The organism is Psychrobacter aquimaris (genome assembly GCF_016107525.1).
In the GTDB taxonomy this organism is placed as follows: Bacteria; Pseudomonadota; Gammaproteobacteria; order Pseudomonadales; family Moraxellaceae; genus Psychrobacter; species Psychrobacter aquimaris.
This window is the reverse complement of the sequence record NZ_JABASR010000004.1, coordinates 173,014-230,684: the sequence shown is the minus strand read 5'-3', so window position 1 is coordinate 230,684 and position 57,671 is coordinate 173,014. Positions and strand designations below refer to the sequence as shown.

At 43.4% G+C, this 57,671-nt stretch carries 47 protein-coding genes (2 of these 47 only partly in view); 29 read left to right on the top strand and 18 right to left on the bottom strand.

What is annotated here, in order from left to right:
- From JFC10_RS05490 to JFC10_RS05480, 3 genes are all read left to right on the top strand, one after another.
- Positions 1–174, top strand: the 3' end of a protein-coding gene (locus JFC10_RS05490; protein ID WP_198332016.1) for a MaoC family dehydratase. 744 nt of this gene lie to the left of the window's left edge; only the last 174 of its 918 coding nucleotides appear in the window; its start codon lies beyond the left edge, outside the window; it ends in the stop codon at positions 172–174.
- Between the two features lie 66 nt (positions 175–240).
- The gene (locus JFC10_RS05485) at positions 241–813 is read left to right on the top strand and encodes a beta-lactamase hydrolase domain-containing protein (RefSeq protein ID WP_198332015.1); all 573 of its coding nucleotides are present in this window, start codon (positions 241–243) and stop codon (positions 811–813) included.
- A gap of 149 nt (positions 814–962) precedes the next feature.
- A complete protein-coding gene (locus JFC10_RS05480) occupies positions 963–2,366 on the top strand; it encodes a serine hydrolase domain-containing protein (RefSeq protein ID WP_198332014.1) in 1,404 nt (467 codons plus the stop codon).
- Positions 2,367–2,430: 64 nt separating this feature from the next.
- On the opposite strand, the gene JFC10_RS05475 is transcribed toward JFC10_RS05480, so the two are convergent.
- From JFC10_RS05475 to JFC10_RS05465, 3 genes are all read right to left on the bottom strand, one after another.
- On the bottom strand, positions 2,431–3,678 hold the full coding sequence (locus tag JFC10_RS05475) for a cation:proton antiporter (protein ID WP_198332013.1): 1,248 nt from the start codon (positions 3,676–3,678) through the stop codon (positions 2,431–2,433).
- Between the two features lie 247 nt (positions 3,679–3,925).
- On the bottom strand, positions 3,926–5,812 hold the full coding sequence (gene ilvD / locus JFC10_RS05470) for a dihydroxy-acid dehydratase (RefSeq protein WP_198332012.1): 1,887 nt from the start codon (positions 5,810–5,812) through the stop codon (positions 3,926–3,928).
- Between the two features lie 205 nt (positions 5,813–6,017).
- Complete coding sequence (locus JFC10_RS05465) at positions 6,018–6,812, bottom strand: hypothetical protein (protein ID WP_198332011.1); 795 nt, start codon at positions 6,810–6,812, stop codon at positions 6,018–6,020.
- A 229-nt stretch (positions 6,813–7,041) separates the two neighbouring features.
- Here JFC10_RS05465 and JFC10_RS05460 point away from each other — a divergent pair, with 229 nt between their 5' ends.
- The 3 genes from JFC10_RS05460 (at position 7,042) to dusB (ending at position 11,036) form a co-directional block, all read left to right on the top strand.
- Positions 7,042–7,485 carry an HIT family protein gene (locus JFC10_RS05460; protein WP_198332010.1) on the top strand — a complete coding sequence of 148 codons (444 nt, stop codon included), beginning with the start codon at positions 7,042–7,044 and terminating at the stop codon, positions 7,483–7,485.
- A gap of 352 nt (positions 7,486–7,837) precedes the next feature.
- Positions 7,838–9,883: a BCCT family transporter gene (locus JFC10_RS05455; RefSeq protein ID WP_198332009.1), complete on the top strand. Its 2,046-nt coding sequence runs from the start codon at positions 7,838–7,840 to the stop codon at positions 9,881–9,883.
- Between the two features lie 121 nt (positions 9,884–10,004).
- The gene (gene dusB, locus JFC10_RS05450) at positions 10,005–11,036 is read left to right on the top strand and encodes a tRNA dihydrouridine synthase DusB (RefSeq protein ID WP_198332008.1); all 1,032 of its coding nucleotides are present in this window, start codon (positions 10,005–10,007) and stop codon (positions 11,034–11,036) included.
- A gap of 51 nt (positions 11,037–11,087) precedes the next feature.
- Here the strand turns inward: dusB and JFC10_RS05445 are convergent, their stop codons facing one another.
- The gene (locus tag JFC10_RS05445; protein WP_198332007.1) at positions 11,088–11,477 is read right to left on the bottom strand and encodes a DUF1622 domain-containing protein; all 390 of its coding nucleotides are present in this window, start codon (positions 11,475–11,477) and stop codon (positions 11,088–11,090) included.
- A 189-nt stretch (positions 11,478–11,666) separates the two neighbouring features.
- On the opposite strand from JFC10_RS05445, the gene JFC10_RS05440 reads away from it, so the two are divergent.
- The 3 genes from JFC10_RS05440 (at position 11,667) to JFC10_RS05430 (ending at position 14,564) form a co-directional block, all read left to right on the top strand.
- The gene (locus tag JFC10_RS05440; RefSeq protein WP_193011045.1) at positions 11,667–12,554 is read left to right on the top strand and encodes an SDR family NAD(P)-dependent oxidoreductase; all 888 of its coding nucleotides are present in this window, start codon (positions 11,667–11,669) and stop codon (positions 12,552–12,554) included.
- A gap of 303 nt (positions 12,555–12,857) precedes the next feature.
- Positions 12,858–13,628 (top strand): tRNA pseudouridine(65) synthase TruC, encoded by a 771-nt coding sequence (gene truC / locus JFC10_RS05435; RefSeq protein WP_198332055.1) that lies wholly within the window; start codon positions 12,858–12,860, stop codon positions 13,626–13,628.
- Between the two features lie 81 nt (positions 13,629–13,709).
- Positions 13,710–14,564 carry a patatin-like phospholipase family protein gene (locus tag JFC10_RS05430; RefSeq protein ID WP_198332006.1) on the top strand — a complete coding sequence of 285 codons (855 nt, stop codon included), beginning with the start codon at positions 13,710–13,712 and terminating at the stop codon, positions 14,562–14,564.
- A 207-nt stretch (positions 14,565–14,771) separates the two neighbouring features.
- On the opposite strand, the gene JFC10_RS05425 is transcribed toward JFC10_RS05430, so the two are convergent.
- The 3 genes from JFC10_RS05425 to lipB all read right to left on the bottom strand — a co-directional run bounded on the left by JFC10_RS05425 (position 14,772) and on the right by lipB (position 16,979).
- Positions 14,772–15,239: a hypothetical protein gene (locus tag JFC10_RS05425; protein WP_198332005.1), complete on the bottom strand. Its 468-nt coding sequence runs from the start codon at positions 15,237–15,239 to the stop codon at positions 14,772–14,774.
- Between the two features lie 161 nt (positions 15,240–15,400).
- On the bottom strand, positions 15,401–15,931 hold the full coding sequence (locus JFC10_RS05420; protein ID WP_198332004.1) for an inorganic diphosphatase: 531 nt from the start codon (positions 15,929–15,931) through the stop codon (positions 15,401–15,403).
- A 208-nt stretch (positions 15,932–16,139) separates the two neighbouring features.
- Positions 16,140–16,979: a lipoyl(octanoyl) transferase LipB gene (gene lipB, locus JFC10_RS05415; RefSeq protein ID WP_198332003.1), complete on the bottom strand. Its 840-nt coding sequence runs from the start codon at positions 16,977–16,979 to the stop codon at positions 16,140–16,142.
- Positions 16,980–17,409: 430 nt separating this feature from the next.
- On the opposite strand from lipB, the gene JFC10_RS05410 reads away from it, so the two are divergent.
- The 5 genes from JFC10_RS05410 (at position 17,410) to pncB (ending at position 25,777) form a co-directional block, all read left to right on the top strand.
- Complete coding sequence (locus JFC10_RS05410; RefSeq protein ID WP_198332002.1) at positions 17,410–18,894, top strand: coniferyl aldehyde dehydrogenase; 1,485 nt, start codon at positions 17,410–17,412, stop codon at positions 18,892–18,894.
- 367 nt (positions 18,895–19,261) lie between these two features.
- Positions 19,262–21,193 (top strand): glycine betaine ABC transporter substrate-binding protein, encoded by a 1,932-nt coding sequence (locus JFC10_RS05405; RefSeq protein ID WP_198332001.1) that lies wholly within the window; start codon positions 19,262–19,264, stop codon positions 21,191–21,193.
- Between the two features lie 45 nt (positions 21,194–21,238).
- The gene (locus JFC10_RS05400; protein WP_198332000.1) at positions 21,239–22,147 is read left to right on the top strand and encodes an ATP-binding cassette domain-containing protein; all 909 of its coding nucleotides are present in this window, start codon (positions 21,239–21,241) and stop codon (positions 22,145–22,147) included.
- Positions 22,148–22,439: 292 nt separating this feature from the next.
- On the top strand, positions 22,440–24,254 hold the full coding sequence (gene msrAB / locus JFC10_RS05395) for a bifunctional peptide-methionine (S)-S-oxide reductase MsrA/peptide-methionine (R)-S-oxide reductase MsrB (protein ID WP_227686001.1): 1,815 nt from the start codon (positions 22,440–22,442) through the stop codon (positions 24,252–24,254).
- A 281-nt stretch (positions 24,255–24,535) separates the two neighbouring features.
- The gene (gene pncB, locus JFC10_RS05390) at positions 24,536–25,777 is read left to right on the top strand and encodes a nicotinate phosphoribosyltransferase (RefSeq protein WP_198331999.1); all 1,242 of its coding nucleotides are present in this window, start codon (positions 24,536–24,538) and stop codon (positions 25,775–25,777) included.
- A gap of 7 nt (positions 25,778–25,784) precedes the next feature.
- Here pncB and xseB read toward each other — a convergent pair whose 3' ends face one another.
- The 3 genes from xseB to JFC10_RS05375 form a co-directional block, all read right to left on the bottom strand.
- Positions 25,785–26,030 (bottom strand): exodeoxyribonuclease VII small subunit, encoded by a 246-nt coding sequence (xseB, locus tag JFC10_RS05385; RefSeq protein WP_193011035.1) that lies wholly within the window; start codon positions 26,028–26,030, stop codon positions 25,785–25,787.
- 83 nt (positions 26,031–26,113) lie between these two features.
- Positions 26,114–27,628 carry an exodeoxyribonuclease VII large subunit gene (gene xseA / locus JFC10_RS05380; RefSeq protein WP_198331998.1) on the bottom strand — a complete coding sequence of 505 codons (1,515 nt, stop codon included), beginning with the start codon at positions 27,626–27,628 and terminating at the stop codon, positions 26,114–26,116.
- A 201-nt stretch (positions 27,629–27,829) separates the two neighbouring features.
- On the bottom strand, positions 27,830–28,198 hold the full coding sequence (locus JFC10_RS05375; RefSeq protein WP_198331997.1) for a hypothetical protein: 369 nt from the start codon (positions 28,196–28,198) through the stop codon (positions 27,830–27,832).
- 303 nt (positions 28,199–28,501) lie between these two features.
- On the opposite strand from JFC10_RS05375, the gene JFC10_RS05370 reads away from it, so the two are divergent.
- The 11 genes from JFC10_RS05370 to purF all read left to right on the top strand — a co-directional run bounded on the left by JFC10_RS05370 (position 28,502) and on the right by purF (position 39,782).
- Positions 28,502–29,161: an alpha/beta hydrolase gene (locus JFC10_RS05370; protein ID WP_198331996.1), complete on the top strand. Its 660-nt coding sequence runs from the start codon at positions 28,502–28,504 to the stop codon at positions 29,159–29,161.
- A gap of 128 nt (positions 29,162–29,289) precedes the next feature.
- Positions 29,290–30,390, top strand: coding sequence for a cell division protein ZapE (gene zapE / locus JFC10_RS05365; protein WP_198331995.1), 1,101 nt, complete (start codon positions 29,290–29,292; stop codon positions 30,388–30,390).
- Positions 30,391–30,669: 279 nt separating this feature from the next.
- A complete protein-coding gene (locus tag JFC10_RS05360) occupies positions 30,670–31,254 on the top strand; it encodes a nitroreductase family protein (RefSeq protein ID WP_406947342.1) in 585 nt (194 codons plus the stop codon).
- Between the two features lie 147 nt (positions 31,255–31,401).
- Positions 31,402–32,694, top strand: coding sequence for an NAD(P)H-dependent glycerol-3-phosphate dehydrogenase (locus JFC10_RS05355; protein ID WP_198331993.1), 1,293 nt, complete (start codon positions 31,402–31,404; stop codon positions 32,692–32,694).
- Between the two features lie 39 nt (positions 32,695–32,733).
- On the top strand, positions 32,734–33,192 hold the full coding sequence (locus JFC10_RS05350; RefSeq protein ID WP_198331992.1) for a SixA phosphatase family protein: 459 nt from the start codon (positions 32,734–32,736) through the stop codon (positions 33,190–33,192).
- A gap of 225 nt (positions 33,193–33,417) precedes the next feature.
- Positions 33,418–34,671 carry a type II secretion system protein GspL gene (gene gspL / locus JFC10_RS05345; protein ID WP_198331991.1) on the top strand — a complete coding sequence of 418 codons (1,254 nt, stop codon included), beginning with the start codon at positions 33,418–33,420 and terminating at the stop codon, positions 34,669–34,671.
- Between the two features lie 48 nt (positions 34,672–34,719).
- Positions 34,720–35,286, top strand: coding sequence for a type II secretion system protein GspM (gene gspM / locus JFC10_RS05340; protein WP_198331990.1), 567 nt, complete (start codon positions 34,720–34,722; stop codon positions 35,284–35,286).
- A gap of 171 nt (positions 35,287–35,457) precedes the next feature.
- Complete coding sequence (locus tag JFC10_RS05335) at positions 35,458–36,003, top strand: DUF4870 family protein (protein ID WP_227686002.1); 546 nt, start codon at positions 35,458–35,460, stop codon at positions 36,001–36,003.
- Between the two features lie 270 nt (positions 36,004–36,273).
- Positions 36,274–37,308 carry a quinone-dependent dihydroorotate dehydrogenase gene (locus tag JFC10_RS05330; RefSeq protein WP_198331989.1) on the top strand — a complete coding sequence of 345 codons (1,035 nt, stop codon included), beginning with the start codon at positions 36,274–36,276 and terminating at the stop codon, positions 37,306–37,308.
- 136 nt (positions 37,309–37,444) lie between these two features.
- On the top strand, positions 37,445–37,942 hold the full coding sequence (locus JFC10_RS05325; RefSeq protein WP_198331988.1) for a CvpA family protein: 498 nt from the start codon (positions 37,445–37,447) through the stop codon (positions 37,940–37,942).
- A gap of 304 nt (positions 37,943–38,246) precedes the next feature.
- Positions 38,247–39,782: an amidophosphoribosyltransferase gene (purF, locus tag JFC10_RS05320; protein WP_198331987.1), complete on the top strand. Its 1,536-nt coding sequence runs from the start codon at positions 38,247–38,249 to the stop codon at positions 39,780–39,782.
- Positions 39,783–39,928: 146 nt separating this feature from the next.
- Here purF and JFC10_RS05315 read toward each other — a convergent pair whose 3' ends face one another.
- From JFC10_RS05315 to yajC, 6 genes are all read right to left on the bottom strand, one after another.
- A complete protein-coding gene (locus JFC10_RS05315; protein WP_198331986.1) occupies positions 39,929–40,294 on the bottom strand; it encodes an AzlD domain-containing protein in 366 nt (121 codons plus the stop codon).
- Positions 40,284–41,015, bottom strand: coding sequence for an AzlC family ABC transporter permease (locus JFC10_RS05310; protein WP_406947340.1), 732 nt, complete (start codon positions 41,013–41,015; stop codon positions 40,284–40,286). Before JFC10_RS05310 ends, JFC10_RS05315 begins: the two co-directional genes overlap by 11 nt.
- Positions 41,016–41,157: 142 nt before the next feature.
- Complete coding sequence (locus tag JFC10_RS05305; protein ID WP_198331985.1) at positions 41,158–42,579, bottom strand: MATE family efflux transporter; 1,422 nt, start codon at positions 42,577–42,579, stop codon at positions 41,158–41,160.
- Positions 42,580–42,974: 395 nt separating this feature from the next.
- Complete coding sequence (gene secF / locus JFC10_RS05300; protein ID WP_193011023.1) at positions 42,975–44,216, bottom strand: protein translocase subunit SecF; 1,242 nt, start codon at positions 44,214–44,216, stop codon at positions 42,975–42,977.
- A 9-nt stretch (positions 44,217–44,225) separates the two neighbouring features.
- Positions 44,226–46,103: a protein translocase subunit SecD gene (gene secD, locus JFC10_RS05295; protein WP_198331984.1), complete on the bottom strand. Its 1,878-nt coding sequence runs from the start codon at positions 46,101–46,103 to the stop codon at positions 44,226–44,228.
- A 400-nt stretch (positions 46,104–46,503) separates the two neighbouring features.
- A complete protein-coding gene (gene yajC, locus JFC10_RS05290) occupies positions 46,504–46,830 on the bottom strand; it encodes a preprotein translocase subunit YajC (protein ID WP_193011021.1) in 327 nt (108 codons plus the stop codon).
- 545 nt (positions 46,831–47,375) lie between these two features.
- Here yajC and JFC10_RS05285 point away from each other — a divergent pair.
- The 3 genes from JFC10_RS05285 to JFC10_RS05275 all read left to right on the top strand — a co-directional run bounded on the left by JFC10_RS05285 (position 47,376) and on the right by JFC10_RS05275 (position 53,038).
- Entirely contained in the window at positions 47,376–48,680 is a 1,305-nt protein-coding gene (locus JFC10_RS05285; RefSeq protein WP_227686006.1) for a hemolysin family protein, read from the top strand.
- A gap of 544 nt (positions 48,681–49,224) precedes the next feature.
- Entirely contained in the window at positions 49,225–49,719 is a 495-nt protein-coding gene (locus JFC10_RS05280) for a nuclear transport factor 2 family protein (protein WP_193011020.1), read from the top strand.
- Positions 49,720–50,038: 319 nt separating this feature from the next.
- Positions 50,039–53,038 carry a LysM peptidoglycan-binding domain-containing protein gene (locus JFC10_RS05275; protein ID WP_198331983.1) on the top strand — a complete coding sequence of 1,000 codons (3,000 nt, stop codon included), beginning with the start codon at positions 50,039–50,041 and terminating at the stop codon, positions 53,036–53,038.
- A gap of 139 nt (positions 53,039–53,177) precedes the next feature.
- On the opposite strand, the gene JFC10_RS05270 is transcribed toward JFC10_RS05275, so the two are convergent.
- Together JFC10_RS05270 and JFC10_RS05265 are read right to left on the bottom strand one after the other, a co-directional pair.
- On the bottom strand, positions 53,178–54,386 hold the full coding sequence (locus JFC10_RS05270) for a transglycosylase SLT domain-containing protein (RefSeq protein ID WP_193011018.1): 1,209 nt from the start codon (positions 54,384–54,386) through the stop codon (positions 53,178–53,180).
- 1,049 nt (positions 54,387–55,435) lie between these two features.
- The gene (locus JFC10_RS05265; RefSeq protein WP_198331982.1) at positions 55,436–56,269 is read right to left on the bottom strand and encodes a Nif3-like dinuclear metal center hexameric protein; all 834 of its coding nucleotides are present in this window, start codon (positions 56,267–56,269) and stop codon (positions 55,436–55,438) included.
- 314 nt (positions 56,270–56,583) lie between these two features.
- On the opposite strand from JFC10_RS05265, the gene JFC10_RS05260 reads away from it, so the two are divergent.
- Positions 56,584–57,671, top strand: partial view of a S1C family serine protease gene (locus JFC10_RS05260; protein WP_198331981.1) — the 5' portion only. The gene runs 241 nt beyond the window's last position; 1,088 of the gene's 1,329 nt are visible here — the first part of the coding sequence; its start codon is at positions 56,584–56,586; its stop codon lies off the right edge, out of view.

Here is a 57,671-nt window from a genome sequence, read left to right as displayed (position 1 = left end):
ATCGATGTCTCATTCAAACTGCCTATCTTTTTGCCAGCTGAAGTAGAGCTCATCGCTCAGCCAGTAGAACAGCTAAACAATGTAGGCGATACCTGTGACTTTGGGCTGTATAGCTCTAAAAACAGTAAGCCACATTTGGCTGGTGTTGTGACACTAAATAGCGAAAGCAAGTAGCAAGTACTGTATAGCGTCTCAAAGCCTATATCTTAATAACCATATTTAACGAACATATTTATCATTATGACTTCACAAAACAATGCGACAAGCACCGATCAAGCTGATAGCTCAGTATCTATTGATACAGCAGCTGCCAACGATAACTTTGCCACTGATACTTTAGGCAATGAAATTTTCGATTCTGATAATGGTGTTGATTTGGCTGCTTTTTTTGAGCCGTATTTTCGTCCAGATGCCAACACTATTGTATGCGGTGCGTTAGATGACGAAAAAGTTGTCGCATTAGCAAAATCTGGTGTGGAGTTGGTGATTAATTTGCAGCCAGACGATGAGTTAAGCTTTGATGAAGCAGCAGCGGTTGAGCGAGCAGGAATGAGCTATGAGCATCTGCCTATCAATGGTGCTGCAGAGCTAAAGCAACTTAAAATACTGGCATTTGATAATATATTGCGTCAGTATCATGGTAAAAAGATTGCCATGCATTGCGGATCTGGCAATAGAGTTGGGGCTGCGATTGCGCTACGGGCAGGCTGGTTGCGTGGACGTAAGATGGATACTGCTATGGAGCGTGGACGTAGTCACGGCCTGACCAAGCTTGAACAAGAAGTGCATAATCGTTTGCTAGTACCGCGATAAAGTATCATTATGATTGAAGAGTAAAAAGGCGACCTATAGGTGGCCTTTTTTATTGGTCAATAATTCATTTATACTGGTTCAACTATTTTTACAGCTTACTTACACCATCTTAAAACTATAATAATTCATATCACTGGAGAAAAGTATCAATGACGGACCATAATAAAGAAAGTTCTAATACATCAACGAGGATTGATTTTCAGCAACGCTTACAGCAATTACTGATGGATTTACAGCTTGATGATGCACCAGCAGGTGGTGCTGTGGTTGTATATCAGGCAGGGAAGTGTATTGCTCAGGCAAGTATAGGTATGGCACGTTTGGATACGTCATGGCAGCCTGATACGCTAGCGATTAACTTTTCTACCGGTAAAGGAGTATTGGCAACGCTAGTGCATGTGTTGGTTTCGCAGCAGATGCTTGATTATGATGTCCCTATTGCTCACTACTGGCCAGAGTTTGCTGCAAAAGACAAAGACCAAATCACTTTACGACGCGTCATGTCACATCAGGCTGATTTATTTTCAATTCAAAGTATCGAAGCCGACAGTGATACGGTGCTCGATTGGCGCGCTATGCTGAGCAATATCGAGGCAATGCCTATCACACCTCCTGAAGATGCAGCATCATATGACAGCGCTTATAGTGCACTGGTATACGGCTGGATACTTGGCGGTGTGATAGAAGCCGTGAGCCATATGTCATTAGCCGAAGCTTTGCGCCAATATCTTACTGAACCTTTAGGCATTGCAGACAGTTGTTATTTTGGTGTACCAGAGAGCAAAGTCAACCAAGTGGCAAAACTGGCCAAAGACTTTGAGGCGTCAAATGAAGACAGCGTACAACTGCGTAACAAGCGTCAAAAGCCGACTCTAAAATCGGACTCGCAAAGTACCTTACGTACTTATGCTAGCCTGCCCAGCTATGTTTGCTGGCAGCAGCAAGCCTTAGTCGATAGCAAAATGGTAGACCCGAGCAAAGATGGTGAACAAAACGAATTGCCGATATTGGACACGGCTCGTATTAGTCGTTTGTACTTCAATACCAGTCAGCTTAATCTAAAAAACTATAAGGCGGCGCTCATACCTGCTGGCAAACAAGCGCTTGATTATCATAACCGGAAAACATTAAAGGCAGTCATTCCCGCTGCTAATGGCGTTGCCTCGGCTCAAGCACTGGCAACTATTTACGCGATGTTAGCCAACGGTGGTGTCTGGAAAGGGCAAACGTTGATTGATAGTGCTACTTTTGAGCAACTATCTACACCGCAAGTTACAGGTCTAGATGCAGTCATGCCCGCGCCCATGCAGTGGCGATTGGGCTATCATAGGTTGTTTAGTATATGCAGTAACAAGAGCAATACCGCTAAGAGAGTTGATCCGGCATTGTCAGGGTTTGGGCATATGGGATATAACGGCTCAGTTGCTTGGTGTGATCCTGCGCGTCAACTGTCATTTGCTTTTATTCATAACTTTGATACCACCATGCTCAACGATATTCGTCAGTTTGCACTGACGGAAGCGGTTTTGAAGTGGGTCGATGAGGTGCTGTGATCAAGACGGTTCTTTCGTTCTTTAGGCGAACTAATTTTATTAAATGTATTTGCCGTGTACATGATCAATGATGCTTTTTTGGTGTCATTTTAAGCAGCCTTGTTGCGCTTAGACCATGGATAAAAATTGAGGCTAGAATCACAATCGAGCAGACAATCCATAGCTTGAGCGCATCATCCTCAGCGAAGAAACCTTGATTGAGCGCATAAGATAAATAGTACAAAGTACCAATACCGCGAATACCTAGCGCTGAGATTGCGTATTTTTCGGTGCGAGGTAAGTTGAGTCCTGATAAGGCAATGAATCCGCCAATCGGACGTATGAGTAGTAAAAAGGTAAAGCTTACGATGTAGACACGCCATGTCAACTCAACCCCAGATTGTAAACCTTGACCAAGGAACATGCCAAAGATAACTAGCACTAATGACATCAGTAAGCCTTCTGATTGCTCAGCAAAGTCGTGCAGTTTTTGATGATAAGTGTGCTCACATTCTGAACGCCGAAATGCAAAGGCAGCGACAAAGACGGCGATAAACCCATAACTGTGTACATATTCTGCGACACCATATGCCACTAAGGTCAGGGCAATGACCACATATCCTTGCGAAATGGTGGTCTCACGGGTGTGTCTAGAGAACACGACCTTGGCCAAAGCCTTTCCAACCAGGACACCAACCAATACCCCTGCGCCAATTTTCCATAAGACATCATGCGTAAACCATGACCACAGCATCTCGTAAGTAAAAGCTTGTCCTTCACTAAAAGCTTCCGCCACTTTAATTGCCAAGTAAACAAAGGGAAAAGCCAGTCCATCGTTCAACCCTGCCTCTGAGGTTAAAGTAAAGCGAGGTGTGTCCTCTCTGCCTGTATTAGGAGGCCCCACTTGAATACTAGAAGCTAGAACAGGATCGGTGGGTGCCAAGACTGCTCCAAGCAAAATAGCAGCGCCCAGACTCAAGCCAAATGCGTAATAACCTAAGCCTGCCATCGCAAAAATGCCAATCGGCATGGTGATGAGCAGTAGCCTGATTGTAGGTCGCCACAGCTGCCAAGAGAACTCGGTATCAATCTTGATACCAGCACCAACCAATGAGACCAAGATGACAATCTCAGTCAGTTTTTCGATGATTACGCCATTATTGATAGGATCCAAAAACGACAAGGATGTCCACCAATACCCCATGATCAGACCGAAGCTGACTTGTAGCATCGGTAATGAGATGGAGGTGCGTTTAAAGATAATAGGAAACAATGCCCCTAGTAAAAAAGCGATACCACAGATTAATAAAAATAAATTGTAGTTTTCAATCATAAGGTTTACGCACGTCGTTGTATTTTAAGAGATTAGTTTTAAGGGGGTGGGTTTTGATATTGATGATTGGTACTGATAGTAAGTGTTGAGCCAACAATATGCCTTATCATGACGATAAAAAAGAATTATTACCGAAAAAAATAGTTATCAAAACGAGAGCTGCGTTGTTTTTTGGTGAAAAAAAAGCCTGCATAGCGCAGGCTTAATAGATTTCTACAAGTATATTTAAACATTAATCGCTAAAGGTTTAGCGCTCAACTTGACTCACGTCACGTACAGCACCGGTATCTGCACTGGTGGTCATAGCAGCATAAGCACGTAGAGCGGGGGTCACATGACGATCACGGCTGACTGGCTTCCACGCGTCACGGCCTCGAGCTTCCATGGCTTCGCGGCGAGTAGCCAAATCGGCATCACTGACTTGCATGTTAATAGTACGATTAGGAATATCGATATGGATGGTATCGCCTTCTTCAACCAGACCAATGGCACCGCCTTCAGCAGCTTCTGGACTGGCGTGACCGATCGAAAGACCTGATGTCCCACCAGAGAAGCGACCATCGGTGAGGAGGGCGCACTCTTTACCCAATCCTTTTGACTTCAAGTAAGTCGTTGGGTATAGCATCTCTTGCATACCAGGGCCACCTTTAGGGCCTTCATAGCGGATAATGACCACATCACCTGCAACGATATTGTCAGCCAATACCGCAGCGACGGCATCATCTTGTGATTCAAATAAGCGCGCGCGACCAGTGAAGGTTAAGATACTCTCGTCGACGCCTGCGGTTTTGACCACGCAGCCACGCTCTGCGATATTGCCATATAGTACGGCCAATCCGCCATCTGTAGAATAGGCGTGTTTGGCACTACGGATACAGCCTGACTCACGGTTGACGTCGAGGTTTGACCATTCTTTTGATTGTGAAAATGCCTCAGTGGTGCGTACGCCACCAGGTGCTGCCAGATATCGTGCGCGTGCCTCATGATTATCAGAGTTCATGATATCCCACTTATCAATCGCTTCTTTCATCGTCGCGCTATGGATAGTCGGCACGTCAGTTTTCAATAATCCCGCACGATCAAGCTCGGCCAATAATGCAAAGACACCGCCGGCACGATGCACGTCTTCCATATGGTATTTTTGTGAAGCAGGGGCGACTTTTGCTAGGCAAGGCACACCGCGACTTAGACGATCAATGTCTGACATTTTAAAATCAACTTCTGCTTCGTTAGCTGCTGCCAATAAATGCAGAATAGTATTGGTTGAGCCACCCATTGCGATATCTAATGTCATCGCATTTTCAAAAGCCGCTTTGCTAGCGATTGAGCGCGGCAATACCGAATCATCATCTTGCTCATAGCGACGTTTGGCAAGCGAGACGATAGTGCGTCCCGCTTCTAAAAATAGCTCACGACGCAGCGAATGGGTGGCGAGTAACGAGCCATTACCCGGCAAGGCCAATCCTAAGGCTTCGGTTAAACAGTTCATCGAGTTAGCAGTGAACATACCAGAGCACGAACCACAAGTAGGGCAGGCTGAGGCTTCAATGGCGGCCACATCTTCATCGCTAATGCTGTCATCCGCGGCATCCATCATCGCATCGACGAGGTCAAGTTTACGAACGGCACTGCTGTCACTACTATCGGTATTGTGGCTCTTGCCAACGGTACTGGCTAAAATCTTGCCCGCTTCCATTGGGCCACCTGAAATAAACACCACTGGAATATTCAGGCGCATCGCGGCCATTAGCATACCCGGGGTGATCTTATCGCAGTTCGAGATACATACTAGCGCATCAGCACAGTGGGCATTGACCATGTACTCGACAGAGTCAGCAATCAGGTCGCGACTCGGCAGTGAATACAACATACCGCTATGACCCATCGCAATACCATCATCGACAGCAATAGTATTGAACTCTTTTGCAACGCCGCCGGCTTGTTCAATTTCACGTGCGACCAGTTGTCCAAGGTCTTTTAGATGCACATGGCCAGGTACAAACTGGGTGAAAGAGTTAGCAATGGCAATAATCGGTTTGCCAAAGTCGCCGTCAGTCATGCCAGTTGCGCGCCATAATGCGCGCGCGCCTGCCATATTACGGCCGCCAGTAGAGGTTTTTGAGCGATAATCCATGTGATGTTCCTTACAAATAGGCGAGGTTTGTGAAAATGTGCACCCTCAATTTTAATATTGATAGTGTGCTTTTTATAAAATGCGAGGACTAGTGAATAATACTAGGTCGTTACCATACCATTAGATATGAATCACTGAAAACCATTCACTGATAATGCCAAGTCAATAGTAGTCATAACATCGTAAACAGTTGGCAGATAAGGGGTTATTCGACGCGCTCTACTATCGCCGTCTCAAACCAAGGTAGCTCTGTCTTATCCGCTTCCAATTTAGCAATAACGACTAACGCATGAGTCGCTGGCAAGCACTGATAATCAGCGTTTGCTTCAATACGAAGTAGTTGCTCATTGCTTTCAGCTTGTTCGTTTATACTGACTAAGGCTTGTTTATTGTTTTTATAGAGTACATCGATACGACCAAAAAACTGCCAATCTTTAAAAGCGGCTATGATAGCATCCGCTTCATTTTGGGTATAAAGTTGTTGGGTGTCTTTACCCGTATTGGTCCAATGCAAGCGTACGGCTAATTGCAGCGCCTCGCTAAAAACCACCAATGACCCCATGATTTTGACATGCCAAGGGCTGGTTATTAGTGCTTCGCTGATACCAATGAGCTTGGCAGCTTCATGAGGGCTCATGGGTGTATTGAACTGTGATAGTAGAGCGGGTGTGAGCGGATTTGCTAGTTTAATCGCGTCATTTAAACTGTCGTAATGATATAAAAACGGTAGCGGCAAATCTTGTGTCACCGTCTTTTTAGTGATTTTGCAATTGTGTATTTTCCAACCAATCGTCTTATCGCTCAGTACTTCAGCCAGAATGAGCGCGTTAGGCTCAATGCTTTGAGTAGGGGCTTGAGTCTCATTTTCAGTCTCAGCGCTACTTGGTTTTTGCTCACTATTGAACGCAGAGTCAGCTGTGGCAGATGTTTGCGCCACATGAGTAGGTTCTTTGTAAATGTCATTCATATTTGATTGAGTCGGCAAAGTAGACGAATCCATAAACATAGCATTGTTAAAGTAGGGGGTTAATATAACATCTAAAGCGCCTGACTCGCCAACCAAATTAGTGAGCTACTGCGATTAGCTTGTAGATTGCCAGTTTTTAATGACGAGTGCTATAGCCGCTTGTGCTTAAACGACATTTCGTCCACTATATTAATTACAGAGTGTCTAATCGCTTCTAAAAGCTATCGAGCAACTAATAGTCAAACAATTAAAGGACAAAATAATGACCCAAATCAATGAGCAAACCACATATGACGATAACAATATCTTTGCCAAAATGCTAAACGGTGATATTCCCTATCACAAAGTCTATGAAGATGATAAAACGCTTGCCTTTATGGATATCATGCCGCAAGCAGAAGGTCATGTATTAGTCATACCTAAGCAAAAAGCCATTGATTTAGCAGACCTTGAGCCAGAATATGCCGCCGCCGTGCTCATGACGTCTAAAAAAGTCATGCAAGCACAGCGTCAAGTGTTTGGGCGTGAAGGTATTATTCAGATGCAACTAAATGGTGCGCAAGCGGGTCAAACAGTATTTCATTACCATGTACACCTGATTCCATCGAGCATTCATGAGCTGGGCCGCCATGCTGTAACCCAAGCCGATCATAAGGAGCTTGCAGATATTGCGCAGCGACTTGCTGCAGCAATTAGTGCTGAATGATATCAGCACCATACTTTATGGTTGGAAGGTCCATAGCTATTTATAGGTTTAAGTCATAAGTTGATAGCTTGGCAAGACATATAAGATTGAAGGGCAACTAACAAGTTGCCTTTTTTATTGCCCAGTAATAATTGTGTAAGAATCGTTAAGTTATTGTTATAAATAAGCGCTCTTTCTAGGGTTTAGGCAAAGATTATGTTACACAGTACGCTTACTTAACACTCAATACTCGATTCGTTCAGCATCAGTCGGTATTACCGCCGCTATGCTGCTTTGGCGTTTTTTATATTGACAGTTTTCAGGGATATCATTTTTATCACCTATTTCTTTGGCTTTGAGGATACCACTGCTTATGAGTAACGGTTCACGCTCAACTATTTTATTGCCGGTCTTTATACCTGCAGCGGTCATTATGCTGTTGTTGGTCATCGGCACTGCGATCAACCCTGATGCAGCGGGCGCTCTGTTCAGTGATGTGCTTAGCTTCACGACCCAGACGTTCGGCTGGTTTTATATGCTGGCAGTGGCGTTATTTTTAATGTTTATTATTGTATTGGCGTTTTCGTCTTATGGCAGTATCAAGCTGGGGCCTGATCATGCTGAGGCGGAGTATAAATTCCTCGAGTGGTTTGCCATGCTTTTTTCGGCAGGTTACGGTATTGCTTTACTATTCTACGGGGTTGCCGAGCCAGTAATGCATTTTTCCAGTCCGCCAATGTCCGATCCGCAGACGATCGCGGCTGCAAAAGAGGCGATGCAAATTGCATATTTTCACTGGGGTTTTCATATTTGGGCGATTTACGGTGTGGTGGGTTTATCACTGGCATACTTTGCTTTTCGTCATGGTCTACCGTTATCAATACGTTCGACACTCTATCCGATTATCGGTGACAAAATTTATGGTCCTATCGGGCATACGGTCGATGTGTTTGCGATATTGGGCACGATGTTCGGTATTGCCACCAGTTTGGGATTGTCAGTATCGCAAATCAATGCAGGACTCAACTATCTGTTACCAGATCTGATCCCAGTGAATACGACCGTACAGGTGATTGCCATTGCATTGGTGACAGCAGCGGCACTAGTATCGGTATTGGCAGGGATGGATAAGGGCGTAAAACGCTTGTCTATATTAAATATGGTATTGGCGACTGCGCTGATGTTGTTTGTGTTTATTGTGGGCCCGACCATCTTTATTCTGAACGCCTTTATGGAAAATACTGGCAGTTATTTGGGTAATATTGTCGAGCGTACCTTTAGCTTACAAGCGTACGAAAATAGTGATTGGATCGGCAGCTGGACATTGTTTATCTTTGCATGGACGATTGCATGGGCACCTTTTGTGGGTCTGTTTATTGCTAAGATCAGCCGTGGTCGTACCATCCGTGAGTTTGTACTGGGTGTGATGCTCGTACCGACTTTCTTTACGTTCTTCTGGTTTGCCGTGTTTGGCGATACTGCGCTACATATGATCATGGTAGATGGTTATACCTCGCTAATCGGTGACGTACAGGACAATCAAGCGATTGCCTTGTTTAAGCTATTAGAAAACTTACCGTTTACTGAATTTGTGTCGTCATTGACTATTTTATTAATCATTACTTTTTTTGTGACGTCGTCGGATTCTGGCTCATTGGTGATCGATTCGCTAGCGGCGGGTGGTCGCAGTGATACACCATGGTGGCAGCGCAGCTTTTGGGTGGTAACCGAAGGTGCTGTTGCCGCAGTACTACTGATTGCAGGTGGCCTAACGGCGCTTCAAACGGCGGCTATTGTCAGTGCGCTACCTTTTGCGATTATCATTCTTATTTCAATGTTTGGCATGTGGCGTGCGCTGCGTATCGAGGGACATCGCAATCAGAGCCTTGGTAATGACAACAGACTACCGCCGCATTTGCTCAAACCGTCTGCATGGCGTGAGCGTATTGATTATATGACTGATAAACCGACGCGTGATAAGGTTCTAAGTTATATCAAAGAAGTAATTATGCCTTCGATGATGGAAGTGTCGTCTAAATTTGCAGAAACAGGTTGGACGACTGAGGTCAACTACGACGCGGTCAATAACCGTGCGGTGCTTGAGTTGCAACGTGGCGACGATGTCGAATTTTGGTATGAGGTGCGCTTATCTGAACACGATGTACCAGATTATTATACAGAAGACAGTGCAGATACCTTGCCGCAAGAGCACCATCACCGTGCTGAGGTGTATCTACGCCGTGGTGGTCAAACCTATGATTTATATGGCTACAAATCTGAATCAGTGATTAATGACATCATCGATCAGTTCGAGAAGTATTTACATTTCCTTAATGTATCACCTGATAGTCTACCGTGGCGCATGCAAGAGCATGATGATGACATCACACTAGAGCAGGGCAGTGTGCTTGATAAATAATGCATTGACTGTATTAAAAATGAGTATTGCTTATGCAAGCTATTCACGTTAATCGCTTGCAATAAACGCAGGAATCCTTAGAATAACGGCTTGTTTTCCTTACAAATCAAGCCGTTTTTTTATGTCTATTGATTCTCCCATTTTACCTTCGTCCTCGACTTTGTCTGACCATCCATTGTTGCAGCCATTGAACATAGGTGGTCTAACGATTGAAAACCGTCTCATGGTTGCTCCTATGGCTGGCGTGACGGACAATCCTTTTCGTCGACTGTGTAAATCATTTGGCGCAGGTCATGCGGTCAGTGAAATGATTATCGCTGATACGGCCCTTTATGCGCGCAAAAAATCCCTATATCGTGCCAATTTCGACAATGAGATCGCGCCCATTTCAGCGCAAATTGCGGGGGCTGAGCCTGATAAATTGGCTGAAGCGGCTCGTTATCAGATTGATAATGGCGCGCAGATTATCGATATCAATATGGGCTGTCCTGCCAAAAAGGTTTGTCGTAAGCTGGCAGGTTCTGCGCTGCTACAAGATGAGGATTTGGTCGCGCGTTTGCTCGATGCGGCTGTCAACGCGGTCGATGCACCTGTCACGCTAAAGACACGATTGGGGTTTGAGAATGGTCGTGAAAACATCTTACGAGTGGCCAAGCGGGCAGAGCAAGCAGGCATTGCCGCCATTGCCATTCATGGGCGTACGCGCGAGGACATGTATACTGGCGAGGCGCGTTACGAGCTGATACGCGAAGTCAAAGAAAGCATCAACATTCCAGTCATTGCTAATGGCGATATCGATAGTGCGCAAAAAGCACAGCGTGTTTATGAGTTAACAGGCTGTGATGCTGTGATGATTGGTCGGGCTGCTCAAGGTCAGCCATGGATATTTCGCGATATCGAGCATTTTTTGCGTACTAGCGAGCGTCTGGATGCACCTAGTGTCAGTGAGATAAAAGAGATCGTACTGGCGCATTTGCAAGAGTTATATGACTTTTATGGCGAGTATTCAGGTTGCCGTATCGCTCGCAAGCACATTGCTTGGTATACGACAGGCATTCCAAATTCGAACGCTTTTCGCCAAGCGATGTATGGTGAGGAAAGCACCGCTGGACAGTTTCGCGTGGTCGAAGATTTTTTGCAGGCGCACGAATAGTGAGTGAGCAGACGGTTCATGCTAAGCGCCTGTTAAATAATTAAAAAGTCTTTAAAGCTCGTCCACTTGAGCGGTCTTTGGTTCTTGTTTGAGTGCTGTATTTTTGTTTTGCCAAGGAAATTTACCTTCTAATTCTACTTGTAGTGACAAGCTCAAAAAAGTCCGAATGAGTACGATAAAACCTAGTACTAGGACGCTGCGTAACGTCGGCTCTGTGACGACAGTCGCCATAATATCAGCGGCGATGAGGACTTCTAATCCTAATAAAATAGATTTACCTACAGTTTGTCTGATTTCGATATAGGTCTTGTGGTTAAAACCACCGGTTAAGCGAACCCCTCGATAAAAAGCAAAAAGAAGTCCAAAAAATATAATAAGTACGCCAATGACTTCGACTATCTTGGCAATTAAATCAATGTAATGAGCTAAAGTTGCAATCAAAATAGATACTCCTTATCCATGCTTGGTGAAAAGCGTAAGTTTGAGCAATGCTACGATTATACCTTTATTAATCCTTATAATCGCCAAAGTATCTGGCTGAGTCGGCTGTTTTCTTCACTTCAAGCCATGCTTTTTTGCTATGCTATAACCAAACATTCATAGGCATAGAACCAACAAAAAGGATTTTTTATGGCCAATCCCTCAAAAAAAGCAATAAACAAAGCGGTCAAAGATAAGCATATCATTATCACAGGGGCATCAAGCGGTATTGGTGAGCGTACAGCGTATTTACTCAGTGAGTGCGGTGCGCATGTTATCTTATTGGCACGTACCGAAGACAAATTAAAAGCTGTTAAAGAAAGTATCGAGGAGCTTGGTGGCAAGGCCAGTTATTATCCTTGTGATTTGACCAATATGAATGAGATTGAAACAGTTGGTGAACAAATTTTAGCAGATTTTGGTCATGTTGATGTTTTAGTAAATAATGCTGGTCGCTCAATTCGGCGCTCGGTTCACGAGTCTATTGATCGTTTCCATGATTTTGAGCGTACCATGGATATCAATTACTTTGGCGCCGTTAAAATAGTTCTTGGGTTTTTGCCGACGATGATTGAGCGTCAGACTGGTCAAATTGTTAATATCTCGTCTATTGGCGTACTGGCAAACAGTCCACGTTTTGCCGCTTATGTCGCATCGAAATCAGCATTGGATGCTTTTAGTCGCTGCTTAGCTGCCGAAGTAAAAGGCGATAACGTCACGATTACCAATATCTTTATGCCATTGGTACGCACGCCTATGATTGAGCCTACTAAGTTATACCGCTATATGCCTGCGCTTATGCCTGATGAAGCGGCTATGATGGTTGCAAAAGCGATTGTTCATAAACCAAACAGTATTGCCAGCAACATGGGTAAATTTGCATCAGCCACTTATTCATTAGCACCAGCGATCAACGTTGGCATTCAATCGATGGGTTATCGTATTTTCCCAAGCACCCGCGCTGGACTGACTGCTGATAAAAAGCCAAACCTTGCTCAACGTGCCTTTGCAAGAATTCTACCGGGTGAACATCATTAGAATATGGCTTTATTAGCCTTGAGTTAAAATACAAAAAGGATGCTGCGGTATCCTTTTTTAATGTTTCAAAAATTATAAATAATCATATAAATGGGTAGGATGGTGGTGTTCTTTTGGGTATGTATTTGCGATCGTCAAACTTACTAACATATAGTGGATTCAAATTACTATTCATTGGTGTACGGCGTATTTTTTCTAAAACATAGTCTAAATTTATTATGCCACTACAGGTACGATAAAAAAGACATATACAAAAGACAGCAGATATATAATTATAGTATCTAAAGTATGGGTAAGGAAAACATGGATATCGAAAGCGGTACCGCCAATCAAATCGCTAATCAAATAGAAATAATCTATGAAGATGAATTTTTGGTGGCGATTAATAAAGAGGCTGGTCTATTGGTGCATCGCAGTTGGCTGGATAAAGGCGAGACGCGCTTTGCCATGCAACTCACCCGTGATGCGGTAGGTTGTCATGTATTTCCGGTGCATAGATTAGACAAGCCTACATCAGGTGTGTTGTTGTTTGCCAAGAGCCCAGCCGTGGCGCGCAGCCTGACCGAGGCTTTTACTGAACACAGAGTTACCAAGCAATATTTAGCCGTGGTGCGTGGCTATATGTCAGAACAAGGCACCATTGATTATGCGTTGAGCTTTCAACCCGATGCCATCGCCGATAAGTTTGCCGATTTGGACAAACCCGCTCAAGAGGCGGTGACTCATTGGCAAAGTTTGGCACAAATTGAGCTACCATTTGCCGTATCAAAAAAGCATGACACGAGCCGCTATAGTCTTGTGCGCTTGACACCCGAAACTGGGCGCAAGCATCAGCTGCGTCGGCACATGCGACATGTATTCCATCATATCGTGGGTGATACCAGCCACGGTGATATAAGGCACACACGATTTTTTCGTACTCACTATGACTGTACGCGCATGCTGTTGCATGCTCAGACTTTAGCGCTCAGCCATCCCGTCACTGGTGAGCCATTATTACTAAAAGCGAAATTAGACGACCAATGGATGCGTATCTTAGAAGAGTTTTCTTGGGTAGACAGCGCTAAAGATTGAGCTATTTATTTCTAAATATTTTTTATCCCCTCGTTTTGTGTACTTGTAGGTATACTTTGCGAGCGTCATTCGAGGTTTTCAATGCTTAAACAACATCGACAAGCACTGGTGGTTGAAGGCGGCGGCATGCGTGGCGCATTTAGCAGCGGTGTCTTAGACGCCTTTTTACAACAACAATTTAATCCTTTTGATCTTTGTGTGGGCGTCTCTTCAGGTTCAACTAACGTTGCTAACTATTTGGCAGCACAACAAGGTCGCACCCTGCATATTTACTTGGATCACTCCCTTCGATCTGAATTTATCCACTATGGCCGTTTCCTTAGAGGCGGTGACTTACTGGATTTAAAGTGGATGTGGGATATGGTGGAGCAAGAATATCCACTGAATCAGGCACAATTATTTGCCAATCATGCTGAGTTCTACATGGTGTTAACACATGCTATCTCAGGAGAAGCGACCTACATCAAAGCGGCTAAAGACAATATTTTGGATGGATTAAGGGCATCAAGCTCTATCCCAGTGCTGACCCGCCAAGCGGTCGAGATATTTGGTGAGCCTTATTTTGATGGTGGTGTGGCAGATGCTTTGCCTGTACAGTGGGCAGCTGGGCAAGAGTGTGTTGATAAGCTCATGATCATACGTACTCGCCCTCAACATTACTCTAAAGCAAGCAGTAAAGGCGATCAGCTATTGGCTAAATATTATACTAAGCAACGACATGGTTTTGCCCAAAGCTTGTTGACACGAACCCAACGCTATAACGACTCGGTACAATTTTTACAGACTCCATCATCACAGAAAATTTTAGAGATTTGTCCACCCGACTTAAAAAACATGGCGAGTCGATTATCCAAAAATAAAGCCAAAATCCGTTATAGCTATGATGTAGGACTAGAAGCTGGATACAAAGCGATTGAAGATTGGCGTAAGCTTTAATCTAGGGAATGTTCTAGAAAAACCGATGTCAATATTGTTAGAACAAGCTAATAAGCCTTAATTGGAAACCACCTCATTAGGTATACCCTAATGGACCTAGCTTATGACATGTTTAAATATATTTATAGATCATTCAAAATAGATCAACATAATGGAACTACTTAAAACAGGCTATAGAAAATATAGCACTTCAGTATCCTTTTTTATTTAGCCAAACACCCGCCACAATATCCAAAATAGTCCGGCCATAAGAATTGCAATAACCAACAGCCGCTTTAGCCAGTAGGGCATCAGCGGTTTTTTATATCCTAAATCATTAAGCTGGCTGTCCACCCCATTTTGTAGGCTCTTGAATCCTCGACTCTGCTTAGTCGTTTTGACGCGATTTTTTATCAGTTGTCCAGTCTCATCCTCAGCATCTTGCTCTCTATCAAAGCTAATAGCATGGTTAGGAATGCCTTGCTTGCTGGCAATAGTGTTGAGTTTTTGCTGCTGCTTCACCTTTAGTTGTGTCTCATAGGCATCAATCCTATTTTTGGCTTCATCCATGCTAATGTTTTCATCGGCCGCCAAAGTCTTGATCGCCATCACTAAATTGTTTTTTTCGATCATCATGATGACCGCTTTTGGCAGCTTTGGATTGACTGGTTTTGAGCTAGGGTCGGGGTTAAACATGACTGTCCTTATAGCGATATGAAAAATAGGCATCGATAGTGTTGATTATTATAACCATTTTACAGCAGTAATATTCAAGCAAAAAAAGACCGCAATCATAACAATGACTGCGGTCTTTTAATATCTATCCTTTATCAACATTTCTGCCAATTTTTGATAGGTTATAGGTCTTTCCAGCGTTGGATAGATTCTTTGATGACTTCTTTCGCTTCTGCGACATCACCCCAAGACTCGACCACAGTCGTACCTGGTTTTTTCAGGTCTTTATAGTGGCTGAAATGGAACTCTAACTGGTTGATCAGCTGTTTTGGTAGATCATCTAAGCTGTTATAAGCATTACCTGTATCACGGTCATCAGCAGGTACGACAACGATCTTGTCATCGACTTCGCCATCATCAACGAACTTCATCACACCAATGACTTTGGCCTTTAGGAAAATACCCGTTGGTAGCGGCTGCTCAGTCAGCAATAAGACATCAAGCTCATCACCATCTTCGTCAAGCGTTTGCGGGATAAAGCCATAGTTGCAAGGCTTGGCAAAAATCTGTGGATCAATACGATCAAGCTCGAACACAGCCAACTCGCGATTCCACTCAATTTTATGGCTGCTACCAGCTGGGATTTCTACTACTACGTTGATAATGCCGCCGTCTACGTCGCCTGCATCTAAAATTTTATTAAAATCTGCCATAAAGTGCTCCAATTTGCTTTTGTTTTAAGTGTTTGAATAATAAGTGATGATAAAAGGATAACGTCGCGGCATGGCGATATTATCACTGTGCCCAATTCGTGCCGTCTGCGATTATAACAAGTTTGACTCAAATTTTCTCACAATGCTTAAGTCTAAGCGTGCACGATATTATGCAAAAAAAGATTATGCAAAACTGGACTCAAAGAACTCATTTGGGCGCGAGTGCTCGTAGCTCAATGAGTCCGGCATGACGCTTAGCAATATTATCAATAAGCTTTTGAGTAACCACCTCATAGCTTAATAAATCGCTTATTGGCTGAGTGGTGTGAGCCTCTGACTCTTTTTGCATATCCACGAAATCAGACAGGCGTAACATTTGCATACCCGCATAACCGCAAGGATTAATGGCATTAAATGCGGACAAATCACAATTTAAATTAATCGCGATACCATGATAGCTAAATCCATGTTTAATTTTGAAGCCTAGTGATGCCATTTTCCCTAGCATGATTTTATCATCGAGGGAGGTGCTGTTGACTGGTGCATCGGCATCGTCACTGTCATCTGCTGCAGAAGTATCAGCATATAGATAAACGCCGGGTGCATCACGGCGCGCATGGGCGCTAATGGTTGTAGGGTCTGATGGAGAAGAGTTTTGCAAACAGTCATTAATGACATCTTCGATTGCTTGCTCGGCATGCGAGACCAAGTTGCGCACACTCCAGCCCAAGCTATTCAAATCGAACAACCAATAAATGACCAGCTGCCCGTGACCATGCCATGTCACTTGACCACCGCGATCAGTTTTTATAATAGGTGTATTGGTGCGTTGTAAGATGTGCTCTTCTTTACCTGCTTGCCCTAAAGTATAGACATCATTGTGATCGACGATCCATAATTCATCAGGTGTGCGCAGTCCTTGCTGTTTTTTTAAGTCAATACGTGCGAGAGTACGTGCTAGCATCGCATCGAGAGTAGGAACGTAATCGGCTGCTGCTAGAGATTTGCTGATCAGTGTGTCATTAAGCTGTTGCGTGTTATTTTGCATGAGAGTCACAGTCTTATGGTTATCTGGTTCAAAGATGTTTATCGCTGATGTTAAGTATTGATATCGATAGTGAGTGTAGCAGTTTTTGAGATTGGTACCCAAGATTATCTCTTGTCACACTGTAAAATCCAACAATTAAAACACTGGTAAATGCCCTAGAGAAGTAGCCATAATAAGGACAAGTCTTTAGCACTTAAAATAAAATTCCTAGCATCGCTATGAATGTTGGCAGACACTTATGCCATACAGACGCAGTAATCAACTTAAGGTGCTGTTCATTGATTGGTTGATGCGCTACATTAAAGTGTAATGAATGGAATCGCATTACTTATATTCAGGGGTTAGCATTGATGTCATCCAGTGACTAGAAATACAGAGTCTCTAACCCAATATAGAATATTGACTCCAACGCATGTGACAAGGAAGATAAATGACAGATAATAATCAAAACATGAATGAGCAAACCTCAATCGACACGGATATGTTGCAGCAAAAAGCGCCTAAAAAGCCTAGCATTGCCAATACGGTTGATGAAATGCAAGCGCAATTTTCACGCTTACAAACACTCAGTCGCACGCAGCCAATCAATGACTGGGCCACCCGTGAAACCCAACTAGACAGTCTAGAGGTTATGCTGAGCGATAACCAAGCCAGTTTCGCCAAAGCGATCAGTGCCGACTTTGGTTATCGTAGCGAATCAGAGACCCAGTTTGCCGAGTTGTTTCCTAGCTTTACGGGTATCAGCCATGCCAAAAAGCATGGTAAAAAATGGATGAAAGTCCAGCGCGCTTCTATTTCAGCGTTGTATATGCCAGCGCATAATGAAATTCAGCCTCAACCATTGGGCGTGGTTGGTATTATGGTGCCTTGGAATTATCCACTATTTTTAGCAGTAGGGCCAATGATTGATGCACTCACTGCTGGCAACAGAATTATGATCAAGATGAGTGAAGCGGCACCGCAGTTCGCCCAAGCATTCGCCAGTGCGATTGCCCGTTATTTTTCACCAGACATGATTTGTGTGGTACTGGGTGAAGTAGACATCGCCGTCGCTTTTAGTAAGTTGCCTTTTGATCATCTGCTGTATACAGGCTCTACTGCTGTGGGTAAAAAGGTGATGGCTGCTGCCGCACCTAATCTGACGCCAGTGACGCTTGAGCTAGGTGGTAAGTCACCAGTAATTGTATTAGATGATGCAAACTTAGAGTCTGTGGTCAATCGAGTGATGATGGGCAAAACGCTGAACGCTGGTCAGACCTGTATTGCACCTGATTATGTACTGATTCAGCGCCAATATCATCAAGAGTTTATCCGTTTGGCGAAAGAGTGGATGGAAAAGCACTATCCAAATATTGAGAATAATCCAGACTACTCACGCATCATCAATGGTGAGCAGTTTAAGCGTGTTAAAGGCTATCTAGATGCGCTATCGGGCGATGAGATACATAAGCTTACTAATGCTGATGCTAATATCGAAACGCGTCTAATGCCACCCGTTATCGTGAGTGAACCTGCCCCTGACAGTGACGTGATGCAGGACGAGATTTTTGCACCGATTTTGCCATTAATGCATTACGAGACATTAGATGACGCGATTCAGTTTGTCAATAAGCGACCACGCCCACTAGCACTATACGTTTTTGGTGATAATTATAGCGGCCTAGAAAAAGTACGTAACAAGACGGTCTCTGGTGGCCTATGTATTAATGAAGTGCTGATACATGTTGCCCAGCATGACTTACCGTTTGGCGGGGTTGGCGACTCAGGGACTGGTGCTTACCATGGCAAAGCGGGATTCGAGCGGCTAAGCCATATGAAACCAGTATTTGTACAATCCAAGTTGAATGGATTGAACTTGTTGTTGCCACCTTATGGCGGGTTATTTAAAAAGGCTATGGCAATGTTTTTAAAATAACGAATGCTAAAGCGGGCAAAGTTGAAGTCGCTTTTATTCAAGCAAGAAAGCGTATTTGGTCGTTTTGAGTAATCATAGCAGCAACGTTAAAAATAGCATCTACCGAGGTAGATGCTATTTTTTTGTATAAAAGTAAGCCATAAAAAATTAATGAGCATTTGTCATCTTGTCTATAAATCGCTACACTTTGTAGTAAGCCTAAACGATAGCCACATTAATTTTAGATGAATACACCGCTTCGTCATGAGCGACTGAATAAGTTATCAACGATTAAATGAGTTATAAGCAATACATGCTTGGTTTCAAGTATCAGTATGATTGAGCTAAGCGTTAATTATTAATAATAAAATCATGAATAGGATATCCTATGCGCCAATGGATTGCATTAAGCTTATTATTGATAAGTTCGTTGTTATTTCCTTTATCAGCGTCCGCAGAATGTGAGAGCCCGATCAAGTTTGGCGCGTTGACATGGGAGAGCGGGCAATTTAGCACAGGCATCCTCAAATACATCGCTGAAGGTGGCTATGGCTGCACGACTGAAGAAGTACCAGGCGCCGATCCAGCACTCAACAGTGCGCTAGCACAAAATGATATCCAAGTAGTCAGTGAACGTTGGGACGGACGTTCTCCCGCTATGGAAAAAGACATAGCAGATGGCAAGATAGATATCATTGGCGATACGCTAAAAGGCGGGGCCACTCAAGGCTGGTACGTCCCGCAATATGTAATAGATGATAATCCTGGCTTACGAAGCTATCAAGACTTACCTAAATATGCTGAGCTGTTTAAAGATCCTGAAGACCCAGATAGATCACGCTTTATTAATTGTCCTACCGGTTGGTCCTGTGAGGTATTTAATACGCGTTTACTTAAAAATACTGGTTTAGATAGCACCTTTAATAATGTGCAACCTGGCACAGGCGCTGCGCTTAACGCCGAGATTGCTTCCGCCTTTGAGCAACGTAAGCCGTTATTATTCTATTACTGGCAGCCGACTGGTCTTATCGCCAAATATGACTTTGCAGAGTTGGACTTTCCAGCTTATGACGATGCCTGTTGGCAAGATCTACTGGTCGCGAATGGCACTTCCGATTGCGTGAGCGACTTTGCGGTTTCGCCTTTAGCTATCGCGGTATCTAGACAGTTTGCTACTGATAACCCTGAGTTATCGGATGCTTTTGCAAAAGTGCAGTTCACCCCTGATCAGCTTAACGGCGCAATTTTAGAGATGGATGAGAATAAGCGTAGCGGCGATGAACAAGCAGTCGAGTTTCTACGTAATAATCCTGATGTTTGGCAAGCATGGTTGTCTGATGAAGCAGCCACTAACCTTGCTGCTAAGTTAGGCATTAGCTTAACGGGCGCTGCTATCACTGCTGATACAACTGCCTCTAGTGCTAACCGACTAACCCCATTATCAAGTTTTCCTTCTTGGTCACTTGAGACGCCGCTTAATAATACATTATCAAGCGTCGTCCAAAATTATGGCGATGTGTTTCGTAGCATCAGTACCATGGCGTTAACCTATCTATTGTTACCCATTGAGCGTCTATTAACCGTTATGCCGCCTTGGCTCATTATTGCGCTGGTAACCGTATTAGCATGGTTTGGTGTCCGCAAAATATGGTTTGCGCTGGCATGCGGCGTAGGACTGTTTTTAATTGGCGCATTTGGACTGTGGGGCGCACTGATTGATACCTTTGCATTGCTCATCGTATCTGTGTTGGTTACGGTGGTGATTGGTATTCCTATGGGTATTGCTATGTCAGGTAGTCAAATCCTTCGCAAGGTTGTGACGCCGATACTGGATGTGATGCAGACCATGCCAAGTTTTGTCTATTTGATACCTGTATTGATGTTATTTGGGATTGGTAAAGTGCCTGCGTTATTTGCCACCATTATTTATGCCTTGCCACCACTGATTCGGCTAACGACATTGGGGATTACTCAAGTCAATCACGAGATGGTCGAAGCAGGGCGCTCGTTCGGTAGTACGCACTTGCAGCTACTCATTTGGATTAAATTGCCGCAAGCATTACCTAGTATTATGGCGGGCGTGAATCAAGCGGTGATGATGTCGCTCTCTATGGTGGTACTCGCCTCTATGATTGGCGCACCGGGGCTTGGCGAAGATGTATTGCAATCGATTCAAACGCTTAATATCGGTCAGGGCTTGCAAGCAGGCACGGCGATTGTCATCGTTGCCATTATCATTGACCGCATTACGCAAGCGTTCGGTCAAGGTAAGCGTGCTCGGCAAAAAACCATCGATGCTGGCAGACATCCCATTGGTTAACTATTAATCATAATAATAACTAGAAAAATAAAAATGAGAGCCATCATGAATCATATTCAATTGGAAAATATCAGCAAGATTTATAATGCCAGTAGCTCGCAAGCAAGTTCTGCATTGGCATTACTAGCAGAAGGTATGGATAGTATTCAGGTAAAGGAACAAACAGGCTATTCGGTCGGGCTTTATGATATCAATTTAAGCGTTAAAGCAGGTGAGCTGCATTGTATTATGGGCTTATCAGGTTCAGGGAAATCAACCTTGATACGCCATATCAATCGTTTGATTGACCCAACTAGCGGTAAAATATGGGTTGATACTTCTATTAATGCGAAGCCGTCTACTAATACTAAGCCCTCCACTAATGCCAAATCCTCGACTGATTTATTAGAAAATGGAAAATCATCGTCTGCTATCAATATTTTAGAGCTAAATGATAAAGCGCTACAGCATTATCGCCAGCAGACAATCAGTATGGTTTTTCAGCATTTTGGTTTGGTGCCACATATGACAGTGATGCAAAACGTCGCTTACGGTTTGCGGGTGCGAAAAATGAGTCTCAAAGAACGTCACGAGGTTGCTCGGCACTGGCTCAATGAAGTTGGGCTATCAAATTTGGATAAAAGCTACCCTGATGAGCTGTCAGGAGGGATGCAGCAGCGTGTGGGGCTGGCGCGTGCCTTGGCAACTGATAATCCGATATTGCTGATGGACGAGGCTTTCTCTGCTCTTGATCCCCTCATTCGTGCCCAATTACAAGACCAACTACTTGAGCTACAAGCACGGCTAAACAAAACCATCGTCTTTATCACTCATGATATCGATGAAGCGATTAAGGTCGGTCAGCGTATTAGTATTTTAAATGGCGGGCGTTTGGTACAAACGGATACACCCAGTGAGTTGCGCCATAACCCCGCTGATGATTATGTGGCTCAATTTATGCGTGCCAAAATTTAATTTAAAAATAACACGATGTTGTTTTATAAAATGCTGTTTTATAAATTGCACCTGCAAAATGACAGATTTCTGTCTATATCGTCATTCTTACACTGTTGTTAAAAAAGTGTAGTAACCCGTTAGTTACTATTAAAGTAAACTCCGTCATCAATGTATACTGTTAAGATACTCTAATAGTGTGTCAGCTTTGCTAAAATCTCGATTTATCCACTCTCATTGATCACGTAAGAAGACCATTAGCGAGCACACAAACTCAGTTCATGATCGTAAGACTTCGTAAAAAGGACCTCTCATGCCGCATAAGAAAATTCGTCATAATAGTCGTAGTAAGATTAATAAGTTAGCGACAGGCTCATCACCTGATTCATCACGTTGGTTGAAGAACGTCAGTGCTGTTGGTGTAACGACAGTGCTGAGCGCTGGCATATTAGTCGCTTGTGGACAAATGAGTAGTGCGGAGAGCAATGCAAGTAGCAGTACTAAATCAGCCAAGCAAAACAGTGGTGTGACTAGCTCACGTGACATGCTGCCCTCTGATATGCTTGGACAAATGCAAGCACTGCCACAATTAACAAAAGGCTTAGGTGATACGGGCACAGCAGTCATTGATCCTAATAAACCGACATTGATTAAATTTTGGGCAAGCTGGTGCCCATTATGCTTGGGTACGTTGGCAGAAACCGAAGAATGGCGCACCGATCCCAAGTTCGCTGATTTAAATGTCGTTACTGTTGTCAGTCCCGGTCATCTAAACGAAAAAGCCGATAACGACTTTAGCACTTGGTATGCAGGCGTCCAAGCTGACTATCCAAAGTTACCAGTATTGTCTGACGCTTCAGGCGAGCTGATTAATAAGCTTGGCGTGCAAGTTTATCCAAGTTGGGCGATACTCGATAAAAGCGGTAACTTGGTGCATTTGGTAAAAGGTAATATATCGGCAGAGCAAGCCTACGCCCTCGCTGAAAATGCCAATAATGATTTTGCTGAGCTTAAAGCAGGTAGTGCTAAACCAGCAAACGCGCAAACATTAGACAACAACAGTAAAATTGAGACCATCAAACAAAAAGATGGCGTTTATTATAATGATAAAGGCAAAGCGATTAATACGCGCTCAATCTATTTGGCAGGTGGCTGTTTTTGGGGCGTAGAAGCTTATATGGAGCGCGTCGAGGGTGTCGTCGATGCAGTATCAGGCTATGCCAATGGCGATACTGCCAATCCAAGCTACGAGCAAGTGATTCGTGGCTCAGGTCATGCCGAAGCCGTCAAAGTCACTTACGATGCGGACAAAACAGACCTTGATACTATCTTAAAATACTACTTCCGCGTGATTGATCCAACCAGCCTTAACAAACAAGGCAATGATCGCGGTGTGCAGTACCGCTCAGGTGTTTATTACACTGATAAAGAAGATAAAGCAGTGATTGATGCCGCACTCAAGCGCGTGCAAAGCCAGTATAAACAAAAAGTTGTGGTAGAAAATGAGCCGCTAGACAATTTCTACTTAGCTGAAATGTATCATCAAGATTATCTGGCAAAAAATCCAAACGGCTATTGTCATGTTGATTTAAGTTTGGCTGATGATAAGCCAGAAGGCGCCGCACGTACCAAGCTTGCGCCTGTGAGCACGGTTGCTGAGACCTTAAACCCTAAGCGTTATGCGGGATTTGATAAAGGTGCATTAAAAAATACATTGACCAAAGCCCAGTATAATATCACGCAAGATGCTGGTACTGAGCGCGCCTTTAGTCATGAATATGATAACTTGTTTGCGCCAGGTATATATGTCGACGTGGTGAGTGGTGAGCCACTGTTCTTATCAACCGATAAATACCAGTCTGGTTGTGGTTGGCCAAGCTTTACCAAGCCGATTGATATGCAAGTCATTACTCAGCATGAAGATACCGCCTTTAATATGGTACGTACTGAAGTTCGTTCGCGAGTAGCAGACTCACATCTGGGTCACGTATTCCCAGATGGGCCAAAAGATCGTGGCGGTCTGCGCTATTGTATCAATGGTGGGGCGCTACAGTTTATCCCTGTCGATGTGATGCCGCAGTCAGGCTATGCGCCATTAGTGAAGTTGGTTAAGCCTGCAAAACCTTAATTATTAATATTGATAATCGACTATAAAAAAGACGTTAAGATGATTCTTAGCGTCTTTTTTATAGTTTATGCATTGAGTATAAATACTATCACAGCACACGGGTTCTTTTTATTATCGTTATATTTTTGCTGTTATAGCCGTTGAATTATGAAAAACCAACCAAACTTCGTTATACTCAAAAGCTGAGAGTTTTCTATTATTAACACCTTTATGGTTACGTATACCTATTTCGTCGCTGGATTTGTTTGGCGGCTTTTCATTTTTGTATTTAAGGCTGTAACATGACCGTTACTCATACCTCTAAACCTTTTGAACCTATTATTACGTCTTTACTTGATAATGATTTATACAAATTTACGATGTTGCAAGCCATGCTGCATCAGTTTCCACAGACACATGGTGTTTATCGCTTTCGCTGTCGTAATAACAAAGACGCGCTGTATCCATTGGCTGATATTAAAGAGGCGCTAGAGCAGCAACTAGACAATTTATGTGAATTGCGATTTTTAGAGGATGAACTAGAATACTTACGTGGTTTGCGGTTTATGCGCTCAGACTTCGTTGACTATCTAGAATTGTTTAAGTTGAAACGTCGTTTTATTACCGTCAGTACGGATGATAAAGGTCGCTTATTTATCGATATCGAAGGGCCGATGATTCAAGCGATGTTCTTTGAAGTATTTGTACTCGCGATCGTTAATGAGCTATATTTTGATGCGCTATCAAATGCCAGTGTGATTGAAGAAGGGCAGCGTAGATTGGATGAAAAAGTCACATTGTTGCATCAATATGCGACAGAGCAGGCAAAATGTGATGCTAATACCCCGCCATTAATTATCGCTGATTTTGGTACTCGTAGACGTTTTAGCAAAGCTTGGCAAGCCCATGTGGTTGAGACCCTGCATAAAGCTGAACCAAAAATAGTGAGCGGCACTTCCAATGTTTATTTAGCAAAAAAACTCGGCATGACGCCAATCGGTACGATGGCACATGAGTTTATGCAGGCATTTCAGGCTTTGGATGTGCGTTTGCGGAATTCACAAACAGCGGCGCTTGAAGCATGGGTACATGAGTATCGCGGCGATTTGGGTATTGCACTGACTGATGTCGTTGGCATGGATGCGTTTTTACGCGATTTTGATTTGTATTTTGCCAAGCTGTTTGATGGTTTGCGTCATGATAGTGGTGACCCGTATATCTGGGGTGATAAGGCGATTGCTCATTATAAAAAGCTTAAAATAGACCCAAGAACGAAGATTTTGACTTTTAGTGATGGTTTGGATTTGAATAAGGCTTGGGATTTACATCAGTATTTTAAAGGTCAAATAAAGACCAGTTTTGGTATTGGTACCAACCTCACCAATGACATGGGTATCACCCCGATAAATATCGTCTTAAAATTGGTTGAATGCAATGGGCAGCCGGTCGCTAAACTGTCAGACAGTCCAGGCAAGACCATGATCAATAATGATACATATCTTGCCTATTTGCGCCAAGTATTTGAGGTTGATGAACCTGAATAGAGCTTGTTTAACTGTCGCTACTTTCGGTTTTATCTTCTTCAGCGAAGGCTGCATCTAGTGCTTGCTGTACTGCATTGATGCGGGTTTCGCAAACGCGATAGGCAGCAATCGACTCTTCAACCGTTGTCATCAGATTATCAATATCTGGCTCATCTTGTTGCTGCAATTCAGCGGCATTGGTTTTTAGAATATCATAAGCCGCCTTAAAGGTTTTTGGGGCGGCTTTTTTGCGTCGGCGAGTAGAGGTTGTCATAAGGTTTCCTAGTTTTTAAAATAACGGTTAGAAGAGGAGGAATGGCTAGATAATACTTGATTAATTTGAATTGAGGACACGCCCTAGTGATTCATATTTACGTCAATAATCTGTGCTTTTGCTTTACCGTCCTTTAAGAGGATGTGCACCGTTTGCTCTGGATGGAGCTGCGTACTGCTGGTCAGTATCTGCTTGTCTTTTGCGTCAGTAAGCATGGTATAGCCTTGCTTGAGCACCCGAGAAGGACGGTGTAGGAGCACAATATCACGCAGATGTTCGCTATCACGCTGTGCTTGTATTAACTGCTGCTGTGCCGAATGCATAATCATTTTTTGGTTATTTTGACTGTCGCTAGCAGCCACTGCTAACTGCTGATAGGCAGACGCTTGAGTTTTTGTGCGTAGCTCGCTGGTGAGTCTAGCAGCTTGTTTCACCTGTCGCTGGGCACTTTGCTGAATACTACGCCACGCGTAATCACTGTCTTTTTGCAGAGCCGTTAATTGACCAATCGTTTGTGATTGTATTTGGCTTAACTGGCGTGTCGTTTGTTGCTCAGCGGTGCTTAATTGACGCCGTGCTGCTTGTTTGATTTGCGCTTGGTATTGCAGCGTTTGAGAGACCAATTGGGCTAAATGCGTCATGATAGCGGCAATCACTTTTGACGGCGTATCAAAGCTAGTATGCGCCACTTCATCTAAAATCACTTTATCACGCTCGTGACCAATGCCAACCCAGACAGGGATGGGCTGCTCGGCAACGAGAGCTGCCAGCTCATAATCGTTGAGATACGCCAAATCACCGACTGCACCGCCGCCACGAATAATCACCAATAAGTCTGGTAGACGCTCATAAGTGTCGTAAAACTGTTGCTGGGCGCTGACGATAGCTTGACGGATTTCGCTTGGTGCATGATTGCCCTGAAAGGTAGCGTTATGATAATGGAAATGACAGGCACCTGTGCGTGCTAAGCGATCAGCGTCGGCTTGAAAGTCGCCCAATCCAGCGGCTTTTTCAGGGGCGATGACCAGCACATGCTCAATATCAAATGGAACAGGTAGCTGTTGATTAAGGGTTAATAAACCTTCTCCCGTCAAGCGATCGACCATCTCTGCGTATTGCCGTGCCAAGTCGCCTAACGTGTAGCTAGGGTCGATATCTTCAATGGTGAGGGAGAATCCATACTGTGCGTGAAAGCCTGCCGATACTTTAAGCAATACCGTTAAATCACGGTCAAGCGGCATACCCGTTGCGCGCTCAAATTTTGCTAATACCCGCGCCGCTTTAAAGCGCCAGAGATTACCACGGCAGCTAGCGATAACTTTGCCGTCGTCATCTTTTTCTGCCAGCTCAAAGTAATAATGCCCGCCCTTGCTCGATAGGTTGCGAATCTCGGCTTTCACCCATACACGGTGGTTAAAGGTTTGCTTGATAACCATATCAACGGCTGACAAATAGTCACTCAGCCGCAGAACGGTATCTTCTAAATTGACTTCGAGACTATTTTCTTGTTCAGCTAACTCGGCCTCCAAGGTCGCTAAATCTTTAGCAGGTGCTAAGACTTTAGCTGGTTTAATATTTGACAGGTTAGGTTTGCGCATAATAATAGACCAAAAGTGAGGAAGCTTAAAAACTGGCTGTTTATAGAGTAAGATTCATAAAAAATCAGAAAGGATAGTTTACCCCAAAAGCGACCACACAAAAAGAGAAGCCAATAAGTCAGCGATTAATATATTCTTATCGCTGACTGATTGGCTAAATGCTTTATGAGATAATAAGTGCTTTATGAAATAATGATTATTTTATTGGCAACGAAAGTTGATTGTATACTCGTAATCGTCGTCACGTGATAAGTCTGGCGAGCCAGTACCAAAGATTGAGCCGATAACCGCACCCGCTTGTCCAACCATACGGCCAGTACGTTCATCTAAAATACCGTTATAAGTGACTTTGTCATCGACAATGATAACTTGCTTACTTCTGCAAGTCTTTTGTGCGCTGTCTATCGCATTTTGCTGTGCTTTTACTTTGCTATCGGCGATACCAGTCGTCTCATAAATAGAGTTGGCGCGTTGGATAACTGGTGATGAAGGGGTAGTTTGGCAAGCACTGAGGGCGAGTGCTGCCGCTAAAGTAGCAGTCAGTGTTGCGGTTTTATTAATAGTATTCATAAACGATTCCTAATGTCTGTCAGTCATACGCAAAGTTGAATATCAAAACAAAGTTGATGGTATGCCATGTACGTATCGATCCAAATGTGGCTCAACAACTATGATGAATCTAACCTATTCGGCTCTGGGGTGTCTAGTCGGTTATTGTGTGCGGTATTGCAGAGACCTCACATATTCATAGGCGCTATTTACGTATTATGAGTGAAAATGAAAATAAGCTGCACTGTGAAACAGCAAATCACTTGAAATATAAACCATATCTAGGATAATTGACCTATTCATTTTTAACCAATAAGTAATTTTATGCCATTAATTCCTGCTCCTGCTGGTGTGCTCGAAGTCGACGCGCTTTGGCAACAAGACAATCCTAACGATCCAAATACCGATACAGTGGCGTTATTGTGTCATCCCAATCCGTTATTCGATGGTACGATGAATAATAAAGTGGTGACGACGATGTATCGCTTTGCTCGTGATAATGGTATGCACGTGGTACGCTTTAACTTTCGCGGTGTCGGGCAGTCGACTGGCGAGCACGATTATGCGGATGGTGAAGTCGTAGATGCAATGACCGTGCTACAATGGATTGCAGAGCAAACCAATGCGCGCAAGTTATGGTTGGGTGGTTTCTCTTTTGGCGGTTATGTGACAGCACGGGTGGCTGAACAGGTGCTTGAAGCCTCTCATATTTGGGGGCTAGACGATTTTGAGATTACTAAAATCGCTCTTATTGCGCCATCCGTTGAAAAAAACGACAGCAGTAATATAAGCTTACCAGCCGATAAAACTTTTGAGATTTATGGCAATGCTGATGAAGTGATTGACCCTGATAATATGCAAGCATTTGCGGAGCGATTAGGGATTGCTGTCAGCATCGTGGATGGTGCAGGGCATTTTTTTCATGGACGTCTATCAGAGCTAAAAAGTTTATTGGAACAGCATACTTTTGGTAGCGACTCTTAGTTATTACCTAGTAATATTAGGATAGAAGCCCGCTATCAAGTCATGAGCTCTGATCGTTTTACTTTGATGAGTTCATGCAGAATCAACCATTACCTTACTATTTATTTTGTCTAATGATGAGTCGTATTATGAGTTTATCTCCATTGCAACGTTACGAGCAAGCCGTCAGTACGGACGAATTTACTCGAGATGAGCAGCAATTTAAGGCCATGAGCTATCTTGATGAGATACATCATCAGCTCATCAATAGTGCGCCACAGAAGAAAGGCTTTTTTAGCTTTTTAAAGTCTAAGCCGACAGCGCCAACGGGTTTGTATATGTGGGGAGGGGTAGGTCGTGGTAAAACATGGATGATGGATATGTTTTATGATTCATTGACCATTGATCGCAAGATGCGTCTGCATTTTCATCATTTCATGCAGCGCGTCCATCAAGAGCTAAACAAGCTACAAGGTGAGAGCGATCCGTTAGAAAAAGTCGCCGACATTATTCATGCAGAAGCGATTATTATCTGTTTCGATGAATTCTTTGTTTCTAACGTCTCTGATGCCATGATTTTAGGTGATTTGTTTACCATGCTGTTCAATCGTGGTATTACTTTGGTTGCCACCTCAAATATTGAGCCATCAGGATTGTATAAAGACGGCTTACATCGTGACCGTTTTATGCCCGCTATCGCTGAAGTGGAGCGTCATACTACGGTGATGAATATCGATTCTGGTATCGACTATCGTTTGCGCGTATTGCAGCAGGCAGAGCTATATGAATCGCCAATGACGAAAGCGAATCACCATTGGTTAGCCAACCGTTTTGCCAGCTTATCTAATAACCAAAAAATCAGTAATGAGCCAATTACGATTAATGGCCGCGAAATCAGAATAAATGCTCGCACTGAAGATATTTTATTCTGTGATTTCCGTCATTTATGTATGGAGCCGCGTTCTGCGTCTGATTTCATTGAAATCGCTAAGCAGTTCAGCACAGTATTGGTCAATGCCGTGCCCGCCTTAGATGATGACTTACGTGATCCGACCCGTCGGTTTATTTATCTGGTTGATGAGTTTTATGATCGCCGTGTTAAATTGCTGGTTAGAGCACAGCAGTCGATTTTGGATCTATATCAAGGAGAGAAATTGGCGTTTGAGATTGAACGGACACGCTCGCGCTTGCTTGAGATGCAGTCAGAGGATTATCTGCGCATGGAGCATCGGGTCGATGATGCAGCATAATCAAAGCCGATGGTAATCTACAAGTTGTCGATTAAAACGCTCATGGTCTTCCATTCAAATCACTCACACTCAATACTAGGGTAAATGTTCATTGATTGAATTGAGCACACGCCCTAGCATGCGTTCGGCAAGGCGTGTTTTTTGACAGTATTGAGAGCAAAAAAAAGTATAAAAGCATTAGTTTTTTGCATAAAAAATAATAATAAATAAGGAGCGGTAATGACTACATCCGATGAAAATGATAAAAAACTGTCGACCAAAGACATCACCACAGACAGTATGCCGATTACCAGTGAAGAAATGATTGGCTGGATCAACTCAAGGCGCAGTATGGGAAATTTAGACACGCCAGCACCCACACATGCCCAAATTGAAACAGCGATTGAGTGTGCGGCGACCGCGCCAGATCATAAAAAACTGCGCCCATGGCGTTTTATAGTGACGCAGGGTGATGCCCGTCATGAATTGGGGGATGCCTTGGTCACAGCGGCCCAAGCCAAAGCGATGCAAGAGGGCGAAACGCTGTCCGAAAAGGACATCTCAAAAACTCAGGCCATGCCATTAAGAGCGCCCGTCATCATCACGGTTGTCACAAAAATACAAGCGCATAAAAAAGTCCCCCCTTTTGAACAAATGCTAAGTGCGGGTGCGGCTGTACAAAACCTGATTTTGGCGCTAAAAGCCCAAGGCTTTAGTACAGTGTGGCGTACGGGATTGCTGTGTAACGAACCCGCTGTTAAATCATATTTTGACGTTGGTCCAGATGATTATGTCACGGCTTTTGTTTATACTGGCACCAGTCCTAAAAATGAACCCGCCCGTAAACCGATTGATATCGAGTCTTTATTGCGATTTGAGTCATAATATATCTAAGCGCTGTTTACTGAGTCTTTTCGCTTAACGAATACTGCCTTATAAAAAGATAGAGAGCCTCAGTACCCCAAAGCGTCTAAGCGTCTAAATCATGATAAATTCTATTAATAATAAATCAGCCAATACGGATAACAGCAAATGACCAGCCCTAATGATAGCAATAAAGACATCAGTAGCGATAACACTGAGATGGATATGAATGCACCTGAAAAGCAAAACAGTCTGCTGGCAGGTATCATCGAACGTGCTACCAAATCGGGTATTGGCCGTAAAAAACTCAATCCTAGTGCAGTAGAGTCAGCAGTGGCAAAAAATATGGCGGATATTCACAGTAATCCTACCAAGCTACGTTTGGCGTTTTTAGGCGGTGGTAGTTTTGGTACAGCAATGGCAAACTTGGCTGCACGCAATGGCTGTGATACCACGCTGTGGGTACGTAACAAGCGTACGGTAAAGGCGATGGTAAAAACGAAGACCAATAAAAAATATTTACCAGGTTATAAGCTTGATGATCGCCTTAAATATAGCCATGACTTGGCAGCAGCTGTTAAAGACAAAGACATCATTTTTATTGCTGTGCCGGGTTTGGCTTTTCGGGAGACCCTAAAGAATATTGCTCCTTTCGTTAGTGGTCAGTCTATTGTGTCATTGACCAAAGGGATGGAAAAAGATACTTTTGCCATGATGAGCGACATTATTAAAGATGAGCTGCCTGAAGTGAATTTTGGTGTCATGTCGGGGCCAAACCTTGCGATAGAAATCATGAAAAACATGCCATCGGCTACCGTTATCGCCAGTGAGTCTGAGCCATTGCGCCATGCCGTACAAGCTGCGTTACATAGTGCATTTTTTCGAGTATTTGCCAGTGATGATGTCAAAGGTGTGGAGCTTGGCGGTGCGCTAAAAAATATTTATGCGATTGCCATGGGAATGGCAGCGGCTTATGATGTTGGTGAAAATACCAAGGCGATGATATTAACTCGTGCCTTGGCAGAGATGAGCCGTTTTGGGGTTGAGGCGGGCGCTAACCCGCTTACCTTCTTAGGGTTGTCAGGTGTTGGTGATTTATACGCCACTTGTAGCTCGGAGCTCAGTCGTAACTATCGTATCGGTAACATGCTCGGTCGCGGTATGAGTATCGATGCCGCGGTGAAAAAACTTGGTCAAACGGCTGAAGGGGTCAATACCATTCAGCAAGTGCATGAGAAAGCAACCAAAGAAGGCATTTATATGCCTATTACCCATGCGTTGTATGCGGTCATTTATGAAGATAAAGCAGCACTAGGTGTGGCGTTACATCTCATGGAAGCGGGCTTCCGTAGTGATGTTGAATTTGTGATGGCACATGATCATAGTAATGCGGCGCTGACTGCGCAGATGAAAACATCAAGTGACAGCGCCAAAGATGACGATAATGCCGACAATCAATAATGTCATTGTTATGATAAATGTAGTGCACCAAGGAAGGTTATGAAAATTATACTAGTACGTCATGGTCAAGCAGAAGATGAGTCGCGCCCAGACAGCGCGCGCCAGTTAACTGACTTTGGTCAACAGCAAGCAATGCAGACGGCAGAGTATGTGATGACTCACTATCATCCTGATTATTTTGTTGTCAGCCCTTATGTTAGGGCGCAGCAGACGCTAGCAGCATTTCAATCGCGCGCGCCCGAGGTTCCAGCAATCGTACAGGAAAATATCACGCCTTCTGATGATGCGCGTCAAGCGCTAATAGATATTGCGGATATTGACGCTGAGAGTCTGGTCGTGGTGTGTCATATGTCTATCGTTGCTTATATCGCTGGCCTATTAACTGGTGATTATCCGGAATCATTTTCTCTTGCAGAAGCAAGAGTGTTTGAGATGGACTTTGTAATGGCAGGTATGGCAAAAGAGATTGATCGTTTTGTGCCCGAGCAGCCGTATTGAGATTAGGTCGAATCGTCAGTGATCCTGTTGACGCTTAGTCTATTGACACTTGGTGGTGTTAAACTGGGCTAAATAAGGGTTGGCTATTAAAAATTTAGCCACCAAATCATCAGATTTTAGCTATGACAAGATAGCAATGATGACAGTCAGCCAACCAACCTGCATCAGAATGAAATTGTCTACATCTTACCTTTAAAACAGCTTTAATAATTAAGGACACGCTTAGTGTTACATGTTTGGTTACGAGCGCAGCATAGCCCACTCGCTGTCTGGCATGAAGATATTCAGCAATGGCAAACGGTTGATGGTTGGCAACAGCTGCAAACGGTCTACGGCAATTATAAAACCAATGTGCAGAAAGCTTTGTGTCTATATTTTCCGTCAAGCCATATATTGCAGGTAGATACTGAGCTTAATACGACTCAGCTTAAACAGCTGGGCAATAGTGGCAAGCAATACTTGTTTGAAGAGACATCCTTGACCCCTGTCGAGCAATTGGCCATTCGGCAAATCAGTGAAGCGGACAATCACCAACTGTATGCACTGGCGCAAAGCGATATCGAGTCATGGCAGCAGAGTGCTAAGCTCGCTGGCATGAGCATCACGGCGTTACTGCCTGATTTTCTATTGCTGCCAACGCCAGAAGAGGGAGCAGGTCAGCAAGTAACACTGTATCAGGATGCGCAAACCATGCTACTGCGTCAGTCATTGCGACAAGGCATGGCTGTCAGTTATTTACCCTTAATTTTTGAACGTTTCCCGCATTTAAGTGAAGTGAGCCTATTGCCGCCCATAGCGGCTACAAATGAGACTTCACAGCCATCACATTCGTCCATGCCCATGAACTTTATGGCGCAAACAGCCGCGATTGTTGCAGATCACCAGCTGTTATTAACCACATTGACCACGACGCCCAAGCCTGTTGCCAGCCCTGAGCGTCACGCGCTTAATTTCTTTATTAAATCAACGGACTCAAAGCTCTCACCGTATTTGCGTGTGGCAGCGATGGTAGCGTTATCGGCACTGGTATTACAGATGGCGACCGATGGCGTGCAGTGGTATCAGTATAATAAGGCGACGGTAGCGACCAAAGCTGAGATTGCGGCGCAGTATCAAGCTTGGTTTCCAAATGAGCCATTAAGCTCGCGTACCAAACTGCAAGTACAGTTGCAACCCAAGCTGCGCAGTGACAGCCAAGCACCAGCCTCACACATGGCAGCATTGACTCGCATATCCCCGTTAATCAAACAGTCTTCACTGCGGGCACAAGCGTTAGTGATGCAGCCATCAGCACTCAGCTTTACTTTGATTGCCCCTGACCGTAATAGTCTTGATCAATTTACAAGCACACTTGTTGCGCAGGGTTTAAATGCCAAGCTTGCACAAGTAAACAGTAATGAGCAAGGGCAGTTTAGTGGTCAAGTTACGGTGAATGTCGTAGAAAATGACGCTACACAAACCAATGTGGCGGCATCATAATTTATTTGCCAACTAGGCAGTGGTAATGAAAGTCAAAAAGGTTGGAAAATGAAACGATTACAGCGCCGAACCAAACGTAATAACATCACTCCAGAGACCAGTAAAAGTATTGGCGCCAACGTGCTGTCAGCGCGTGTAAGCAACTTCCAACAGGTGCTATCGTTACGCTGGCAGGCACTTTCGCCGCGTGATCAGTTGGCGTTGGCCGTATTGTCTATGTTTTTATTATTGTTTATTGGTGGCTACGGTGGTTATAGTATTCATCAAGCAGCAAACGACAGTAAGCGCGACTATCAAGAGCAAGTGGCTGATTATTTTTGGTTGCGCGCCCAAGCGGGTAACATCGATAGTAATGCGATGAATACGGCGGATGGTGAAGCCGCCATGCCACCTGCCAATGGTATCAGTGTTTTATTAAACGACTCAGGTATTGCCAACGCCCAAGTCGTTGCGACGGGTGATGCCGTGCAACTGAGCTTTAATCATGCCAGTCAAGCGGTGGTTAGCACAGCACTTGGCAAACTTGAACAGCAAGGCTGGCAGTTCACTCAGCTATCGATACAGCAAGACTTGGCTACCAAAGCCATTCAAGTGCAAGCGACTGTCATCTCATAAATCGATAGGCTATTGAAACTGGATGTATTTTAATTTTGATCTTGATCTACTACAGCCCCAAATTTATCGATTATCAATTTCTAAAATAGTCATTTGTCGTTAGTGTCATTGAAAAATTGCATGTTTGGCACAATTAACTAATTATTACACAGGCAGAGATGGATATTTAAGATGAATCAATCTTCTGATCGCAAACCTGACACGCGTATCCATCAGCAGACCAGAACTGCTGAATACCAAGATAATGCGTCAGTCGAAGCTGCATTTGATTATGAAGTAACTCAGCAAAGACAGGACTATGGGGCGAGCGACAATATGAGCAATGGTAAGCGCCGTTCTTTAATCACTTATAACCACATTACGTATTTTCTATACATAATCAGCTATTTTACCGCGGGATTACTTTGGATTGTGCCAATTGTGATGAACTATGCGAAGCGCCATGATGCAGAGGGTTCGTGGCTGGCCACGCATTTCGATTGGCAGATTAAGACCTTTTGGTATAGCATCGTATTCTTCTTTGTCGGTATTATTATCATTACCTTTGCACTAGGTGGGTTTGGCCTCAGCATGCTGGCTGATAGCGGTAATATCGCTATTGGTTCGGTACTATTAGCGGTATTTGGCCTACTAATCATGATTTTTACCTTTATATGGCATCTTTATCGTATCGTCCGTGGTTGGATAGCATTGACTGATGGTCGCCCCGTTCCTTAAGTATCACCATGATTGGTATATAAGGTGCTATCTACGTTTTAGATAGGGCTGCGACCTTTCTCTTGTTTTTTTACGTAGCTGACGATATGTGGCAGCAGCCCATCATAATATTTAGATATCCAAACGCTGTTTCAATCAAATGCTGTTTCAATATCAAAATTTAGCGCATGAAACTTTGCTCTTATTTCTGTTAAGCTGATATAATCGCAGCGCTTGATTTTATTCGCACTATTCACTCACTATTTCTTTCGAGCAGGGTCTGCCATTACTATGTCTTATGCCTTACTTCGCCCTTTTTTGTTTAAGATGGATCCAGAACACGCCCACGAAATGACCTTATCTTTATTAGATAAAGCTCATAAAGCGCGTGTTTTAGGTTTAGTATACGGTCAGTCAATGCAGCCCACAGACTGTATGGGCTTGCAATTCACCAATCCGGTCGGCCTAGCTGCAGGACTGGATAAAAATGGTGACTATATCGATGCGCTGGCTGAGCTGGGCTTTGGTTTTATAGAAGTGGGCACGGTCACGCCAAGACCGCAAATAGGCAATGATAAGCCAAGGCTGTTTAGAATTAAGCAGGCAGATGCTATCATCAATCGAATGGGTTTCAATAACCAAGGTATCGATTATCTGATCGAAAACGTCAAGCGCTGTCAATACAAAGGCAATATTGGGATTAATATTGGTAAAAACGCCGATACGCCAGTAGAGCAAGCCGCTGACGATTATGTCTATTGTTTAGAGCGTGCTTATCCGCATGCCTCCTATATCACCGTTAATATCTCCTCACCAAACACTAAGAATTTGCGTGATCTACAAAGTGGTGAGGCACTGACCCAGCTTTTGCATACGATCAAAAACCGTCATAGCCAATTAGCCACTGAATACGGTTTTTATGTGCCGCTGGTATTGAAAGTTGCTCCTGATTTAGAGCCGCTACAAGTGGACTATATCTCGCAGCAATTGCTCGATTTTGAAATTGATGGGTTGATTGCGACCAATACAACGTTGAGCCGTGTTGGTGTTGAAGACCTACCTGATGGTGACCAAGCAGGTGGCCTATCCGGTCGCCCAGTCAGCCACATTAGTACCCAAATTTTACAACAGTTCTCCGATCAGCTAGATGGTAAAGTCGCTTTAATAGGCGTCGGCGGTATTGACAGTGGTGCGAAAGCCGTCAAAAAAATCGAAGCGGGTGCCGACATGGTGCAGCTTTATACGGGGCTTATTTATCGTGGTCCTGGGCTGGTACAGTCTTGCATTCAAGCAATCGGTGGCTATTATGATGCGATGGAGCTCTAACGCATCAACACTCCTAGTTCATTACCTATCAGATACACAAGACAACTGTATTTTGGGTTGAGTCATCAAAGATTAACGTGTCACAAAAACTGAAGTAAACATCCAATAAAAATCAATAAGGTATGAGGCGTAGAACATGAGTGGTCTGGATATCGTGATTGCTATTGTTGTTTTGATCGGCTTATGGCGCGGCTTTCAGGTCGGATTGATTAAAACAGCCGTTGGTTTGGTTGGCTGGTTTATTGCCCTTATCGCTGCCACGCGTTTGGCAGGAGTGGTTTCGCCGCAACTATCAAGTATCGTGCAAAACCCCGTTTTACAAATGGCAATGGCATTTTTATTGGTGGTGATAGCCATATTGGCCATCATGCACCTAGTTGCGTTTGTATTCTCAGGAGTGCTTAAAACCTTACGCTTGGGTATCGTTGACAAAATGGCAGGTGGTGTACTGGGTGCCGCTAAAAATATACTGATGGTCTTAGTCGTGCTTAGCGTCAGTGCGCCGTTACTGGTGCAAATGCCACAATGGCAAACGTCAGTGCTCGCGCCTGAGCTATTGCCTTATGCACCGATGGGTAAAGCGTTGGTCTCAGATGTGTTAGGTATGGCTTGGGATCAAGTCAATCAGTCGTAAGCATTTTACGGTTAACCTTTAATGCTTCGATGCTGATAGCTTGGGTTTATGGTGCTAGAGGTTATCGCTTCTATCATATCGTCTTTGTAATTTATCCTTGATAAAAATTTATTTGATCACATTTAGAGACCATAAATGCCAATGAATAGTGCATTTTGCTAATAGTCAAAAGATAAATATTCGTTAAATTCTGAACAACAATCATCAGGTCGGCGGTGAGTGACAGCTCACATCTAAATAGTGAACTGTCAGAAATTTTGCCGTTATTGTAGTACTAATGTATGAGTCAAAATAGGATATAACTATGTGTGGAGTCGTTGGGGTTGCAGCTCATGAGCCAGTCAATCAGATTCTTTATGATGGCTTGACGATGCTACAGCATCGTGGGCAAGATGCAGCAGGTATCGTCACTTTGCAGGATGGACGACTCTATCTACGTAAAGAAAATGGTATGGTACGTGATGTTTTTTTGAATCATCATATGATAAAGCTGGTCGGTAAGTTCGGTATTGGTCATGTGCGCTATCCAACGGCGGGTACTTCTAGCAGTGCCGAGGCTCAGCCATTTTATGTCAATTCACCTTATGGTATTACGCTTGCGCATAATGGTAACCTAACCAATGCTGAGACATTGGCCAAAGAGTTGTATATAGAAGATCGTCGCCATCTTAATACAGATTCAGACTCTGAAGTATTGTTGAATGTACTGGCACATGAGATGCAAAATTTGGGCAAAACCCATCCAACGGCTGATGATATTTTTGAAGCAGTAAAAGCGGTTTATAGTCGCTGCGAAGGCGCTTATGGCGTAGTCGCTTTGATTACGGGTCATGGTCTGCTTGCTTTTCGTGATCCAAACGGTATTCGTCCGCTTATTTTTGGTAAGCGCATGGCACCGAATGGCGGCACCGAGTATATGGTTGCCTCAGAGTCAGTAGCACTGACAGGATCAGGTTTCAGTATTATCCGTGATGTGAAACCTGGCGAAGCCATCTTTATTGATCTCGATCATAAATTACATACCCATCAGTGCGTTGAGCAGCAAGAATACACGCCTTGTATCTTTGAATATGTGTATTTTGCTCGTCCAGATTCTATCATGGACAACATCTCAGTTTACAAAGCCCGCTTACGTATGGGTGAAAAGCTGGCTGATAAAATCCTTGCTGAATGGGGCGAAGATCACGATATCGATGTGGTTATTCCGATTCCAGATACCTCGCGTACGTCAGCGATGGAGCTGGCACTAAAAATGAATGTTAAGTACCGTGAAGGGTTTATGAAAAACCGCTATATCGGTCGTACCTTTATCATGCCAGGTCAACAGCAACGTAAAAAATCAGTTCGTCAAAAACTCAGCGCCGTACCACTTGAGTTCAAAGGTAAAAACGTACTGTTGGTGGATGATTCTATTGTTCGTGGTACCACTTGCCATGAAATCATCCAAATGGCACGCGATGCTGGTGCCAACAAAGTATTTTTTGCTAGCGCCGCGCCACCGGTTAAATATCCAAATGTCTATGGTATCGATATGCCAGTCCGCAGTGAGCTTATTGCCTCAGGTCATACGGTAGAAGAAGTGCGTGAAATCATCGGTGCTGATAGATTGATTTTCCAAGATTTGGATGACTTGATTGATGCGGTAAAAGATACCAAGTATAGTAAAGTTGAAGGCTTTGATTGTGCCGTATTTAATGGTTGCTACATCACTGGGCAAATCAATGAAGCGTATCTTGAGCATTTACAAGAGCAACGCAATGACACGGCCAAAACGGGTAAAAAAGGCGTACAAATAGTGGCTGATACCCCAGTTGATATGATGGGTATCGAAGAGATGTAAATAGCTCTGGTTAAAAAATACTTTCGAAAAAGGCTGCATTCTCATTAGAATGCAGCCTTTTTTATTTGAAATATAGTCCAGTTATATGGTTTAAACTTATTCATATTAACTAGCGCATGTCATCCATTCACGCATTTATCAGTTTTCTAGTAACCACTTAAAAAATTAGTAAATACCCACAGCAAGCCATTAATTGCGGCGATACCAACGACCATGCTGACCAATAACTGACGGCTGATATGATAAACGAATAACACCAAAATAAGAGCCCCAATTTGTGCCATCAATAAATGCAGTTCAGCACTATTTAGCCCGGTCGCTGCCGATAAATTTTGATAAGAAAGGCTGGTCAAAATAAGCAATACCATGACTGATAGTGGCAAGCTCTCATTGAGCCGATGCAGCCAAGGTGTATCTAACAGCTTTCTGGGTATTAAGGCAGGTAGCGCGCGCGTAATAAAGGTCACAGCGGCCATCGCAAAAGTTGCAAAAATAAGGTAACTACTGGTCATTGTTGGCACCCGTCATATTACGCTGGGTCCAAAACCCACGAGCTAAAATTAATAGCATACAAATAGTAATCGCCACCAATAATAACCAATTGCTGGTAAATAAGGAGGCAACTGCTAAAGAAATGATAGCAATAGCAATTGGGAAATAACGTTTGATACTTTGAAACTGCTCATAAGCTAAGATCGCAAACAGACAGACTAAGGCAAAATCCAAATGTGGTACCAAATCGTTAAGAGTACTGCCGATCATGACACCAATAGTGCTCGCTAGTACCCACCAGCTTTGATTAAATAAGCTCAATGGCAGTATCAACGCTTGTCTTGACTCATTAGGTAAACTGGTCATAACAGAGAAAGTTTCATCAGTCAGGGCAAATAGGCAATAGGTTTTGGCAAGCTTATGTTCTGGTAAGTATTGCAACAAGGGCATACCATAAAATACATGACGTAAATTAATAGCGGCAATATTGGTTGCGATGCTACCAATTGGTAGACCCGCACTTAGCATCGGCAAACAAGCATATTGAGCGGCGCCCGCATAAAGTACAACACTCAACATAATCGTTGCCCATACAGGTATGCCGGCAACTTGTGCCAGCACACCAAAGGCGATACCCGCAGGTAAATAGCCCATCGCCACAGGTAGACTTCTTTTGAAGCCCGCCACCCAGTCGTAGCTGGTCTCATGCTGTTGATGTAATTCTTTTGAATGAGTAGTCACATGACATCCTAATGTTTACTGTCTTTTGGTTATTATTAATTTTTTACTTAAAGAGTAATTTTAGAAAAATGGGTTTAAAATGAAGATAAGCCCGAGTAGTAGCAAAAGCACCCTAGCAAAAACACACTTGATCTAAAGAACATTACACAGTTGGCTGGAGTTTTTCATAGCTGGCTGTTTGATGAGCTCGGTACAAGAAGCCACCTAAAATAATCAGCCGAAGTAATAACAAACACCACACGCTTAGCCAAATACCAGTCATATCCCACTGTTGGTAGAGCACCCAGCTGAGTGGAAAAAAGATAGCGGCTAGTATCAAAGCGGCGTTACGAATCACATTACCCGCAGTCAAGCCAAAAAATATACCATCTAGCCAATAGGCACCAACGCCAACGAGAGGTAGTAATACGGCATAAAGATGGTACTCATATGCCAGCGTAAAAACGGATTCGATATTGGTCATAAATTGCAAATATGTTGGCATCGCAAGCCACCATATCGCACTTAAGGTGATGGCTAAACCGTAACTGACGACGCCCGTGCGCTTGACGATGATACGAAAACGTCGCCAATCCCGTCTTCCTGCTGCTTGACCGCTTAACGTCTCAGCAGAAACCGCCACACCGTCAAGGGCAAAGGCTGAGATACTCAATACTTGCAGCAAAATAGCATTGGCAGCTAGGATGACATCGCCACTTTGAGCCGACAGGCGGGTAATCCAAGCGAAACTTAATGTCAAAATAAGCGTACGGATAAAAATATCTTTATTTAACGAAAATAGCCTAAGCATTTTTACTTTAGAAAAATGTTGCTTGTCGGCAGTGAACAAGGCTCGCCAAGATATTTGTAAATGCTGACGGCTAAGCCCCAATGCCAGTATCACGCCCAGCCAAAAGGCAATAGTGGTTCCTAACGCCACCCCAACCAATCCCATCTGCATACCGTAGACAAAAAACAAGGTCAGAATGATATTCAGAATGGCGATAAAGCCTTGTTGGTAAAGCATGTAACGAGTCTTACCTTGACCAGCAAACCAACCAATAAAGGCAAAGTTCATTAGTTCAGCGATGACGCCCCAAAAGCGTATATCCAAATAGGTTTTTGCTGCTTGCCCACTTTCGGGGTTGGCTGATAGGGCTTGCAAGCCAAAGTCTATCAACCAAGGTTTTGCCAGTAACAGAATGGCGCCAATAATAAATGCTAATAATAAGGCACGTTGCAAGATTGATAGTAGGGGTGATGGGATTAGGTTTGACGATTTTGTGATATGAGTAGAAATATCAACATGATTGGCCGATTGTCCTAGCGCTTGAGCCGACAGCCCAGACGAGGCATATTGCAAAAAGTTAAAACTCACGAGTAATAAAGACAATAACTGTATAGCCAAGCCCATCCCAGCAAGCTTAGCTGTGTCATTCATGTTGCCCACAATCGCGGTATCGATGACGCTTTGTAGTGGCATGGCTAGGTTGGCCAATAATACTGGCAACGCAATAGCAATGATACGTGTATAGCGAGTATCAATCGGTGGCATAGCACTAGGTGGCGAGGTAGTCATTGGCATTTTTGGCTCGTTTATTGCTGAAAAACAAGAAAGGCGGAGTTAGTCTCATGAACGCTATGACATTACCGTATAGTCAGCTCACTATAAAAAAGTTATGGCATTAACCTCTTGAAGTATGGCTTATATATTTGACTTTGTTGCCTTGACCCTTTTGTAAATGGAGTTAACTCTCGCAGGGTTGATATTAAAGGCAAAAATAGCTACAAAGACAAAAGCACCTAGACTCATTATTCACGAGTCAGGTGCTTTGATTTAAACGTCAGTAACGTGATAAAAACGGATGTTAACCTTACTTAAGTGCAGTTTTAATGAATATGTTAATTAAGCATAATTACGCCTAATGACACATCGCTACATACTGTTTTACTTAAGCATTACTTTAACTAAGCATTGTCTTATTCAAACATCTTTGGATCATTGAAAGTGACAATTTCTTCTTCAAACTCAGGTTTTACTTTCACGATAAAGTCATCGCGTGACAGACCCATATGTAAAGGAATCGAGCTTGCAATATACGTTGATGAGTAAGTACCCGCCAGTAACCCGATAAACAATGCCACTGAGAACCAGAACAATCCATCGCCGCCTAGGAACAACATTGCTAAAACAACCAATAACACGGTAGAGATGGTCATAATGGTACGGCGCAGCGTCTCTGTTAAAGACAAATCGATTGTCTGGCGTGGTGTAATACCACGGACACGACGGAAATTCTCACGAATACGGTCATACACAACAATTGTATCATTGATAGAATAACCAACCAGTGCCAAGACAGCCGCCAAGACGGTTAAGTCGAAAGGAAAGCCAAATAAGGCAAAAACACCAATGGTGACAATAGCATCATGAAACAGCGATAATACCGCACCAAGAGCGAGTTTAAACTGGAAACGTAAGGCAACATAGCCCAACATACAGACCAATGCCAACACGAGTGACATGACTGAGTTTAGATAAATTTCATTACCAACTTGGCTGCCAATAATATTAACATTACTGATTTCGACGTCATTATTAGGCAGGGACAAGGCTTTATTAAGGCTGGCATTCAATCCATCAACGCTATCCGATTGAGGAGGAAGGCGAACCAATAGCTCTTCTCGAGTGCCGAGATACTGTACTACAGCATCATCAAAACCATTATCAGCCAATGCTTGTACGACTTCAACCTGCTCGACAGGCTGATCGTAACGGACATCTGCCGACACACCACCAGTAAAATCAAGCCCTAAGTTTAGACCGTTCACTGCAATAGCAATGATACTACCAATAACCATCAATAGAGATAAAAGTGCCATTGGCTTTTCTATCTTCATAAACGGAATGATACGCTGATTGCCAACGGCTTTGATACCGCCTTCAGCGATTGCAGCGGCATCATCTGCAGCATCACCCGATTCTAAATCAGGATTGGCTGCTTGAGTGGCCAGTGCTTGATCCGCGTCCTTACCACTGCTCAACGTTTTATTTTTTCTTGATGTAGCGGTAGTCGGGTTATTGGCTTTGGTATTACTACCTTTACCATCACGGCGTGGTTTTTTGCGGCGGCGTGTGCTTGCCTCAACATTTGAGCCACTTGAACCATCTCGATCTGGATTGTTCTGCTGTTCTAAAGGATTGTTCTTATCAATCGTCATAATATTCTCCTAACCGATGCTCAAACGTTTGATAGATTTACGCTTACCATAAGCAATCTGTACCAGCGCACGTGTCACCATAATAGCGGTAAATAGTGAGCTGACAATACCAATAGCCAATGTAACCGCAAAGCCTTTAATCGGACCCGTGCCAATTGCAAATAGAATAAAAGCAATTAATAGGGTTGTGATGTTGGCATCGAAAATACTACTAAAGGCTCGATCAAAACCTGCCACGATGGCGGATTTGGGCCGTACCCCGTTTGCTAGCTCCTCACGTATTCGCTCAAAGATCAGTACGTTGGCATCGACGGCCATACCGATGGTCAAAACGATACCAGCAATACCAGGCAAGGTAAGTGATGAGCCTAAGATTGACATAATAGCAATGATGATAATAACGTTCACGGCCAGCGCCACGTTGGCAATCACACCAAATAGACGATAGAAGATAATCATAAACGCAAACACTAATAGATAACCGACTTGCGTAGAGAATAGACCTTTATCAATATTGTCTTGACCTAATGATGGACCAATTGTGCGTTCTTCTACAAAGTACATCGGTGCGGCAAGTGCGCCTGAGCGTAATAGTAGTGCAAGCTCGGCAGCTTCAGCGCTACTATCTAGACCAGTAATACGGAAGGATGAGCCAAGGACCGCTTGAATATTGGCACGGTTAATGACTTTGGTTTCAGCGTAAGGCGTTCTGACTTCGACAGTCTCGCCAGTCTCTGGGTCTTCTTCGTAAGTGATTCTTTGCTTGTTTTCGATGAACAATACTGCCATCTGTTTGCCAACGGCTGTACGGGTGGCATTTTGCATGAGCTTACCACCAGCACTGTCTAAAGTAATGCTGACTTCAGGCGAGCCGCTTTCATCCACACCAGTTTGTGCATTGGTGACTTTATCACCAGTGACAATCGCTTGACGTTCAAGCAATACCGGTGGACCATCGAGTGTCTCAAATGGAAATGCCTCAGTACCTGCTGGCGGGATTCCGCCCGTATAGGTATCGGCGTCTTCTGCCACCATACGGAACTCAAGATTTGCGGTGCGCCCTAAGACACGTTTTGCTTCAGCAGTATCTTGTACACCAGGAAGTTCGACGACAATACGGCTAGCACCTTGAGACTGTACTAAAGCTTCAGTCACACCCAGCTCAGCAATACGATTGCGAAGGGTCGTTAAGTTTTGATTGACCGCATAGCTGTTGATTTCATCTAAAGTGGCATCGTTATACGCTAAAATTAGTGCAGGACCTTGCTCGTCAATAGAGGATTGCAAGTTAAATGTATTGCCCATCGAACCTTGCAGGACGTTCTGTGCACGGTTACGAGTGTCTGTATCAGCGAAATGTAGTACCACGCTTCGATCTTCAGTTTTAATGCCTTTGATCGCAATTCGCTCAGCACGTAGCTCGCGACGCATGTCACGACTGGCACTGGTCAAACGTTGTTCAAGTGCCTTGTCCATATCGACTTCTAGCACAAAACGCACACCGCCACGTAAATCAAGGCCAAGCTTCATCGGTTTTGCTCCGATATCACGTAACCACTGCGGCGTCGTTTGCGCCAAGTTAAGCGCGACCACATAGTCTTCGCCCAAGTTTTGACGCAGTACTTCCTGAGCTTTTAGCTGATCGACTGGATTGTCAAGACGTACCAGTGCACTGTTGTCCTCAAACGTCCCATCGTGGTTATTGATACCAGCCTCTTCAAGCAAGCTTTGAGACTGAGTTAAGATACCTTCAGACAGCTGTGTACCTGCAGCGGCGCTCGTAATCTGTACGGCAGGTTCATCAGGGTAGAGGTTAGGAGCAGCATATAGACCGGCAATGATTAGCACGACGGCAATAAGTAAGTATTTCCAAGCGGGATATTGCATAATCACTTCTTTAAGTTGATAAACGACTGGCGACGTAGGCCACAAGTTAGCAGATGGGAAGTTAGTGATAGCAATGGTTGAGTGCTGTATTTAGCAGTCGTCATCATGCACCATTGCGATCATCCGCGATGATAGTAAAACAGTAAAGCAAATAATACAGACGTATCTTTGTATAGTCATCAAGAATATCACTGATAAAATCAATAAAGACAGCATGCTCAAAAGCATACACATAAACTGTCTATACTCTATGAAACTGTTGTTACGTCATTGCTCTATAGCGAAAAATGACCGTAAATAAGGTACGGTCATTCCTAGTTACTGTATTAATCACTATATTTATTAATGATAGAAAGGTTAATAATCATCAATAAAACGCGACCAATCTTTCAATTAATCATTAAACGCTTTCGATCGTGCCAGCCGGCAATACTGAAATCACAGAAGCACGTTGTACTTTAACATCAGTATTGTTATTTAGGCTGACCACCGCATAGTCACCTTCTATGGCTTTGATACGACCCATCAAGCCACCAGCAAAGATAATTTCACTACCAACCTTTAGCGAATTAACCATTGCACGATGTTCTTTGGTACGCTTAGATTGTGGGCGGATAACCAAGAAGTAAAAAATCGCAAAAAAGGCGACAGGCAATAAGATTTGACCGAACAGTGATGCGGCACCGGCAGTTTCAGCAGCATGAGCAGCTTGGATAAATAACAACATAGTTTCTCTCAGTAAGTCATGGATAATAATAAAATTAAACGCATAGTAACAAAAAATCCCAGACTTGGTAACTGTTAATCATAGGCGGGGTAGGTTTTTCTTAAGGTAATAGCGTGCGAGCAGTCATTACTTTTTGCGGCAATATTTTTGCCACATCATATAAATAATGCTGAAGCGCTGAGAGTATAACAAAATTCAAGCAGCGAATGGATGCTAGGTAATAGTAGAGTATTAATTAAAGGGTATGATCAAGGATACCAAAAAGCAAAGACTTAACAATAGCGTCTTATTGTGAAATAGCATCATCAATGCTACTATCAAATGGCAATAATTTCCTGCATTTAGCACACGATTTATTAGTATATAATAGATCCTACTATCTGGTGTTAAATCAGTTTTGAGCAGCGAGTCACAGTCGTTTTATCAGATAACTAACTATGCTTGTTTTGTTGTTTGCCTTTTAATGGTTTAGCATCACTTGCTCATTATATTATTATTCCTTTTCCTCTTTTCTGTTTAGGTTACTTAACTTGTTTACCTCCTTTATGCTTGTACCTCGTTTATGTCGTCCGCGCGCTTTTAAAGAAGCGTCTGCTAAACCTCCTCCGACACCACGCTATTTACAGCGTCTTAGCCTTACTAAATCAGTCTCTAGGCTGTCGGCACTACTAGCAATGCTGATGTTTTTATTGCCTCATTCCGCTTTTGCAGCGGGGGGCGTAGTAACAGAAAGTCTAGTAGCAGAGCCGACTGCTATGAGTGTGTTATTGTTGATATTTTTTGTGGTTGTTGCCATCGGTATCTCATTTGTGTGCTCTTTATCAGAGGCCGCATTACTGAGCATGACACCATCCTATATTGCGGATGTTCAAGAACGCAATCCAAAAAAAGCAAATATGCTAAGACGCTTAAAGGTCGATAATATTGATCAGTCGTTGGCCGCTATTTTGACCTTGAATACAGTGGCTCATACGTTAGGTTCTATCGGAGCGGGTGCTCAGGCTACGATTGTGTTTGGTAGTGCTTGGTTTGGGCTATTTTCTGCCATTATGACGTTGGCTATTTTGTTTTTATCTGAAATTATCCCAAAGACACTTGGAACGGTATATTGGCGTCAGTTAAGTGGTATGGTTGCTTACTTTGTGCGCGGTATCATCTTGCTGCTTTATCCGCTTATTTGGATTTCGGAGCGGCTGACGAAACTGCTGGTACGTGGCAAAGAACCACAAGCATTTAGCCGTCGTGAGTTTGCTGCGCTTGCTAGTATCGGTGAAGAGTCAGGACAAATCGACCCATTAGAATCTCGTATTATTCGCAATTTACTCGCATTTGGTGCGATTAAAGTCGAAGATATCATGACCCCGCGTTCGGTGATGTTGGCGTTTGAAGAAAATAAAACAGTCGCCGAATTATTGGTTGATCGCCCAAAACTGACGTTTTCACGACTGCCAATTTACGATGGCGACTTGGATAATATCACTGGATTTGTCCTAAAGACAGACATGCTGCTGGCCAAAGTAAACCATGCAATGCATAAGCCGTTGACTCAGTTCAAACGTGACATCACTTTTGTATTTTCAAAAATGAAACTGTTTGATTTGTTAGAGCTGATGCTAAAGAACCGTATTCATATTGCGATTACGGTCGGTGAATATGGTGAAGTTAAAGGCTTGGTTACTTTAGAAGATGTGTTTGAGACCCTGTTAGGACTTGAAATTGTGGATGAAATAGACCGCGTCGAAGATATGCAAGCACTGGCTCGACAAATGATGGACAGACGAGTAGAGCGTTTGGGTATGAAACTTAGTGATGATGAGCAGTACGAAGATAATAGTACGGACGCTAAGTAGCGTATAGGGCATGTCTGCAACAGACCCTAATATTATCTGTGCTATTTTGCTTGTTTAGCGGCAGTTTTTCTCATTTTTATCATCATTTCTAAAATGAGAACACAGCCTAGTGCGATTTATTAAATTGGGTTTAGATTAACAAAAAATGAATCAACATTAGAGCGAAAACTGATTTATGGACGGCGATAAGCGGTTCAGTTAATATTTTTTGTATCTATTGTAATGATGGGCAATGACTCATATTTCAGAACCAATGGCGCCGTATGATTAGTATTCTAGCATTCGCAATAATTACACAGGGTGTCACATAGCTGTGAGAATTGAATGATAGTCTCACTCTAATGATAAAAGTACGCCGTTATCATTAATGAGCAAGTGATGATTAAAAAGACATTCTTCACAAGTAAATGAAGAGTGTGAGCGATAGCGCTCGATTCATTTATCATTATGTCAATGAGTAATAAACGGGTACTATGTTTTAGTCAATAAAAACGTTCATTGTCAATATATGACAACAACGACAACAGCATCACTAAGGATTATCATGAAACGATTATGGGGAAAAGGGCTTTTGGCACTATTGGTAAAAAGTGCCAGCGTAGCGGCGGTAATGACCGTTGCAAGTACTGTGAGTATCAGTGCGCAAGCGGCAACCATGACCGAAGCTTTGGTACAAAATTATGCAGCCGCAATGAAGTCAGCAGCAAATAGCCAAAATGTCAATCAGGTCGCTCGTCTTGTCTCTGACGATGCACTGATTTCAATGTCTAGAAAAGGTAAGTCTACCAGCTTAGATAAAGATGCTTATTTAAAGTTGCTGCAAAACAGCTGGAATAATACCTCTAATTATCGTTATGATATTTCTGTCGACAATATCGTCATTACGGGCGATCAGGCCAAAGCAAATGTGACGACCAATGAGAGCTGGGTAAAAGATGGGAGAAATGTCTCATTTGTCACCACGTCAAGAGTGACATTGACGTTATCGACTGGTAATGCGGTGCTACTACGTGCCGTATCACAAGTAACGATTAATTAACCGTTAATTAAATATTCATTAAGCATCAGCTAGTCAGCAATTAGGCGTTGATTGAAAAATGTATTTATCCTTGGATAATCAAAAAGGATAGTAACCCCAAGAGACTATCCGAAAACAAAATACTCCATCATAAATAGCTATACCGATTCATAATGTCGACCATTAAAATGATTGATTGCCTCCGGTGAGTGGTCTAAAAATGGACTCAACTTATGGTGATTATCTTTTTATATTAGGCTGGTCTTTGCTTCACATTGCATACTATACTAGCAAGTAACTTTATCTTATCACTTTCTGTCGTTAGGAAACTTCCAATATCATGTCTACTGTGCTATCAAAATCTCGCTCGTTTATTGCGTTGCCATTGACGCTTGCGGTATCAACTCTACTTATCAGTGCTTGTAGCAATACGTCAACGGTAAAAAAGGGTGCGACCAATAGCTCATCTGTCATTACCAAACGTCCCGCCAATAAAGCGCCTACATCAAGCAGCAGTACGGACTATTCAACGGCATATTTGGATGCGGAGAGTTTGGATGAGTTAGCTGATTTACTCGAAGCCACTGACATGACAATGGTAGAAGGCAACAAACTTGCTATTCAGCAGTATGGTGATTTATGGAATCGCTTGCGTGCGGGTTATCGTATGAATGGCGGTCAGCCGACTTACAATCAGCGTATCGAAGGGCAAAAAAGCTGGTTTACCAGTCGCCAAGACTATTTAAACCGTTTGACAGCACGTGCCAGTCGCTATATCTATCACACGGTACGAGAAGCTGAGCGTCGTAATATTCCAACAGAGCTGGCTTTGTTGCCAGTCATTGAGAGCTCTTACGATCCAAGTGGTACCAGTAGTGCAGCAGCAGCAGGCTTGTGGCAGTTTATTCCAAGTACGGGTCGTATCTATGGTTTGAACCAAAGCGGTACCTATGACGGTCGACGTGATGTCATCGAATCAACGCGCGCTGCTTACGACTTTTTGACGGCGCTGCACAATCAGTTCGGAAGTTGGGAGCTGGCATTGGCTGCTTATAATGCGGGTCCTGGTCGTGTACAAAAGGCCATCGATGCCAATGCTGCGCGCGGACTGCCAACAGATTATTGGTCACTTAGACTGCCTACTGAAACCATGAACTATGTGCCGCGCTTTTTGGCAGTTGCTGAAATCGTTGCTAAGCCTGAGCAATATGGTGTCTACTTGCCTGCTATTGCCAACCGTCAGCATTTCCGTAGTGTGCCAGTGAATTATGGTGTTAGCTTAGCTGAAGTCGCACAAATGACAGGCGTTAGTTACGACGAATTAGAAAGGTTAAATACCGCATTAACCTCAGGACGTGTTGATTCTTCGGGCCCTCAGCGTATTATCATTCCTAATGATGTTAGTCTTAATGCCGATGCCAAATTAAGCTCATTGAGAGGCAATGGTACGGGCAATATACTTGCATCGAGCAATACGAGCACACCAAGTAGCACGAGCACAACGCCAAGCTATAATAGCAAACCTTATACCGGCTCTTCACTGCCATCGACTGGTAGTGCATTGGCTGATTACGCAGCAAGCGCTAGCGTGCCGCAGCAAACGACCAGTTATATATCACCGTCAGCCACACCTACTAGCAGTTCTGTTTACAGCAGTAATGCCTCGGTGCGCACTGAGCCACCATTGAGTACGGCAGAAACCAACAAGATCAATGCTGAGCTAAAAAGCAGCAACAGTCTACCGACCACTTCGGCGCAAATCACACAGAACAATACGATTGTCCAAGAACCACCATTAAGCAAAGAAGAACGTGATTTTATTGCCAATCAAATTCGCAGCAACACACCTGAAACCAACGTAGTCAATGCTGATGGCAATATTAATCTATCAGCAGTACAGACACAGCAATCTATTCTAGAAGCCAGTGGCGAAGAGAAAAAACTTAGCTTTGCAAAAACATCAGTAAGCAAACCAAAACCTCAAGGTGCACGTACAACTTATACCGTCAAGCGTGGCGATACCTTGTCTAATATCGCTAGTCGTGCTGGTGTCAGCTGGCGCGATATCGCAGAATGGAATCAAATAGATGCCAGCTCTAAGCTGCTATCAGGCAGTACCTTATACTTATACAATGCGAAAACCATCGAACCGTTGAGCACAGCTAACAACGCCGCAGCAAGCCAACCAGACAGCTATGTAGTACAAAGCGGTGATACGCTGATTGGTACTGCTAATCGCTTTGGTTTATCGGTGACTCAGTTAGCAACCTACAATAATTTGAGCAGTAGAGCAGATTTACTACGTGGTCAAAAGCTATGGTTGATACCAGGTAAAGTAACTGCGCCAGCGACCACGCCTGCTGCTCCTTCAACCAAGCCGAAGAAATCATCGACTGCGACTAAAAACTATAAGGTAAAAGCGGGCGATGGTTTGATTGCTCTCGCACGTCAGTTCAATGTTTCAACTGATACATTGGCGAGTCTCAATAACATGGGCACTACAAGCTCACTATATGTTGGCCAAACTCTAAAAGTGCCTGCCAATGTCGATTTTGATGCAGCAAGCACCTCAAGCTCTAGTAGCAGTGCCAGTAGCACAAGCTCCGTGGCGACCACCAACTATAAAGTTAAATCTGGCGACACTTTAATTGGCATTGCCAATAGCGTGGGTATTAGTCCAGCAGAGCTTGCGGCGGTGAATAGCAACTTTGATGCAAAAGCACGCTTACAACGTGGTCAGACCATCAAAGTACCAGTTTCTAAAGCACTGGTTGATCGTCAGCTAAACGACAAAACCATCAGTTATAAAGTAAAGTCAGGTGATACGTTAACAGGTGTGGCTCAACGTTATAATATTGGACTTAGTGACTTGGCAACAGCGAATAACTTGAAAACCAACTCTAATTTGATACTCGGTCGTACGATTACGATTCCTGCCAGTGGTAGCGTTACAGCGACCTCTAGTAGTAATAAACAAAGCAGTAGTTCGGCTAGTAGCACTGCCACGACTAGCACAGCAAGTAGTGGTAAAAAATTGGGCAACACTGAGAACTATAAAGTTCAATCAGGTGATGGTTTGATTGCTCTAGCACGTCAATTTGGTGTTTCGATAGACGACTTGGCGGCAACCAACGATCTCGCGACCAATGCCCAGTTACAGCGTGGACAAACGCTTAAAGTACCAAAGCTTACGGTCAGCTATACTGTTGGATCAGGAGACAGTTTAATTGGTTTAGCGCGTAAATATGGCGTCTCTACGCAAGAGTTGGCTGAGATGAATAATATTGCAGCGGATACGATGTTACAGCGCGGTCAGCGCCTCACCGTACCTAATCGCTAATGAAAAGTTGATTATTAGACTAATATCCAAATAGATATTGTTTCGATAAATCATACCCCACAAAAAAGCTGCTCTTATAAAGAGCAGCTTTTTTTATCTGTAAAATTTAATTTTCAAAATATCAAATAATATTTGTTAATTAGACAGTTTGAGTTTTGATGGTTTCAAGATAACTTCTGATGTTGCTAACATAATGCATCGCTTGCCCGTATCGGCTATTGGACGCTTTATTGTCGGCTAAGTAAGCATAAACGTTCGCCCAGCTTTTATCATCAATACCCTGATTTCTTAATTTACGCTGAATGCTTTTCACTGCATTTGGTCCCATGTTATAACCAGCAAGTGCAAACCAAATACGATCTGTCTTTGGCACATCAGAAAAGTCATCTTTCATTTGCTCTAAATAACGCGCGCCGCCGCCGATACTTTGATAGGGATCGACGCGATCTGAGACGCCCATGGCTTTTGCTGTATTGTTGGTCAACATCATGAGACCACGCACACCAGTTGGCGATACGGCATTGGCATCGAGGTGTGATTCTTGATAACCCATGGCCACCAATAATTCCCAGTCATGATTGTAATTGCGCGCTTGCTCTTCGAAAGAAGATTGATAATCAGGCAATTTTTCGGTCAGAGTTTTTTGGAAGTGATCTTGGCTATAGGCATCTTTTAGCAAGTTTTGATTATAAAAGGCAGCCAGCTTTTGCGTGTTTTGAAGCTTGATACTATCACATAAAAAGTAACTGGCTTTTTGTGATAATGGATCATTGGGTGAGCTAAATGTCCAGCTAACTTTTGGGTGCAGACCATTTTTTGTCAAACTGGCATCATAACCACAGCTGACATTAACAGACGATAGGTTCAACTGGCTTTTGAGTTTGGTGCTGGCAGTGGTCAACGCCATATCAGCGCTACCTGATCTTACTGCTTTTAATGCCGCTTCTTCATTGGCATAAGCTTTTAGATCGATATCGACGCCAAGCTCGTCAGCATACGTACGTACCAGATCAAAACCAAAGCCGTGTTGAAAACCATCAGTCGCGAAATAAGTACTGTCACCCGGGACGGCAGCGATGGTTAATGTGCTTTCCAGCATGACATTAGCATAGGCTGGCACCGGTGCACTCATCGTCGTCAGACTCTCAGCAGGTAAAGAGAGAAGGGCAATACTAGAAACTTGCGCGAGCTTTTTAGTTCTAGAAAAACGACTTGATGTCGTTGGGGTAACGGATGAAACGATGTTACTTTTAGTGTTCAGTAGGCGTTTAGATGGACGCAGTAAATAAGAAATACGGCGTTTGGCCCCTTGCGCAGATACTTTCACACGATAAGTAATACGCTGCATGGATGTCTCCTGATTTTAGCCATCCTGCTTACCGTAAAATGCTTGTGAATGTATGCTTATAAAATAGTCATACATCGATATTACATTTTAGATAACAGCGCACTTCCTCATAGGATAAGTGCGTCGTCACCCTGCTCAATAATAGTGCCGCTAATGAATGTTTTATCAAATGTAGCCGTGCAGTTTTTTAATTAGCTATTTATCTATTGGCGTATCACGTATGAGGACTAAGAGATCTCTCAAAATATTGATATAAAGTGTCAATATAAAAATTATGAACGCACAAAACCGCGAAGGATATAAATCGGATGATTCCTTCATCGATGAATAGATAGGGCTAAGAATAAAACAACTATATATTAAACATAGGTAAGGTCATGAACTAAGTTATTGAGACAAAAAACGTAGAGTGAACGGGGCGCTCAAGCACTCAGTTTTTCCACGCTCATATTAATGACCAGTGACGCTTTAAATTATTGGTAATAGAGTCAATAGTGATTAATATTTTTGTCCAGCAATAAAGGCAAGCAAGTCGCTATTTTCATTATTAATAAAAAAACTAATAGAAAATTTACGCTAATATTCTATTAGTTAGCGGTTACTCATCAAGTATCGCGATACTCAAATTAAGACATACCGTGCTGCTGAAAATATATCATGCACAGTGTATCTACTGGTGAACCACCTAAAGCCTCACTATCTATACAACGTCGATAGCTATATAACATAGTGAAATTTTAAAGGGTTATACTCATTTAAGTACCATAACCGGAAGCTGTAATAAATGGGAAGCCTCATGACAAGACATTCTTTCTTCGGGTAGTAATATGCGGATATTCCTTGGATTATTCAAGTGTGGTTAAGAAATTAGCGATAAAACTTAACAATTGGGCTATAGACGGTTAAAAATAGCTTTGTTACTGATAGACCGATGAAAATTAAAACAGCAAAAAACATCGATTTTGGGTAATAAGGCTGATTGTTATTAGCCTTATTTTCTGACATTCATTCACAAGTTAGATAGTGGTCATCAGAGTTGAGGGTATTGTTTAAGCAGGGTTATCAATATCTACGAAAGTTACTGGTATGCCAAATGTTTGAGAGACTATGTTGCCGAGTGCTTGAATACCGCCACGTTCTGTCGCGTGATGTCCGCAAGCGAAATAGTCAATGCCCAGCTCACGAGCAATATGTGTGGTACGTTCTGATATTTCGCCAGAGATAAAGGCGTCACAGCCCATCAATGCGGCTTGTTCAATCATATCTTGTGCGCCACCCGTACAAATGCCCACGTGTTCGATAAGTCTGTTATTATCGATATTAGCGTTTGTACTATTCGGTGCGCTATAATTGGCAGAAATATGTAATGGTAATCGTCCTAGTGCCTGAGTAATATGAGTAATAAGGCTTTGAGCACTCTGCGGGGTACAAGTGGCGATATTACCAACGGGATGCGATTCACTAGGATATAAAGCGCCGATAATGGTCATATTTAATGCGTCAGCCAGTTTGGCATTGTTACCAATGATAGGATGGGCATCGAGTGGCAGGTGATAGCCAATCAAAGAGATGCCATGCTGCATGAGTTTACGAATACGCTGGCCTTTCATACCCGTAATGGGTGCAGGTTCGCCTTTCCAAAAATAACCATGATGCACCATAATGGCGTCTGCATTGTCAGCAATAGCCGCATCGATCAATGCCTCACAAGCTGTCACACCAGTGACGATTCGCTTGATAGGTTGACCACCGTCTACTTGTAAACCATTAGGGGCATAATCTTTAAAAGCATCTGCTAATAAGTAATCATCACAGAATGTGGTTAGCGCTTGGACGGTAATAGCGGTGTTTGAGGGATCGATTGAGATATTGTGTGTGGTCATGGTATTCCTTTATAATTGTTTCAGTGTTTCAAGCATTTATAGCTAAGACATGGGTTTTGATAATGAGTATTTTAACATGTGGCTATAGTAGGATAGACAATCCTACTCACTGAAATGGTACACGATACGTTACAACTGGGTAGTATTGGCGGTTATAATTTACATACGTGAACTTGCGGCATAGATAGTGAGCAATAATAGCTATTTGTTCAGATGTTAACGGTTAATAAATGCTGCTCAATGCGTCCTAATATACAACACGCTTCTCACCTTACTTATCTTCGTCTGTTTGTATCAAATTTATAGAGGTTTATATGTCGTCATCTCGGAATACCAGCAGCAAGGCGTCTTTACTAAAATGGTTGCCTTGGGTCTTATTGCTAATAGTGATTGCCGCATTTATCTGGTTGTTTGTGAGTATGAATAAGGCATCAGAGCAGGCATGGGAGCCGCCCAGAACCACGCCTGCGGAGCAGCAAGCGTCGGCACCTGTTTCCGATACACCCGCACCGATTTCTTCTTATCATAATGCGGTTGCTCGCGCCTCACAATCCGTCGTGAATATCTACACCACGCAAACGATGGCAGAGCATCCTTATATGAATGATCCCATGTTGCGCCGCTTTTTTGAGTACCATGGTGCACCATCAGAAGATCAGGGCAATACCAATTTAGGCTCCGGGGTGATTGTCTCAGAAGATGGTTATATCGTGACCAACGCCCATGTGATCGAAAAAGCCGATGAAATTACGGTCGCTTTTAATGATGGTCGCAAGAGCCGAGCTAGAATCGTTGGCACAGATCCAGACAGTGATTTGGCGGTGATTAAAGTAGATATGACGGGTCTGACGCCACTTGGCTTCCGTAAAGAACCTATTAAAGTGGGGGATGTCGCATTAGCGATTGGTAATCCATTCGGTGTCGGCCAAACAGTAACGCAAGGGATTATCTCAGCGACAGGACGTACTGGGCTTGGGGTCAATAAGTTTGAAGATTTTATCCAGACCGATGCGGCTATCAATCCAGGTAACTCAGGCGGCGCACTCGTTGATGCTCATGGTGAGTTGATTGGTATTAATACAGCTATTTACTCACGTTCTGGTGGCTCTATGGGCATTGGTTTTGCCATCCCTACCGCTATCGTTGAGCAAGTGATGAATGCTATTATCAAAGATGGTAAGGTGAGCCGTGGTTGGTTGGGGATTGAGATACAGTCACAATTACGTGACCCAACACAGCTTGAAACCTCAACTGGGGTAGAAGTACTTAACGTCATACCTAAGAGTCCTGCTGCTAAAAGTGGTCTGCGTATCGGTGATATTATTTTGACGATTGACGGCATTGAGATGACAGATGCCAATACCTTGATTCAGTATGTCGCTCGTAAAGCACCGAATACCAC

Coding starts and splice junctions, on each gene's coding strand:
- JFC10_RS05485 (WP_198332015.1), top strand. CDS start 241: ATGACTTCACAAAACAATGCGACAAGCACCGATCAAGCTGATAGCTCA.
- JFC10_RS05480 (WP_198332014.1), top strand. CDS start 963: ATGACGGACCATAATAAAGAAAGTTCTAATACATCAACGAGGATTGAT.
- JFC10_RS05475 (WP_198332013.1), bottom strand. CDS start 3,678: ATGATTGAAAACTACAATTTATTTTTATTAATCTGTGGTATCGCTTTT.
- ilvD (WP_198332012.1), bottom strand. CDS start 5,812: ATGGATTATCGCTCAAAAACCTCTACTGGCGGCCGTAATATGGCAGGC.
- JFC10_RS05465 (WP_198332011.1), bottom strand. CDS start 6,812: ATGGATTCGTCTACTTTGCCGACTCAATCAAATATGAATGACATTTAC.
- JFC10_RS05460 (WP_198332010.1), top strand. CDS start 7,042: ATGACCCAAATCAATGAGCAAACCACATATGACGATAACAATATCTTT.
- JFC10_RS05455 (WP_198332009.1), top strand. CDS start 7,838: ATGAGTAACGGTTCACGCTCAACTATTTTATTGCCGGTCTTTATACCT.
- dusB (WP_198332008.1), top strand. CDS start 10,005: ATGTCTATTGATTCTCCCATTTTACCTTCGTCCTCGACTTTGTCTGAC.
- JFC10_RS05440 (WP_193011045.1), top strand. CDS start 11,667: ATGGCCAATCCCTCAAAAAAAGCAATAAACAAAGCGGTCAAAGATAAG.
- truC (WP_198332055.1), top strand. CDS start 12,858: ATGGATATCGAAAGCGGTACCGCCAATCAAATCGCTAATCAAATAGAA.
- JFC10_RS05430 (WP_198332006.1), top strand. CDS start 13,710: ATGCTTAAACAACATCGACAAGCACTGGTGGTTGAAGGCGGCGGCATG.
- JFC10_RS05425 (WP_198332005.1), bottom strand. CDS start 15,239: ATGTTTAACCCCGACCCTAGCTCAAAACCAGTCAATCCAAAGCTGCCA.
- JFC10_RS05420 (WP_198332004.1), bottom strand. CDS start 15,931: ATGGCAGATTTTAATAAAATTTTAGATGCAGGCGACGTAGACGGCGGC.
- lipB (WP_198332003.1), bottom strand. CDS start 16,979: ATGCAAAATAACACGCAACAGCTTAATGACACACTGATCAGCAAATCT.
- JFC10_RS05410 (WP_198332002.1), top strand. CDS start 17,410: ATGACAGATAATAATCAAAACATGAATGAGCAAACCTCAATCGACACG.
- JFC10_RS05405 (WP_198332001.1), top strand. CDS start 19,262: ATGCGCCAATGGATTGCATTAAGCTTATTATTGATAAGTTCGTTGTTA.
- JFC10_RS05400 (WP_198332000.1), top strand. CDS start 21,239: ATGAATCATATTCAATTGGAAAATATCAGCAAGATTTATAATGCCAGT.
- msrAB (WP_227686001.1), top strand. CDS start 22,440: ATGCCGCATAAGAAAATTCGTCATAATAGTCGTAGTAAGATTAATAAG.
- pncB (WP_198331999.1), top strand. CDS start 24,536: ATGACCGTTACTCATACCTCTAAACCTTTTGAACCTATTATTACGTCT.
- xseB (WP_193011035.1), bottom strand. CDS start 26,030: ATGACAACCTCTACTCGCCGACGCAAAAAAGCCGCCCCAAAAACCTTT.
- xseA (WP_198331998.1), bottom strand. CDS start 27,628: ATGCGCAAACCTAACCTGTCAAATATTAAACCAGCTAAAGTCTTAGCA.
- JFC10_RS05375 (WP_198331997.1), bottom strand. CDS start 28,198: ATGAATACTATTAATAAAACCGCAACACTGACTGCTACTTTAGCGGCA.
- JFC10_RS05370 (WP_198331996.1), top strand. CDS start 28,502: ATGCCATTAATTCCTGCTCCTGCTGGTGTGCTCGAAGTCGACGCGCTT.
- zapE (WP_198331995.1), top strand. CDS start 29,290: ATGAGTTTATCTCCATTGCAACGTTACGAGCAAGCCGTCAGTACGGAC.
- JFC10_RS05360 (WP_406947342.1), top strand. CDS start 30,670: ATGCCGATTACCAGTGAAGAAATGATTGGCTGGATCAACTCAAGGCGC.
- JFC10_RS05355 (WP_198331993.1), top strand. CDS start 31,402: ATGACCAGCCCTAATGATAGCAATAAAGACATCAGTAGCGATAACACT.
- JFC10_RS05350 (WP_198331992.1), top strand. CDS start 32,734: ATGAAAATTATACTAGTACGTCATGGTCAAGCAGAAGATGAGTCGCGC.
- gspM (WP_198331990.1), top strand. CDS start 34,720: ATGAAACGATTACAGCGCCGAACCAAACGTAATAACATCACTCCAGAG.
- JFC10_RS05335 (WP_227686002.1), top strand. CDS start 35,458: ATGAATCAATCTTCTGATCGCAAACCTGACACGCGTATCCATCAGCAG.
- JFC10_RS05330 (WP_198331989.1), top strand. CDS start 36,274: ATGTCTTATGCCTTACTTCGCCCTTTTTTGTTTAAGATGGATCCAGAA.
- JFC10_RS05325 (WP_198331988.1), top strand. CDS start 37,445: ATGAGTGGTCTGGATATCGTGATTGCTATTGTTGTTTTGATCGGCTTA.
- purF (WP_198331987.1), top strand. CDS start 38,247: ATGTGTGGAGTCGTTGGGGTTGCAGCTCATGAGCCAGTCAATCAGATT.
- JFC10_RS05315 (WP_198331986.1), bottom strand. CDS start 40,294: ATGACCAGTAGTTACCTTATTTTTGCAACTTTTGCGATGGCCGCTGTG.
- JFC10_RS05305 (WP_198331985.1), bottom strand. CDS start 42,579: ATGCCAATGACTACCTCGCCACCTAGTGCTATGCCACCGATTGATACT.
- secF (WP_193011023.1), bottom strand. CDS start 44,216: ATGACGATTGATAAGAACAATCCTTTAGAACAGCAGAACAATCCAGAT.
- secD (WP_198331984.1), bottom strand. CDS start 46,103: ATGCAATATCCCGCTTGGAAATACTTACTTATTGCCGTCGTGCTAATC.
- yajC (WP_193011021.1), bottom strand. CDS start 46,830: ATGTTGTTATTTATCCAAGCTGCTCATGCTGCTGAAACTGCCGGTGCC.
- JFC10_RS05285 (WP_227686006.1), top strand. CDS start 47,376: ATGCTTGTACCTCGTTTATGTCGTCCGCGCGCTTTTAAAGAAGCGTCT.
- JFC10_RS05280 (WP_193011020.1), top strand. CDS start 49,225: ATGAAACGATTATGGGGAAAAGGGCTTTTGGCACTATTGGTAAAAAGT.
- JFC10_RS05275 (WP_198331983.1), top strand. CDS start 50,039: ATGTCTACTGTGCTATCAAAATCTCGCTCGTTTATTGCGTTGCCATTG.
- JFC10_RS05270 (WP_193011018.1), bottom strand. CDS start 54,386: ATGCAGCGTATTACTTATCGTGTGAAAGTATCTGCGCAAGGGGCCAAA.
- JFC10_RS05265 (WP_198331982.1), bottom strand. CDS start 56,269: ATGACCACACACAATATCTCAATCGATCCCTCAAACACCGCTATTACC.